This window comes from Streptomyces sp. col6, assembly GCF_008042035.1.
Lineage (GTDB): Bacteria > Actinomycetota > Actinomycetes > Streptomycetales > Streptomycetaceae > Streptomyces.
In genome coordinates this window covers 344993-402185 of sequence record NZ_RDBL01000013.1, presented here as the reverse complement: position 1 = coordinate 402185, position 57193 = coordinate 344993, and the positions used below count along the sequence as shown (strand labels likewise).

Genomic DNA, 57193 nt, shown 5'->3' with positions numbered 1-57193 from the left:
CATGGCGCCGACGGACTCGGCGAACGGGACGGCCGGGTCGTGGCGGTGCATGTAGTAGAGGTCGATCACGTCGGTGCCGAGCCGGCGCAGGCTCGCCTCGACGGCCTTGCGGATGTAGGCGGGGTCGTTGTTCACACCCCGGTAGTCCGGGTCCTCCTCGCGCCGCTCGATGGCGAACTTGGTGGCGAGGGTGATCTCGTCGCGGTGCGCCCCGACGAACGGCGCGAGGAACGTCTCGTTGGCGCCGCTGCCGTAGATGTCGGCGGTGTCGAAGAGGGTGACGCCCGCCGCGAGCGCCGTCTCCAGCGTCTCGCGGGCCGAGGCCTCGTCGGTGTCGCCGTAGAACTCGCTGATGCCCATGCAGCCGAGGCCCTGGACCCCGATCCGGGGGCCGCCCCTGCCGAGCTCCACCGTGGCGATCTTGTTGTCAGTCATCAGGCACTGGGCCCTTCCGGCGCCCCCCGGGCGCCCGCATAGAAGTCGATCTTGTAATCCAGCACGGCCAGGGTGTCCTGGAGCTCCGCGATCCGCGTCTTCACGTCGCGGCGGGTCGCCTCCAGCAGTTCCTGCCGTTCCTCGAAGGTGTGGTCGCCCTCACGTATGAGTTCCGCGTACCGGACCATGTGCGCGACCGGCATCCCCGTCAGCCGCAGCTTGGTGACGAAGGAGAGCCAGTCCAGATCCCGGTTGCTGAAGCGGCGCTGACCGGTGTGCGACCGGTCCACGTGCGGCATGAGGCCGATCCGCTCGTACCAGCGCAGCGTGTGGGCGGTCAGGCCGGTGAACGCGACCACCTCACTGATCGTGTACCGGTCCTGCCCGTCGGGGCGCGGGTGCGCCGAGGGGGCGGAGGCGCATATGTCGGCCCGGGTCGAAGTGGTCTCCATCACGGTCATGGCTCCACGCTATGACGTTGGAGTGCACTCGAAGCAAGCGGGACCGGGTGCGGGTTTCGACAGGTGGGACTCGGAATCTACTCTCGTACGCATGCAGAGCCTGGCGATGATCGAGAACTGGCCCGTCCCCACCGCGGCGGCGGCCGTCGTACGAGCGGACGGCACGGTCGCCGGTACGCACGGTCCGACCGCGCACCGCTTCCCCCTCGCCTCCGTCACCAAACCGATCGCCGCCTACGCGGCGCTGGTGGCGTACGAGGAGGGCGCGGTGGAACTGGACGAACCGGCGGGACCCGAGGGGTCGACCGTGCGCCACCTCCTCGCCCACACCAGCGGCCTCGCCTTCGACGAGCACCGGGTGATGGCCCCGCCCGGAAACCGGCGCCTCTACTCCAACGCCGGCTTCGAGGTCCTGGGCGACCACATCGCGAAGGCCGCCGACATCCCGTTCCCGGAATATGTTCGACAGGCGGTCCTGGAACCCCTCGGCATGACCGCCACCACCCTGGACGGGTCCCCCGCCAAGGACGGCGTCTCCACCGTCGACGACCTCGCGCGCTTCGCCGCCGAGGTGCAGGCCCCCCGCCTGCTCGACCCGCGTACGGTCCTCGCCGCGCAGACCGTCGTCCACCCCGGCCTGAAGGGCGTCCTGCCCGGCTTCGGCCACCAGAACCCCAACGACTGGGGCCTCGGGTTCGAGATCCGCGGCGCCAAGTCCCCGCACTGGACCGGCGCCTCCTCCTCCCCCGCGACCTTCGGCCACTTCGGCCAGTCGGGCACCTTCCTGTGGATCGACCCGGCCGCGGGGGCGGCGTGCGTCGCCCTCACCGACCGGGCCTTCGGCCCGTGGGCGGCCGAGGTGTGGCCGGCGTTCACGGACGCGGTACTGGCGGAACTGGCGGCGTGACTCAGGCCGTCGCCACCCGCCCCGCGTACCGCTGGGTCCACTCCGTACCGGTGTCGGCGGTGAGCACCACGTCGTAGTAGCCGTGCTCGGTGGGCCAGTCCACCACGGTGGAACGGCCGCCGGGGACGGTGACCTTACGGGTGCCTCCCGCGTAGTCGTTGGCCCGCAGGGTGTAGCGGACCGGGTGCCGGCCGTCGTTGTGCAGTGCCAGCCGGACCACGGCGCGCCACCCCCGGACCAGCCGCGCCTCGACGCGCGGAAGGCCGATGTGCCGGGTGCTCGTGTGCTCCGGGACCACCTGCCCGGCGAAGGAGCGCAGGAAGCCGTCGGGGCCGTAGACCGAGAAGGCGTATCTGCCGTCGGTCTGCGTCGTGTCCCAGGTGTACGCGCGCGGGTCCGCCTCGCTGACCGTGTACGGGGTGTTGGAGAACGGCAGGTACCGGTCGGGGAAGACCTGGAGGCTGACCGCCTTGCCGGCCGGGCCGCCGGTCAGGGTCATCGAGGCGGTCACCGTCCCCGTGCCGCGGTCCTCGCTGAACGTGGCGTGCGGGTGGAAGGAGAGCCCGCGCGGCTCCATCCGGTCGCGCGGCGGCCTCGGCGGGGTCCCGGTGACCGGGTCGGCGATGACGACCGGGCCGGGGCGCGGGTGCGCGAAGTCGATCGCGCTCGTCAGGTCACCGGCGATGGAACGGCGCCACGGGGTGATGTTCGGGCAGGTGAACGGCTTGCCCAGGTGGGCGGCCCAGGTCTCCAGGAACTTCACCGTCGAGGTGTGGTCGAAGACCTCCGAGGCGACGTAACCGCCCCGCGTCCACGGCGAGACCAGCAGCATCGGCACCCGGGGCCCGAAACCGTACGGGGTGGTGCCGGAGAACTCGCCGGGTGTGCCCTCCTCCGGGCGGGGCGGCAGGACGTGGTCGAACTTCCCGTCGTTCTCGTCGTAGGTGATGATCACCAGGGTGTGGTTCCAGATGTCCTCGTTGCTCTGGAGCGTCTTGAGGACCTTGTTCATGTACCGCTCGCCGTGCACCGTGTCGAAGCCCGGGTGTTCGCTCCACGCGGCGGGCATGACGACCCAGGAGACCTCGGGCAGCGGGTGCTCGGCGCCCGGCTCACAGGCGGCGACGAGGTCGCGCAGGACGGCGTCGAGGTTGGCCTCGGAGTCGTCGTTGGGCGTCGTGGCGCCCTCGTAGACGAAGGAGTTGGCCTTCCAGACCTTGCCGGTGCCCGGTTCGAGTTCGGCCGGGTCGGCGGTGCGGGGGTCGAAGGAGGCGAAGCTGTTGGTGACGTTGCAGCCGTACTCGCCGACGTAGCCGCTCTGGAGGCTGCCGCCGACGCCGTTGCCGCTGTTGTCGGAGTAGACGCGCCAGTCGATGCCCGCCTGCTGGAGCTGTTCGGGGACGGTGGTCCAGGTGCGGGTGTAGTTGTTCTGGCCCGCGTTGGTGGTCTCGCCGCCCGCCGTGCCGCTCATCAGGTAGTAGCGGTTGGGGATGGTGGGCCCGTGCAGCGAGCAGAAGTTCATGTCGCAGACGGTGTACTGGGAGGCCAGCGAGTACATCCACGGCATGTAGTCGGGCGTGTAGTACCACATGCAGTGGTCGCCCTTGTCCTTCACCCAGGTGTCCCAGCGCCCGCCGTTGGCACCGTAGAAGTTGTGCTTGTCGCTCCAGGTGGCGGTCGAGACGGCGGGGGTCACGACGGCCCCGGTGGCGTCCCGCTGCTGGAAGACGGTGGTGCCGTCCTGGAACATCAGGACCTGCTTGTCGTCGTGCCCGCGCACCCCCTTCAGCTGCCCGAGGTAGTGGTCGAAGGACCGGTTCTCCTGCATGAGGATCACCACGTGCTTCAGGTCGGACATGTCGCCCCTGAAGCCCTTGGGCAGGCGGTACTCGGCCGCTTCGGCCCGCGCGCCGCCGATCGCCTCGGCCACCGGGCCGGCGGCGAGGGCACCGAGCGACACGGCGGCCGTCCGCAGCATCCCGCGCCGGCTGATGCGCATCTCGTTGGCGAACTCGCCGCTGTCGCCGTGCTCGTCGAGGACGTCGCTGTCCGGGCAGGAGGGCTCACTGATCTGAAGAGTCATCGGGGCACCTCTGGGGGAGAGTGGTTCACAGGGAAAGGGGGTCTGCGCGCGCCTGCGAAAACTAGGCCGCCGTTACGAACGGCGGGCGAACCGTGGACGTATTCCTGAGGCACCGGCAGATTTCCATGGCCACAGCACGCAGTCGAGATCCCGCACGGTGATAGCCAAAAATCGTGCCCCGTTGGCCGGTCGGCCGGTCTTGCCGGGACGCTGGCCGCAGGTCACGGACCGCCGCTACGCTCCCCGCCCATGACCGACGCCATAGTCCACGCCACCCCGTCCGACGTCCCCGCGCTCGCGGGCGTGCTGGCCAGTGCGTACGCCGAGGACCCGGTGTGGTCCTGGCTGATGCCGCACGACCGGGACCGGCGGCTGCGGCTGCTGTTCACCGCGCACCTGGCACAGCAGGTCCCGGCGGGCCGGGTGTGGACGGACGAGGCGCGCACGGTGGCGGCGGTCTGGGCGGAGCCCGGCGCGTGGAAGCTGCCGGTGAGCTACCTGCTGCGCAACGCGGGCACGCTGCTGCGGGCGGGCCGGGCCCAACTGCCGCGTACGGCGGTTCGGTTGCTCGCCCTGGAGCACCGGCATCCGGTCCGCCCCGCGCACTGGTACGTGGAGTACATCGGCACCCACGCCGACGCACGCGGGACGGGGCGCGGGTCAACGGTCCTCGCCGGCCTCCTGGAACGCGCGGACGCGGACGGCCGGCCGGTGTTCCTGGAGTCGAGCAACAGCCGCAACCTCACGTTCTACCGCCGCCACGGCTTCGAGGTGCGCGAGGAAATGACGTTCCGGTCGGGACCGCCGATGTGGTCGATGTGGCGGCGGTAGGCCGCCCATACAAGAATCTTCGTCACCCATCGTGTTTACGGGGCCGATTTCCGGTTACGAAAAGTAGTGACAGACCATCAGTGCCGGACGAAAGGCAGGAACATGAACATCGTCATCGTGCTGATCCTCGTCGCAGTCCTCGCCCCGCTCGCCTTCGTGGCCCTGGCCCCGAAGGTGCCCGCGCGGCGCAACGCGTTCCCCGGCCGGAGCACCGGCCGGAGCCGCCGGCGCCCGTCCCCGATGCGGCTGAGCGAGATCCCGCGGCAGCAGGTCCCCCGGCACCACGCCCGCTGACGCGCGGCCGGCGGCCGGGGCGCCCGGTCAGTGAGCCAGCTCCCAGACCAGCGCCTCGGCCGCGTCCGCCGCGACCAGTTCGAGCCCCGTCTCCCCGGTGATCCGGGCCGCGTCCCCCGACGTCAGCTCCTCGCCACCGAGGCGTACCGTCCCGCGCACCACATGCACGTACACGCGCGGGGCGTCGGGGACGGCCGCCCGCCCGCCCTCCGTGAGGCGCCGCACATGGAGCATGGCTCCGGCCTCGGGGAGGGCGTACGGGGTGGAGTCGGCGATGCCGGGGACGGTCGTGTACGAGGGCTCACCGCCGGGCTCCAGGGGCGCGAGCCACATCTGAAGGAACGCCAGCGGGCTTTCACCATCGTTGCGTTCGACGTGGCGGACGCCCGACGCGGCGCTCAGGTGCTGGACGTCGCCGGCCCGGACCACCGTCGCGTGACCGGCCGAGTCGCGGTGGGTCAGCTCGCCCTCGACGACCCAGGTGACGATCTCCGTATGGCTGTGCGGGTGCTCCTCGAAGCCCGCCCCGGGTGCCAGGCGCTCCTCGTTGCAGGCGAGGACCGGTCCGAAGCGGAGGTTGTCGGGGTCGTAGAAGGAACCGAAGGAGAACGAGTGCCGGGACTCGATGCCCGCCGCCCCGTCCCCGCCCTCGAACCGGTCGCCCGCGCGGTGTACGGAAATCACCCGTCCACGGTAGCCCGCCGGCGCGGGGAGAGCCCGGCCGGCGGCGGAAGCGACCCGCCACCGGCCCCGGCCCTCCGTGCGTCCGTCCCGATAAGGCAGTCTTGTGTCCGTGCCCCGACCCGATCCTGAGCAGCCCGCTGCGAACGACGCCCATCTCCATGCCGCGACCCTGAAGCGGCTGGAGCAGTCCTCCGGCCGGCTGGCCGCGAACGCGATCGCCCGCATGGACGAGTCGCTGCCGTGGTACCGGGCGATGCCCCCGGAGAACCGGTCCTGGATCGGCCTGGTCGCCCAGGCCGGTATCGCCGCGTTCACCGAGTGGTTCCGGCATCCGGAGACCCCGCAGGCGATCTCGACCGATGTCTTCGGGACCGCCCCGCGCGAGCTGACCCGGGCCATCACGCTGCGGCAGACCGTCGAGATGGTGCGCACCACGATCGAGGTGATGGAGGCCGCGATCGACGAGGTCGCCGCGCCCGGCGACGAATCCGTGCTGCGCGAGGCGCTGCTCGTCTACGCCCGCGAGATCGCGTTCGCGACCGCCCAGGTGTACGCGCAGGCGGCCGAGGCCCGGGGCGCGTGGGACGCCCGGCTGGAGTCGCTCGTGGTGAACGCGGTGCTGTCCGGCGAGGCCGACGAGGGCGCCGTCTCCCGGGCCGCCGCACTCGGCTGGAACTCGCCGGAGCACGTCTGCGTCCTGCTCGGCACCGCCCCGGACGGGGACAGCGAGCTGACCGTGGAGGCGATCCGGCGGGCCGCCCGGCACGCCAAGCTCCAGGTCCTCACGGGCGTCCTCGGCAACCGCCTGGTGGTCATCGCGGGCGGCAGCGACAACCCGCTCCAGGTGGCGAAGGCCCTGATCGGACCGTATGCGGCGGGCCCCGTGGTGGCCGGCCCGGTGGTGGCGGACCTGCTGGCCGCGACCCGGTCCGCGCAGGCCGCGGCGGCCGGGCTGAAGGCGTGCGGGGCGTGGCAGGACGCGCCGCGGCCGGTGCTCGCGGACGACCTGCTGCCGGAGCGCGCGATGGCGGGCGACCCCGCCGCGCGCGACCAGTTGGTGGAGGAGATCTACAGACCGCTCGAAGAGGCGGGCTCCGCGCTCCTGGAGACGCTGAGTGTGTATCTGGAGCAGGCGAGCAGCCTGGAGGGTGCGGCCAGGATGCTGTTCGTGCATCCCAACACCGTGCGCTACCGGCTCCGACGTGTGACAGACGTCACCGGCTGGTCACCTTCCGATGTCCGCTCGGCGTTCACTCTTCGAATCGCCCTCATCCTGGGGCGCCTGGCCGACCGGGATACGCAGTCCTAGACTTTTGTCGGACATCAACAATTCCCCCTACGGTTCTTCGTCCCTGTCCCCACGGGTGTTCCGGACCGTTCACAAGAGAGAGTGTGAGGGTGCTCGTACTCGTCGCTCCCGGCCAAGGCGCTCAGACGCCCGGCTTCCTGACTCCCTGGCTCGACCTCCCCGGTGCCACCGACCGCATCGCGGCCTGGTCCGACGCCATCGGGCTCGACCTCGCCCACTACGGCACCAAGGCCGACGCGGAGGAGATCCGCGACACCGCGGTGGCCCAGCCGCTGCTGGTCGCCGCCGGTCTGCTCTCGGCCGCCGCGCTCGACGCCTCGCCGGGTGTCGTCGCGGGCCACAGCGTCGGTGAGATCACCGCGGCCGCCCTCGCCGGAGTCGTCGGCGACGAGGCCGCGCTCCGCTTCGTACGCACGCGCGGTCTCGCCATGGCCGATGCCGCCGCGGTCACCGAGACCGGGATGGCGGCGCTGCTCGGCGGCGACCCCGAGGTCACCGTGGTGCACCTGGAGAAGCTCGGGCTGACCCCGGCGAACGTCAACGGGGGCGGCCAGATCGTCGCCGCCGGCACCGCCGAGCAGATCGCCGCGCTCACCGAGGACAAGCCGGAGGGTGTGCGCCGCGTGGTGCCCCTGAAGGTGGCCGGCGCGTTCCACACGCACCACATGGCTCCCGCCGTCGAGCGGCTGCGCGCGGCGGCCGGTGACCTGGACGTCTCCGACCCGTCTGTGACGTACGTCTCGAACGCGGACGGCAAGACCGTCGCCACCGGCCACGAGGTCATCACCCGGCTCGTCGGCCAGGTCGCCAACCCGGTCCGCTGGGACCTGTGCATGGAGACCTTCAAGGCGCTCGGCGTCACGGCGCTGATCGAGGCCTGCCCCGGCGGCACGCTCACCGGGCTGGCGAAGCGGGCGCTGCCCGGCATCCCGACCCTCGCGCTCAAGACCCCCGACGACCTCGACGCGGCCCGCGCGCTCATCGCTGAGCACGCGGGCGCCTAAGGAGCCCGAGAGCATGTCGAAGATCAAGCCCAGCCAGGGCGCTCCGTACGCGCGGATCATGGGCGTCGGCGGCTACCGGCCGACCCGGGTGGTCCCCAACGAGGTCATCCTGGAGACGATCGACTCGTCCGACGAGTGGATCCGCTCCCGCTCCGGCATCGCGACCCGCCACTGGGCCTCCGAGGAGGAGACCGTGGCCGCGATGTCCGTCGAGGCGGCGGGCAAGGCCGTCGCGGACGCCGGGATCACCCCGGAGCAGATCGGCGCGGTCATCGTCTCCACGGTGTCGCACTTCAAGCAGACCCCGGCCATCGCGACCGAGATCGCCCACAAGGTCGGCGCCGGCAAGCCCGCCGCCTTCGACATCTCGGCCGGCTGCGCGGGCTTCGGCTACGGGCTGACCCTGGCCAAGGGCATGATCGTCGAGGGCTCGGCGGAGTACGTGCTCGTCATCGGTGTCGAGCGGCTGAGCGACCTCACCGACCTCACGGACCGGGCGACGGCGTTCCTGTTCGGCGACGGCGCCGGAGCGGTCATCGTCGGCCCCTCCAAGGTGCCCGCCATAGGCCCGACCGTCTGGGGCTCCGAGGGCGACAAGTCCGAGACGATCAAGCAGACCGTGGCGTGGAACGACTTCCAGGTCGGCGACGTCACGAAGCTTCCCCTCAACGACCGCGGCGAGATCAAGTTCCCCGCCATCACGCAGGAGGGCCAGGCGGTCTTCCGCTGGGCCGTCTTCGAGATGGCGAAGGTCGCCCAGCAGGCGCTGGACGCGGCCGGGATCGCCCCGGAAGACCTGGATGTCTTCATCCCGCACCAGGCCAACATGCGGATCATCGACTCGATGGTGAAGACGCTCAAGCTGCCGGAGAGCGTCACGGTCGCCCGTGACGTGGAGACCACCGGCAACACCTCCGCCGCCTCGATCCCGCTCGCGATGGAGCGGCTCCTGGCGACCGGTCAGGCCAAGAGCGGGGACACCGCTCTCGTCATCGGCTTCGGGGCGGGTCTCGTCTACGCCGCGACGGTCGTTACCCTCCCCTAGGCACACCGGGTCTTTTCACCCGGAAGCCCGAACCCAGCAGATAAACACCGAAGGAGCGCCGACATGGCCGCCACGCAGGAAGAGATCGTCAAGGGTCTCGCCGACATCGTCAACGAGATCGCCGGTATTCCGGCCGAGGACGTCCAGCTGGACAAGTCCTTCACGGACGACCTGGACGTCGACTCGCTGTCCATGGTCGAGGTCGTCGTCGCCGCCGAGGAGCGCTTCGACGTGAAGATCCCCGACGAGGATGTCAAGAACCTCAAGACCGTCGGCGACGCCGCGGACTACATCCTCAAGCACCAGGCCTGATCCAGCCGGTTCGTGTGTCGCCACCCGGCGGTGGCGCCGCTGATTCACGACCCTCTACACGTGGAGAAGATTTTCCAGTGAACTCGACCAATCGCACCGTGGTCGTCACCGGTATCGGCGCAACCACTCCGCTGGGTGGCGATTCCGCATCGACCTGGGAAGGCCTGATGGCCGGCCGTTCCGGTGTCAAGCCCCTCGAGGGCGAACGTTTCGCCGAACTGCCTGTCCGGATCGCGGCCCTGGCGGCCGTCGATCCCGCTGACGTCCTGCCCCGTCCGCTCGCCCGCCGTCTGGACCGCTCGGCGCAGTTCGCGCTGATCGCGGCCCGCGAGGCGTGGGCGGACGCGGGTTTCACCGGCAAGGCCGGTGAGGACGAAACGATCCAGCCCGAGCGGCTGGGTTCGGTCATCGCCTCCGGCATCGGCGGCGTGATCACCCTGCTCGACCAGTACGACGTGCTGAAGGAGAAGGGCGTTCGCCGCGTCTCCCCGCACACCGTGCCCATGCTCATGCCCAACGGCCCGGCCGCCAACGTCGGCATCGAGGTGAACGCCCAGGCGGGCGTCCACACCCCGGTCTCGGCCTGCGCGTCGGGTGCCGAGGCGATCGGGTACGCCGTCGAGATGATCCGCACCGGCCGTGCCGACGTGGTCCTCGCCGGCGGCACCGAGGCGGCGATCCACCCGCTGCCGATCGCCGCGTTCGCCAACATGATGGCGATGTCCAAGAGCAACGACGAGCCGGAGAAGGCCTCGCGCCCTTACGACGTGGACCGCGACGGCTTCGTCCTCGGCGAGGGTGCCGGCGTCGTCGTCCTGGAGTCCGCGGAGCACGCGGCGGCGCGTGGCGCCCGGGTCTACTGCGAGGTGCTGGGCCAGGGTCTGTCCGCCGACGCCCACCACATCGCGCAGCCGGAGCCGACGGGCCGCGGTATCGCGGCGGCCATGCAGAACCTGCTGGACCAGACGGACCTCAAGCCGTCGGAGATCGCCCACCTGAACGCCCACGCGACGTCCACGCCGCAGGGTGACATCGCGGAGGTCAAGGCCCTGCGCTCGGTGCTGGGCGAGGACCTGGACCATGTCGCGATCTCCGCGACGAAGTCGATGACGGGTCACCTGCTCGGTGGCGCGGGCGGCATCGAGACCGTGGCGACGGTCCTGGCGCTGCACCACCGGATGGCTCCGCCCACGATCAACGTCGAGAACCTGGACGAGTCGGTCGACGCGGACATCGTGCGGGACGCGCCCCGGGCGCTGCCGGAGGGGCCGATCGCGGCGATCAACAACTCGTTCGGCTTCGGCGGCCACAACGTGGTGCTGGCGTTCCGCAGCGTCTGACGCGCGAAGCGCGTCGCTTGTACGTGAAGCCCGTGCCCCCCGTGTGGGGGCGCGGGCTTCGTCGTGGTGTCGGGGGCTCCGCCCCCAAACCCCCGCACCTCAATCGCCGGAGGGGCTTATTTTGCCCGGACGGGCGGATGGGTGCGGGCGGCAGCGCGGAAAACTCAGCCCCTCCGGCGATTGAGGWGCGGGGTCCGGGGCAGCGCCCCGGTCAGACGACCTGGTGCAGCCAGCGGACCGGCGCGCCCTCGCCCGCATGGCGGAAGGACTCCAGTTCGTCGTCCCACGGCTTGCCCAGGAGCTTGGCGACCTCCGCCGCCAGGTCCGTCTCGCCGCCCGCCGAGCGGGCCAGCGCGGCGCGGAGGCGGTCCTCCGGGACCAGGATGTCGCCGTGCATACCGGTGACGGCGTGGAAGATGCCCAGCGTCGGCGTCGAGCTGTAGCGCTCGCCCTCCGCCGTGGGAGACGGCTCCGCCGTCACCTCGAAGCGGAGCAGGTCCCAGCCGCGCAGCGCGGACGCCAGCTTGGACGCCGTGCCGGGCCGTGCCTGCCAGGAGAATTCGGAGCGCCAGGTGCCCGGCGCGGCCGGCTGTCTGATCCAGTCGAGCTGCACCCGCCCGCCGAGGACTCCCGCCACCGCCCATTCGACGTGTGGGCAGAGCGCGCGCGGTGCGGAGTGAACGTACAGGACTCCACGTGTCGTCACCGGGACCTCCAGTGTGGGACGAGGTTCGCCTTCCCCAGCGGCCTGTCATCAGTAAACAGCATCGGGAGTTATTCTCCGGAAAAGCGACAGTATGTGACGTGGTGTGATGTTCGGATGCCACCCGAGTGGAGCCGGGCACCGCAGGAGCTACTGGTTCGACGGGGAAAAGCTACCGCGCCCGGGGGTCCGGGGTGTGACGTACCGTCGGTCCCGGGGCCCTTCTTCGCTCAGTCTTCACCCGGCGGAGCGTCCGGGCATGAACAGGAGGAGACCAGGCAATGCCGGATCGGTCCGTACGGCACCGCTCGCGCACCGCACTGGCCGGGCTGGCCGCCCTGGCCTGCCTCGGCACGGCGGCGCTGGCCGGCTGCGACTCGGGGCCCGACGGGACGACGAAGGGCTCGGCACCGGCCGAGCGCAGGCCGTCCCCGGCGGCGGGTCCGGTCTGGGACCCGAAGCCCGCCTCGATCGCCGCGGTCGGGGACTCGATCACGCGTGGCTTCGACGCCTGCTCGGTGCTGGCCGACTGCCCGGAGGTCTCCTGGTCGACCGGCACGGACAGCTCCGTACGCAGTCTGGCGGTACGCCTCCTCGGTGCTTCCGGTGCGGCGGACCACAGCTGGAACCACGCGGTGACGGGCGCCCGGATGGCCCAGCTGCCGGAGCAGATGGCGCTGGCGGCGGACGAGGACCCGGACCTGGTGACCGTGATGATCGGCGCCAACGACGCCTGCCGGGACTCGGTGCGGACCATGACCCCGGTGGCCGACTTCAGGCGGTCGTTCGAGACATCGATGCGCAGGCTGCGCAGCGGGGCGCCGAAGGCGCAGGTGTATGTGTCGAGCGTGCCGGACCTGAAGCGGCTGTGGTCGCAGGGGCGGGCCAACCAGCTGGGCAAGCAGATCTGGAAGCTGGGCATCTGCAAGTCGATGCTGAGCGACGCGGACGACATGGGCGCGGCGGCGGTCGCCCGGCGCACAGCGGTGCAGGAGCGGGTCGTGGCGTACAACGAGGTGCTGCGCGAGGTGTGCGCGAAGGACAGCCGCTGCCGGTACGACGGCGGGGCGGTGTTCGACTACCGGTTCACCGGCAAGCAGCTCAGCCAGTGGGACTGGTTCCACCCCGGCCGCAACGGCCAGGCCAGGCTCGCCGAGATCGCGTACCGCAACGTCACGGCGGTCCGGCCGCCCGCGTAAAGTCGCTGATCATGCAGACGGGTTCGAACACGGTGATGAGTACGGAGCACTTCGGCACCCTCGCGGACGGCACCGCCGTGCAGCGCTGGACGCTGGAGCGGGACGGCACGCGGGTGCGCGTCCTGACGTACGGCGGCATCGTGCAGTCGGCCGAGGTGCCGGACCGGGACGGGGTGCCGGCCGGGATCGCGCTCGGGCTGCCGGACCTGGCCTCGTACCAGGAGTACGCCGGGCCCTACTTCGGGGCGCTGGTCGGCCGGTACGCGAACCGGATCGGCGGGGCGTCCTTCGAGCTGGACGGCCGGACGCACCACCTCACGCGCAACGAGGGCCGCAACCATGTGCACGGCGGGGCGTGCGGCTTCGACAAGCGGGTCTGGGACGCGCGGGAGATCGCGGACGGGGTGGAGCTGTCCCTCGTCTCGGCGGACGGCGAGGAGGGCTTCCCCGGGCGGGTGGAGCTGACGGCGGCGTACACCCTGGACGAGGGCGGCGCGCTGCGCATCGCGTACCGGGCGGTGACGGACGCGCCGACCGTGCTGAACCTGACGAACCACACCTACTGGAACCTCGCGGGCGCCGACAGCGGCAGCGCGCTCGGCCAGCGGCTGCGGATCGCGGCGGGGGCGGTCACACCGGTGGACGCGGAGTCGCTGCCGACCGGTGAGTTCCTGCCGGTGGAGGGCACCCGGTTCGACTTCCGCGAGGCCCGGCCGGTGACCAAGGAGTACGACCACAACTTCGTGCTCGACGCGGACGGGACGGCCGCGGCGGCCGAGCTGTACGACGAGGTGTCGGGACGGGTCCTGACGGTCACGACGACGGAACCCGGGCTCCAGCTGTACACGGCGGACCACTTCGACGGCCGGCCGTTCGGCCCGTGCGCCGGGATCGCCCTGGAGACCCAGCACTTCCCGGACTCGCCGAACCGGCCGGAGTTCCCGAGCACGGTGGTGCGGCCGGGCGAGGAGTTCGTGTCGACGACGGTGTACGGGTTCTCGGTGCGCTGAGCCCCGGCCCGCTCAGTCCTCGGAGACCGTCTCGCCCTTTCCGGCCGGCTCCTCCTCGCCGTCGCCGACCAGGCCGCGCGCCAGCAGCGTGGCCCCGGCGACGGCGCCCGGCATGAGGAACACGGCGACGAACGGCAGCATGAAGGCCAGCCCCAGCGGTACGCCGAAGCCCAGGGTCCGCATGCGGTGGCCGCGCAGCAGGGCGAGGCGGTCCTTGAGCACCATGCCCCGGCGCTGGAGCGCGACGGCGGTCAGCTCCTCGGCGAGGAAGTACCCGGTGACGCAGAAGCCCAGGACAGGGACGACGGTCTGCCCGGCGACGGGGACGAAACCGAGCGCGAAGAGCAGGATCGCGTACAGCCCGACCCGCACCAGGATGCGCACGCTGTCGCGGGCGGAGATCCACAGCTCCCGCCAGAGCGGCAGTCCGGATTCGGGGACCGTGCCGCCCTCGGTGCGGTCGACCTCCTCGGACAGCGACTCGTAGAAGGGCTGCCCGACGAGCAGGGTCACGGCGGTGAAGGTGATGACGGCCAGGAACAGGCCGAGGACGAAGACCAGCACGGTCAGCGTGTTGCGCAGCAGGCCGAGCCAGGGCGAGGACCAGTCGTCGGCGAACGGTGTCGCCCACTCCACCAGGTCGTCGGCGCCGTAGCCGAGGCCGACGAGGGCTCCCGCGTACAGCACGAGGGTGATCAGACCGGGCAGCAGCCCTATGCCGAACCACTTGCCGTGGCCGAACACCCAGCGCTGGCCCTTGATCAGAAAGCCGAGCCCCGCCCCGAGATCACGCATGGCGTCAGCCTAACGGGATCGGGGCGGGGCTCGTTCAGCGGTGCGGGGGCGGTCAGGCGACCGCGAGCTCCACCTTGATGTTGCCGCGCGTGGCGTTCGAGTACGGGCAGACCTGGTGGGCCTTCTCGACGAGCGCCCGCGCGGTCGCCTCGTCCACGTTCGGGATGGTCGCCGTGATGGCGACCTCCAGACCGAAGCCGCCGGCCTCGGTCTTGCCGATGGAGACCGCCGCGGTCACCGTGGAGCCGGAGATGTCGGCCTTCTCCTGGCGGGCGACGACGCCCAGCGCGCCCTGGAAGCAGGCGCTGTAACCGGCGGCGAAGAGCTGCTCCGGGTTGGTGCCCGCGCCGCTGCCGCCCAGCTCCTTCGGCGGGTTGACGACGACGTCGAGCTTGCCGTCGTCCGAGGCGACGCGGCCGTCACGGCCGTTCTCCGCGGTGGCGACGGCGGTGTAAGCGACGGCTATGTCCTGAATGGTCATGCTGAGGATTCCTCCTGCTGGTGCGTCGCGACTCGCGCCCACGATCGCGACGGTTGGAATGAGCCTAACGGGTGCGGGGAAGAGCGCTTCAGCCGAGGGAGACGATCATCTTCCCGGTGTTCTCGCCGCGGAGCAGACCGAGGAAGGCGTCGACGCCGTTCCCGATGCCCTCGACGACCGTCTCGCGGTACTTCAGCTCGCCCGAGTTCAGCCAGCCGGCCACCTCCTGGACGAACTGCTGCTGGAGGTCGGCGTGGTCGCCGACGAGCATGCCCTGCAGGCGCAGCCGCTTGCCGATGACGAGCGCGAGGTTGCGCGGGGCGGGGGTGGGCTCGGTGGCGTTGTACTGGGCGATCATGCCGCAGATGGTCGCGCGGCCGTGCACGTTGAACGAGGAGAGCGCGGCTTCCAGGTGCTCGCCGCCGACGTTGTCGAAGTAGACGTCGATGCCGTCGGGGGCGGCCGCTGCGAGCTGCTCCTTGACCGGGCCGTTCTTGTAGTTGAACGCGGCGTCGAAGCCGTACTCCTCGGTGAGGAGCTTGACCTTCTCGTCGGAGCCCGCGGAGCCGATGACCCGGGAGGCACCCTTGATCTTCGCCATCTGGCCGACCTGGCTGCCGACCGCACCGGCGGCGCCGGAGACGAAGACCGCATCGCCCTCCTTGAAGGACGCCACGTCGAAAAGGCCGGCGTAGGCGGTGAGCCCGGTCATGCCGAGCACGCCGAGGTAGGCGGAGAGCGGGGCGAGCGAGGCGTCGACCTTCACCGCGTGCTGGGCGGGGACGCTCGCGTACTCGCGCCAGCCGAGGCCGTGCAGGACGTGGTCGCCGACCTCGAAGCCCTCCGCGTTCGACGCGACGACCTCGCCGACGGCGCCGCCGTCCATGGGGTGGTCGAGCTTGAAGGGCGGGGTGTAGGACTTCACGTCGTTCATCCGGCCGCGCATGTACGGGTCGACCGAGAAGTACAGGTTGCGCACGAGGACCCGGCCCTCGGCGGGGGCGGTGACCGGTGCCTCACGCAGCGCGAAGTCCTCGGCCTTCGGCCAGCCGTGGGGACGGGCTACAAGGTGCCATTCACGGCCGGACGCGGGAAGTGCTGCAGACATGGGCTCGGGGTCTCCTCGGTGTGGGGGTGTCGGTCTGGGAGCGGCGGAAAAGCTTCACCACATGAAACAACCATGCTCCTGGATATTTCATGTTGTCAAGCAACTGGGTATCCTGTGTGTCATGGCCCCCTCGCGCACAGATCCCCTGACACTCGAAGTCATCGAGCTCATCGGCACCGTCGTGGCGCGCTACTACGAGGAGTACGAGCAGGCCGCCGCCGCCCACAGCCTCACCGGTGCGCAGGCCCGGGTCCTCGGACTGCTGTCCGTCGAGCCGCTGCCCATGCGCCGGATCGCCCAGAAGCTGAAGTGCGAGCCGTCCAATGTGACCGGGATCGTCGACCGGCTGGAGGCGCGCGGCCTGGTGGAGCGGCGCCCGGACCCGGCCGACCGCCGGGTGAAGCTGGCCGCGCCGACCGAGCGGGGGGCCGCGACGGCCGCGCAGCTGCGGGACGCGCTGGACTTCGCCCGGGAGCCGCTGGCGGGGCTCTCCGCCGCGGACCGGACGGTGCTGCGGGATCTGCTGCGGCGAATGCTGGGCGCCTGAGCGGCGTACGGGCAGGATGGGGGGCATGAACGCCGCCGCCTTCGGCCCCCGGGAGTTCCAGCTCGTCCTGCTGCGCCGGATGGCCGACCATCAGCCGGGGCTCGTGGAGGACGCCCGGCACGAGCTGAGCGCGACGCCCGCCGAGATGCGCGAGGCGAACCGCCGCTGGCAGGCCATGGTCCGGGCGCCGCGAGGGCGGGGTTCGCTGCGTCGCTACCGCTCGGTGCTCGGCGAGCCGGAATCGACGGCCCGCCGGGTGCTGGGCGACCTTGAGTGCGACGTGCTGCTGTGGCCGGTGCCGCTCTGGCCGGACCTGCGGTTCGAGGTGATGGTGGCGCCGGGCGGGGCGGTGTGGAACGAGTGGCTGGTCCGGGCGCGGGGCGCTGCCGCGCCGGTGCTGCTCACGGTGGACGACCTGGTGCCCTGGTCGTGCACGGTGGACGAGGTGGCGCGGGCCTTCGCGCCGGCCCGGCCGATGGAGGGGAGCGCGCCGACGCGGTTCGCGCTGGGGGTCGGGAGCGGGGCGGACGCGTGCGTCGCGGAGTTCACGTGGGGGTTGTTGCAGCGGGTGGTGCGGGGCTGAGGGGTCCTCAATCGCCGGACGGCTGGGACCTGCCGGTCAGGCGTCCTCAATCGCCGGACGGGCTTGAAGTGGCCGAGGTGCTGTGGGACGCGCGGGTCGCGCGGGTCGCGCGGCGCGCTCGACACGCCGTCAGGTGGTCCCTCCTACGGCTCAGCCCAGCGGGCGCGAGGGGTCCGAACGGCGCACGCTTTCAGGAGAGCCGGCTGCCCGTCGGACCCCCTCAACGCTCTCGGGAGGAACCCGCCGTGACCGTCAGCCTTGAGCAGTTGCGCCGCTGCCACGTCGCCGTCGACCTCGGGGCCGCCCGCACCCGGGTGTACGTCAAGGGGCCCGGCCTCGTCGTGGACGAGCCGAGTGTCGCCGCCGTCAACACCCGTACCGGTTCACTGATCGCCGTGGGCGCCCTCGCCGAACAGATGACGGGCCGCACCCCCGACTACATCCGGGTGGCCCGCCCCGTCTCCGGCGGGACCGTCGTGGACATCGAGATGGCCCAGCGCATGCTGCGCCACCTGCTCGGCGAGAAGCTCCGCCGTCAGCTGCGCCGCAAGCCCTGGCTGCGCGCGGCCGCCTGCACCCCGCACGACAGCGACCCGCTCGCCCGGCGGGCCTCGGTGGAGACCCTGGTCGGGCTCGGCGCCCGCAGGGTGGAGCTCGTGGACACCCTGATCGCGGCGGCCGTCGGCTGCGGGCTGCCGGTCGAGCAGCCGACCGCGACCATGATCATGGTGTGCGGGGCCGCCACGACGCAGATCGCGGTGCTCTCGCTCGGCTCGATCGTGACAGCGGTACGCCTCCCGATCGGCGGCGACGCGATCGACCACGCGGTCATCCAGCACCTGCGCCAGTACCACGAGCTGATGCTGCCCAGCCAGTCCGTGCGCCCCCTCCAGCTCGCGCTCAACGGCAACGGGCTGACCGCGCAGGGCCCCTCGGTCACCGAGATCCACGGCCGCGACGTCGCCACCGGGCTCGCCCGGTCCGTCGAGGTCGACACCGCCGCGATCCGCCAGGCGATCCACCGCCCGCTCACCGCGGTCCTGGACGGCGTCGGCAAGGTGCTGCGGGACTGCCCGCCCGACCTGGTGGCCGACCTCGCGGACTGCGGGATCATGATGGTCGGCGGGAGCGCCCTGATGCCCGGCCTCGACCAGATGCTGCGCGAGGCGACCGGCGTGCCGGTGCACATCGCGGAGCGGCCCGACACCTGCGCGATCCAGGGCCTGGGCGCCATGCTGGAGGGGCAGATCAGCCCCCTGGTCCTCGACCCGCTGGCAAGCTGACCCCCGGCCGCGGGACCGGCGGATGACGGACCAGCCACCCGACGCGCTGCCGGACCGGGGCCTGCCCCGGTCGCCGCTGCTGCCCCGGCTCCTGGAGGCCGTGCTGAGCGTCGGCTCGGACCTCGAACTCCGGGCCACGCTCCAGCAGATCATCGACACGGCGACCGCCCTGACCGACGCGAGGTACGGGGCGCTGGGCGTACTCGACCCCGGGCGCGGCACGATCCGCGAGCTGTACGTCTGCGGGATGAGCGAGGCCGAGCAGGCGGCCGTCGGCGACTTCCCCGACGGGCACACGGGGATGCTCGGCGCGCTCGTCGACGCGCCGGGGCCGATTCGCTCCGACGACCTGTCCGCCGATCCGCGCGCCACGGGCATTCCGCCCGGCCATCCCCCGATGCGCTCGTTCCTGGGCGCCCCGATCCGGGTCCGCCGCGAGGTCTTCGGCAACATCTACCTGGCCGAGAAGGACACCGGGCACTTCACCGAGACCGACGCGGGGCTGCTGAAGGTCCTCTCCGCGCAGGCCGGCATCGCCATCGGCAACGCCCGGCTCTACGAGAGCGCCCGCCAGCGCGAACGCTGGATCGAGGGGGCGGCGGCCGTCACCAACACCCTGCTCACCGGCGAGAACCTGTCCGACGCACTGACGACGGTGGCGGAGCGGGCCCGTATCCTCAGCGACGCCTCGGCCGGGGTGATCCTGCAGCCCACCGACGAGGGCGGGATGGAGATCGTGGTCGCCTCGACACTGGAGGATCCGGCGGGCCTGGTGGGCACGGCGATCGCGCCCGGCTCGCCCGTCCTGGTGCAACTGCTGGGCGGCGAGGCCGTCTTCATCGACGACTCGGCGAGCGATCCCCGGATGACCACACCGGTACGGTCGCGGTTCGGGCCGAGCATGATGCTGCCGTTGCAGAGCGGGGGGCGGCTCATCGGCACGCTGGCCCTGCCCCGGCGGCGCGGCGCCCGCCCGTACACGGATCTGGACCGGCTGCTGGCCGCCCAGTTCGCCTCGCAGGCGGCGCTGGCCCTGGTGCTCGCGGACTCGCAGGCCGACCGGGAGCAGCTGGCGGTGTACGAAGACCGCGACCGGATCGCGCGGGACCTGCACGATCTGGTCGTGCAGCGGCTGTTCGCCACCGAGATGATGCTGGAGTCGACGCGCCGCAGGGCCGGTGCCGGCGAGACGGGCGAGCTGCTCGGCACGGCCGTCGACGAGCTGGATTCGACGATCCAGGAGGTGCGCACGGCCATCTTCGCGCTCCAGCAGCCGCCCGCCGAGGCGCCCGCCACGTTCCGGGGCCAGGTGCTGCGGGAGACCGGGGGCGCGGCGGCGGTGCTCGGTTTCCAGCCGTCGGTGCACTTCGCCGGGGCGGTGGACGCGCTGGTGTCGGAACCGGTCGGCGGCCGGCTGCTGGCGGCGCTGCGGGGCGCCCTGGCGGCGGCCCACCGGCGGACCGGGGTGTCGGCGATCGAGGTGGAGGTGGACGCGACGGCCACCCTGCCGGACGGCCGGGGCGCGGTCCGGCTCACGGTCGCGGACGACGGGCACGAGCCGGACGGTTCGCGGGCGGAGACGGTGACCTGGGAGGCCCCGCTCTGAAGCTGTCACCGGGGCCGGTCACAGCACGCGGTCACGGCCCCGGGGCCGCTCTCAGCGCTACGCGCGTGTTCGAGTGGGCGACGCCCGCCTCGCGCTTGAGGCGGCGCAGGAGGGTGTCGAGCGCGGCGGTGTCGGCGGCGGTGGCCCGCACGAGGTAGTCGTGCGCGCCCGTCACGTGCACCAGCTCGGTGATGCCGGGCAGGGCCAGCACCGCCCGTTCGAACGTCTCGTTGGTGGTGTCCATCCGCAGGGTCACGTCGATGAACACGACGAGCCCGGTACGGGTGTCGGCGGCGGGGTCGACGATCACGGTGAAGCCGCGGATGACACCGTCCTTGCGCAGCCGTCTGACCCGGTCGGCCGCCGCGTTGGCGCTGAGTCCGACCCGTACGCCGAGGTCGCGGTACGAGATCCGGGCGTCCTCCTGGAGGACACCGAGGATTTCCCTGTCCAGACGATCCATGGTCCTCATTGTCACAGATTCGACGCATATGCGAAGCGCGGGGCGGTGTCCCCCGTACGGCGCACGCCGACGGGCTCACGGCCCGTGTCCGGCCTTGACTGGCCGTGTGGACACAGCCGTGAAGCAGTCACCCGCACGCGCGGACTCCCCGGGCTCCGCCGCCTATCGCAACCTGATCGTGGCCACGATCGGCTTCACGCTGACGTTCTGGGCGTGGAACCTGATCGCGCCCATGTCGGCGGACTACAAGGACCGCCTGGACCTGAGCTCGTTCCAGCAGTCGCTGCTGGTCGCCGTGCCGGTGCTGGTGGGCTCGCTGGGCCGTATCCCGGCGGGCGCGCTGACCGACAAGTACGGGGCGCGGCTGATGTTCCCCCTCACCTCGGCGCTGACGATCCTGCCGGTGCTGCTGCTGATCCCGGCGAAGAACTCGTACGGCGCGATGCTGGCCGTGGGCTTCCTGCTGGGGATCGGCGGCACGACGTTCGCGATCGGCATCCCGCTGGTCAACTCCTGGTTCCCGCCCGTCAAGCGCGGTCTCGCGCTCGGCGTCTTCGGCATGGGCATGGGCGGCGTCGCGCTGTCCGGCTACTTCACCCCGCGCATCGCCGAGCACGGCGACAACCTGCCGTTCCTCGTGGTCGCCGGCGCCCTGGTGGTGTACGCCGCGCTGTCGGCGGTGCTGATCAACGACCACCCGGGGCGCCAGGTGCCGACCGACTCGCTGGCGCACCGGCTGGGCGCGGCGGGCCGGCTGCGGGTCACCTGGGAGCTGTCCGCGCTGTACGCGATCGGCTTCGGCGGCATCGTCGCGTTCGGCGTGTACCTGCCGACATACCTGAAGACGTGGTACGAGCTGTCGCCGACCGACGCCGGGACGAAGGCGGCCGGGTTCGCCCTGGTCACCGTCATCTTCCGGCCGATCGGCGGCTGGCTCTCGGACCGCGTGCACCCGGCGCTCGTGACCTCGGTGGCCCTCGGGGTGGCCGCGCTGATGGCGATCGTCCAGGCCTTCGACCCCCGGCTGGACCCCACGGGCACGATCGCGCTGCTCGTCATGGCGGCGGGCCTGGGCACCGCGAGCGGCAGTGTCTTCGCGCTGGTCTCGCAGGTCACCCCGCAGGCGAAGGTGGGCAGTGTGACGGGCATCGTCGGCGCGATGGGCGGACTCGGCGGGTTCGTGCCGCCGCTGGTGATGGGCGCGATCTACAGCGCCAAGGACTCGTACTCGATCGGTTTCATGCTGCTGTCCGACCTGGCGCTGGCGGGCTGTGTGTACGCGTACGGGCGGATGCGCAACGTCCAGCGGGACGGCTGAGGGGCGCGGCGTGCGCCGGGGCGTGAGGCGGGCCTCATTCGAGCCGGTTTCCAGGGCCGGGGACCCCGTACCGATCTAGGGTGCGCAGGGTGATGCCACTTCTGCCCGCACTCCAGGACGCGTCCGGTCCGGCGGCCGCCCGCGAAGCCGTCCGGTTCGATGACGTCACCCTCACCTACTCCGCGCTGACCGAGGTCACGGCCTCCCTCGCGGCCCGGCTCACCGGCGCGGTCCGCGTCGCCGTCTGGGCCACGCCGAGCGCGCCGACCGTCGTCGCGGTGGTCGCCGCGCTCCGGGCCGGGGTGCCGGCCGTCCCGCTGAACCCGAAGACCGGGGAGCGGGAGCTCGCGCACATCGTTGCGGACAGCGCGCCCTCCCTGGTGCTGGCCGCCCCCGGTGACGTGCTCCCGCCCGCGCTGGCCGGCCTGGACCGCGTCGACGTCACCACCGCGTCCCCGGGCCCGGTGCCCGCCGCGCTCCCCGAGCCGGACCCCGAGTCCCCCGCCCTGGTGGTGTACACCTCCGGCACGACCGGCCCGCCGAAGGGAGCCGTCCTGCCCCGCCGGGCGCTCGCCGCGTCGCTGGACGCGCTGGAGGACGCCTGGCAGTGGACCGCCGACGACGTCCTCGTCCACGCGCTGCCGCTGTTCCATGTGCACGGGCTGATCCTGGGCGTGCTGGGCCCCCTGCGCCGGGGCGGTTCGGTGCGCCACCTGGGCCGGTTCTCGCCCGAGGGCGTGGGCCGGGAGCTGGGCGCGGGCGGCACGATGCTGTTCGGCGTACCGACCATGTACCACCGGCTCGCGGAGGCGCTGGCGGACCCGGACGCGTCCGCCGGTCTCGCGAAGGCTCTCGCGGGCGCCCGGCTGCTGGTCTCCGGGTCGGCCGCGCTGCCGGTCCACGACCACGAGCGCATCGCGGCGGCGACCGGCCGCCGGGTCATCGAGCGGTACGGCATGACGGAGACCCTGATGAACACGGGTGTACGGGCCGACGGCGCCCCGCGCCCCGGCACGGTCGGCCCGCCCCTGCGCGACGTCGAACTGCGTCTGGTGGAGGAGGACGGCACCCCGCTCACCGGTCCCGAGTCCATCGGCGAGATCCAGGTGCGCGGCCCGAACCTGTTCACCGGCTATCTCAACCGGCCCGACGCGACGGCCGCCGCGCTCACCGCCGACGGCTGGTTCCGCACGGGCGACATGGCCACGCTCGACCCGGACGGCTATGTCCGCATCGTCGGCCGCAGGGCGACGGACCTGATCAAGAGCGGCGGCTACAAGATCGGCGCCGGCGAGATCGAGAACGCGCTGCTCGACCACCCCGGCGTCCGCGAGGCGGCGGTCACCGGCGAACCGGACCCGGACCTGGGCGAGCGGATCGTGGCCTGGGTGGTCCCGGCCGACCCCGCCGCCCCGCCCACCGCCGAGGAACTGGCCGGCCATGTCGCCGCCCAGCTGGCCCCGCACAAGCGCCCGCGCACCGTCCGCTACCTGGACGCGCTGCCCCGCAACGACCTGGGCAAGATCATGAAGCGGGCGCTCCATGGCTGAGCGGCTGACGGCACGGGAGGCGATCGGCGCACTCACCGCCGACTTCACCGAGTCCGCCGCCCCCGCGGAGGACACCGCCGGCGACGGCCCGCTCGGCTGGACCGGTTACGCGGACTCCCGCGCGCGGGCCACCGCCCGTACCGGCGAGCAGGAGTCCGTCGTCCACGGCACCGCCACGGTCGGCGGGCACCCGTGTGTCCTGATCTCCTTCGAATTCGGCTTCCTCGGCGGCTCGCTGGGGCAGCGCACCGGGGACCGGCTGGAGGCGGCGTACGAGGAGGCGATCACCCGAGGGCTGCCGCTCGTCTCGCTGATCGCCACGGGCGGCAGCCGGATGCAGGAGGGCATGATCGCGCTGACCCAGCTGCACCGGGTGGCCCGCGCCTCGGCCCGGCTGCGGGCGGCGGGCCCCGCGCAGCTCGCGGTCCTGCGCGACCCGACGACCGGCGGCGGCTGGGCCACGCTGGGCGCGGGCGCGGATGTGATCCTGGCGCTGCCGGGGGCGCAGGTCGGGTTCGCCGGATCGCGGGTACGGCCGGCCGGCGCCGACCCCGCCGCGTACGGGGCCGAGGGCCAGCTCGCGGCCGGTTCCGTCGACGCGGTCGTGGCGCCCGGGGACCTGGCGGCCACGGTCGGACGCTGGCTCGGCCTGCTCGCCCACCACGACACCCCGCCCTCCCCCGCCCCGGTGCCGGCGGCCCTCGGGGCGAGGGACCTGCCGGGGACGGGCTGGGACGCGGTGCTCCGGGCGAGGGCGGCGGACCGGCCGCGCGCCGGGGCCTATCTGGACGACTACTTCGACGAGCGGCTGCCGCTGAGCGGCGACCGCTGCGGCGGCACGGACCCCGGGCTGCTCTGCGGATTCGGGCTGCGCGAGGGCCGGGCGGTGGCGTACGTGGCGCAGTGCGGCACCGCGACCCGCCCGGCCGGCTACCGCACGGCGGCCCGGGTGATCCGGCTCGCCGGCCGGCTGGGCGTCCCGGTCCTCACGCTGGTGGACACCCCGGGCGCGGCCAACGACGCCGAGGCGGAACGGGCCGGCGCCGGCGCGGCCATCGCGGACGCCTTCGCGGCGATCGCGGCGGCCCGGGTCCCGGTCACCACCCTGGTGATCGGCGAGGGCGGCTCGGGCGGGGCGCTGGCCCTGGCCGCGCCGGACCGCACCCACGTCACCCCGGACAGCTACTTCTCGGTGATCGCCCCGGAACTGGCCGCCGCGATCCTGAAGCGTTCCCCCGACCAGGTCCGGGCCACGGCCGGCCAACTGCGGCTGCGCCCGCAGGACCTGGTGGATCTGGGCGTGGCCCGCTCGGTGGCGGAACCACGTGCCGACGGGCAGGGGGCGTGAAGGGTGGCTAGCGTGGGAAGGGGCCGCCCTCACGCAAGGAGATGACCGACGATGCCCGCAGAAGCGACCGAGGGCACACCGTGCTGGGCCGACGCGACGTTCACCGACCTGGAGGGCGCGAAACGCTTCTACGGTGAGCTGCTGGGCTGGACGTTCGGCGACACGCTGGCCGAGTACGGCAACTACACGCAGGCGTACGTGGACGGCAAGGCGGTCGCCGCGCTGATGCCGCCGGGCCCCGGGCAGATGCCGCCCGGCTGGTGCCTGTACCTGGCCTCGCCGGACGCGGAGGCCACCGCGTCGAAGATCCGCGGCGCCGGCGGCACGCTCCTGGTGGAGCCCATGCGGGTCGGTGAGTTCGGCACGATGGTGCTGGCCGCCGACCCGGGCGGGGTCACCTTCGGCGTATGGCAGCCCGGCACCCACAAGGGCTTCGAGGCGCGGACCGTCCCGGGCGCCTTCAACTGGGCCGAGGTCTTCACCCGGGCCCCGGAGCGTGCGGACGCCTTCTTCCCCGAGGTCTTCGGGTACGGCGTGCAGCGCATGACGGACGACGGGGTCGACTTCACGCTCTACGACCTGGGCGCGGACCCGGTCCTGGGGCGCATGAGGATGACGGACGACTTCCCGCCGGAGGTGCCGCCGTACATGAACGTGTACTTCACCGTGGACGACTGCGACGCGGCGGTGGAGAAGGCGACGTCCATGGGAGCGACGCTGCGGTTCGGCCCGATGACCATCCCGTTCGGCCGGTTCGCGGCGCTGACGGACCCGGAGGGCGCGCCGTTCTCGCTGATCGACAACGGCACGACGGGCGGCGAGATGCCGACGCTGGAGCGGGTGTCGTAGCGGGCTCTACGGCTCGGGGTGGCGCGCGTCGTACCGGGCGAAGCCGCGCCACCGCAGCCCGAGCAGCGCCACCGCGACCACGCAGGCGATGCCTCCCCCGGTGACGGCGAGCCCCGGGGAGGTCAGATCTGCGGCGGACCCGGCGAGGAAGTCCCCCAGCCGGGGCCCGCCGGCCACCACCACGATGAAGACGCCCTGGAGCCGGCCGCGCAGCTCGTCCGGGACGGCCGCCTGGAGCATCGTGTTGCGGAAGACCATGGACGTGGTGTCGGCGGCCCCGGCGAGCGCCAGGAACAGGATGCCGAGCCAGAGCTGCCGGGTGAGGCCGAAGACCGCGACGGCCGCGCCCCAGCAGCCGACGGCGACCAGCACCGCGAGACCGTGGCGCCGGACGCTGCCCAGCCACCCGGAGAACACCCCGCCGAGCAGCGCCCCGAGCGCCGGTGCGGCGACGAGCAGCCCGGTGGTCTTCGCGTCGCCCCCGTACCAGAGGACGGCGACGACGGGGAAGAGCGCGCGGGGCTGGGCGAGGACCATGGCGCACAGGTCGCTGAGGAACGTCATCCGCAGATTGGGCCGGGTCCCGAGGAACCGCAGCCCGTCGAGCACGGAGGCCCGCTTCCGGTCCGTCGCCGCGTCCCGCTCGGGCAGCATCGAGGGCAGCCGCCACATGGCGTAGAGGGACGCGGTGAAGGTGACGGCGTCGACCCCGTACGCGGCGCGGTACCCCCACCACCCGACGATGAGCCCGCCGAGCATGGGCCCGACGAGCGTGCCGGTGGTGCTGGTCATCGAGTTCAGCGCGTTGGCGGCGGGCAGCTGCTCGGCCGGCAGCAGCCGGGCGATCATCGAGGAGCGCGCGGGCGAGTTGAGCGCGAAGCAGACGGCCTGGAGCGCGACGACCCCGTACAGCACCCCCACCCGCTCCACCCCGGCGACGGTGACCCCGACGAGCACCACCGACAGCAGGAACGACCCGAACGCACTGGCCAGCCCCAGCTTCCGCCGGTCCACGGTGTCCGCGACGGCCCCGCCGTACAGCCCGAACACCACGAGCGGCACCAGCGAGCAGGCCCCGATGAGCCCCACGGAGAAGGCCGACCCGGTCAGGTCGTACACCTGCAACGAGACGGCCAGCGCCGTCATCCCCTGCCCCACCCAGGACACGGTGTTCCCGAACCAGAGCCGCCGGTAGTCGGGCGAGGTCCGCAGGGGCGTCAGGTCGGCGAATATCCGGCCCCGGGGCGACGGCTCACCGGCGCCGGCATCGGATTCGGTCAGGGATTCGGTCACGCGGAATGGTATCGACCACTCCCCGGTGCCGTACGCGCCGGTGGGACTCGTGGCCCTGACGCCTCGGCGCGGTCGCGCAGCAGCTCGAAGAGCTCGTCGCCCGCCTGGCTGTCCCGGCTTCCCCGATGCCCGTCGGAAACCGTGTGACGCTTCCCTTTCTGCCTGAGACCGATGACCTCATTCATGCAGCGTTCGCCGATACCGGCCGCCTCGTAGGCCGAGGGGTCCGCGACGAAGGCCAGGGTCGCCGCGGCGAGGATCCCGGGGACGTCACGACGTCGGGTTCTGAGTGCGTTGCGGAGCCGGGCCACCTCGTCCGGAATGTCTGCGGGGCGGCGCAAGCCGATCAGTTCCCGCAGCCCCTTTCCTCCCAGCTCCCGCATTCCGTCGGAGAGCAGGGCCTCGACCACTGCGTCGGGCTCCATGTCGGCGGGCTCCTGATGACCCGGCAGGGGTGGCAGCGAGTACGGCTCCTGAAGGGAGGGAAGAGCGGCGTGACAGATCAGGAGCCGCAGACGATCCGGGGGATAGTCGGCGGACTCTGCCGTATGGCGTTCCTCCGCTGTTCGCAAGGCGTCGGCCAGCGCCCAGATATAGGCCGGCCCGCAGGCGATGGTCGCGCAGATGTCCGCGAACGCCTCTCCGAGCCACCGCTCCCAGAGCAGCAGGCGGTCGGTCTCCATCCCCGTAACGCTTCTCAGTCTGGCGAGCAGCGATGGCGTCAGGCCGAAATCGTCCTCGATGTGGTGGGCCGTCTCATGTGCGACGGCGAGGAGGGAGGGCAGGTGGCGTCCCGACGACCACGGCAGGGAGATGAGGGGGACGGGCAGGCACTTGCTCGCCTTACGGCCGTCCATCGTCCGCTGCCTTCCATGGGAGAGCAGGTCCTCGAAGTCGGACCCGCGCGCCGTCGCGAAAGGAACGGGCCGGCGGCTGGGAAACGTCAAAGGCGGTTCACGCAGCCGGGAGTCCGACGCAGCGGCCAGCATGACGGGTTCGTACAACGACCACGCCAACTCGTCGGTGACTTCGAGCAGCCTTCCGTAACGGGGGACTTGCCGGATGAGCAGTTTGCTTCTGAAGAAGTCCCACAGGTGGTGCAGGTCGAGGACGATGTCCGCCGCCCGGAGGACGCGTTCGTCCGACGGCATCAATTCGATGCGGTCGAGTACCGTCGTCAGCACCAGAACAACGGAACGGACTTGCGACTCGTGCTTCTCCAGGGAATGGCCCTCTGAAGCACTGCTGCTCCACGAGGAGAGTTCCGCCCTCAGATCATCGATGACGTGCCGCGTCTCATGCTCCCGGCGACGCCTGTAGCCCCCGTCGACACGGGTCATTCCTCGTCCGCCTCGGATTCCGAGAGGTGCAGGGCGGACGGGGTGGCGAACATGGTGCCGGTGATCGCTTCGAGAGAGTCATCGCCCCAGTCGGTAGTCGTCCATCTGGCGTCTCCCCGGCCTGGATCCGTCTGGAGCAGGACCACTGCTTGCAGAGCCCTGTGCAACTCCATCAGAGGCGCCTCCCGTACGATCCCGGTCGCCAGAACCATGGCTTGGAGCTCGGACGCCTTGACGAGTCCGGTCCCGAGGGCAGCAGGCACCAGGCCCGAGGCGAAGAGGATCGCCGCGAAGTGGTTGCGCAACACGAGCTGCAGAGGGATGTCGGCGGACGAACTGGGGCGCGGGGGGTCGAGAACGATGAGCGGCTGGGTTCCCGGTTCGAACCCGGCCAGCCACTGGACCAGCCTGCTTGGATCCAGGTCCGATCCCGAGGCCTTGCTGTCCAGACGATCACTCGGGCTGAGTCCGACCGGCGACAGGTCGAAGTACGGGGTCGTGCCCCCCTTGATCCTCAGCGGGGCGTGCACATGCAGCACAGCCGGTGCTCCCCGACGGGCGGGCGGCAAGGAGGCAGGACTGGATACCTGCAGCACCTCGCATCCCTGTGAGCGGTAGACGTCCGTAAGGGACCTGGCTGACACCTGCAGGTCCAGCAGGGCATCGTTCGGCGCGCTCTCCAGCAGGAGTACCGAGTGCGCTCCGAACTTCGCCCGCGTTCGCTGCCGCGCTTCCCGCAGAAGGGTGACCAAGGCCGCGCCGGCGAGCGACACCAAAGCCCTGGAAGTCCCGCTCATTCCTTTGGGCAGCACGATGTTGAGGGCGGCGGCAGCGGCCGCGAAAGTCGCACCGCCCAAGACCCCGTCAGCGATGATCTCCATGCCGGCCATGAGGCGGAGCGCAGACTGCAAGGCCCGGACATCCGCCGATTCCGCGGCATCGGGGAGGGTCCGGTAGAGGACCATGTGTTCGTCCTCGCTCGCCGCGAGCGACGACAGTTCCCAGGGGAACGTGTGCAGAGCGGCGTCGTCGGACCGCACCTGCATACGCGAGACCTGGTCGGCACCCGGCCACACTTCCCGCAGCCGGGGCAGCATGGTCGCCGCTGCCGCACGCCAGTCCGCCAGCAGCGTGTCGGCCAGCGCCTGGTGGCCCGCCGTGGACGTGTTGCCGGGAACGATGCTGAACACGCGGTCCGTCTCCGGCCGCTCCTGATCATCGACCGGACTCCGGGCCTGTTCTCCCGGCGCGGGATGTCCGAGCCTCACCATCATGCGGTCGGCGGCCTTCATCATCGAGCGGTCGTTCAGGTCCTCCCCGACGGAATGGAGAATGCGTGCCTCCCATGCCGATTCCTGGTGTACCCCGCCCAGGTCGGCGACTGCCCTGCGCAGGTGCTCGTCGCGTTCCTCGGCCGTGGCGGAGGCTCTCCGTGCCAGGAACCAGCGGGCGACCGCGGACGACAACGGCGCCGTCGCCGGTGCGACCTCCAGAAGGCTGTCGCTGACGTGCTTGGTGGCGGTTCCCCTGGCCAGCATCTGCGCCTGAGCTCGACGCCAGGCCGACAGCGGATCGCCGGACCGGGTGTGCAGTTCCTGATGAGCGCGGTCGGAGAGGTGGGCTGCCTGCGCCCTCTGCCCGGCGAGCCGTCCCAGATGCGCGAGGTGGGTGAGCTGCACCTGATAGTCGAGCCCTGACCGGGCAGGCTGCGCGATGGGGGCGAACAATGCGTGCAGAGCGTTCAGATGCGAAGGGCTCGGGGCCTCATCGGGGGGTGTCGGACAACTGCTCAGCCCCGCCAGTGCCCCCAGCCGCGCCGAGGGAGGCTGCACGGTGGCGAGGGCCAGGCACAGCTCAGCTGTCCGCTGCGGCGAGTTCAGTACGGCCGCCACGCCTCCGCGGAGGACTTTCTCCCGGGAGTCGGCGGGCACGTCCAGCAGCGAGGCATCGTGCACCGGGTATCCCAGGCCGGACAGCTGGTGCCACAGCAGGGACCGCTCCACGACCCACTCCCCCGACGCGTCGGCGGTCTGCAACTGAACGAGTACGGCCGCCGCACGGCGCAGGTCCTGCAGATCACGGGCCAGGAAGCGCGCGTAGAGAAGGAGGTACCGCGGGTGTCCGTGCGGGAAACCCAGGTCACTCCACAGACCGGCCGCACGGTCGAAGAGCGACTGGGCGCGATCGACGGCGAGCATCTCGCCCTCGATCGCGGCACGGGCCATGAGGCTCCTGGCGAGGTGCCGGAAGCGGGCCGGCCCCTCGCCCGAGGCCGACGACTGCTCGGCCTCGTCCAGGGCGGTGAGTGCCTCCTGGGACTGCCCCAGGAGCCGGTGGGCGCGTGACTGAAGCAGGCATCTTTCCACACGCTGCGCGTGCGGGACGGCCAGCAACTCCGGGCGTTGCAGAGTCGCGAGCGCTTCTGTGGGGACGAACGAACTGAGCTGGCTGCGGGCTTTGGCCAACATCGCGCGGGACTGCAACGGGGACGTCCGCTCATGACGGCGCCCCGCGTTCCGGGTGAGGGCGGCGGATGCCTTGGATTCGGCCGGTGTGACGACCTGATCCTCGAGTTCGACAGCCTTGGTGATGTTCCCCTGGCGCTCCAGCTGCTGCGCCAGTTCCAGGGAGATGAGCCATTGGCTGGCCGTGGCACTGCGGGTGTGGGCGGTGTGGAGAGCTGAGCGGTAGGTGGATTCCGCTTCACCGTCGTGGAGTGCCGTCTGAATGCGGGCGAGGGTGACCTGAAGCCGTTCCCTCCACCGGTCCTCCTCTTCTTCGCGCAGCGCCAGCTGAACGATGTGCGCTGCCTCCTGGTGCTTGTTCTGGCTGCTCAGGAGGCAGGCCCGCAGCAACTGTTCCGCGCTGTTCGACTGCACGTCAGGTGCTGGGGCCTTCGCACGCAGCTTGCCGACGACCGCCATCCTGTGCTCGATCTCGTTCCAGAGGGGGTCTGCGGCGTTGTACGTGTTCTCTTCCGCCTGCTTCAGTACGAGCGAGGTGGCTATCACGAGATGCGCGGCAATGAGCGTGGTGTGGCTGATCAACTGCGGTCCGTCGGGAAGCCGCCTGGGCTCTGTCCCCTCCACGTACTCCGGCCCCAGCACTTCCTCGGCCAGCTCCCGCATGCCGTCGAAGTCGTTCCGCTCGTCGGCCCGTCGAACGGCGTTGTGCCACGCTTGCACGGCATCGGGGTGCCCGCCTTGGAAGTGATGGTAAAGAGCCTCCCTGGTGTAGGTGAGCCACTGCTCGGGGTACGCGCCTGCCTGACTCTCGAAGTGAAGCGCGAACGCGCGGTGCAGCTTTCTGGCCACCGGCTGAAGGGCGACCAGTTGTCTCATGGGCGCCGCCACATTGGGATGGAAGACGACTACGGAGTCGTCTCCCGGCTGCCGGGACACCCAGGAGGATGCGCCGGCGTAATCGAGTAGACGCTGCCAGGCGTTCTCGAGCTGCCAACCGGTCAATTGACCGGATACGACGGGGAAGACCTCGGAGCTGCCGCGCAGGTGATGCGCGTCCGTGCGGGGATCGTCCACCTCCTCCGCCCCGCTGATGCCGGCTGAGAGCCAGTGCAGCATGACCTGCTTGACGTCTTCGAACCGCAGCTGCCGCGGAACGACGCCGTAGCGCAGAATCCATCGCACCTGGGGGTCTTCGATGCGGCAGACAACTCGCTCGATGAGGTATCGAAGGTGCGGTTCCCCCCAGGAGTTCAAGGTCTCCGGCGTGATATCCGGATCGCTCTCGATCACGTCCGCGCACAACGCCAATGTGAAGGGAAGCCCCTGGGCCTTCGACGTCGCGGCGCGCACCAGCTCCGGATCGGTGATGCCGCGCCGGGCCAGGTAGGCACGCGTTTTCCCGGAAGTGAAGAGTGGAACCTCGACATGAGCGATTTCGACGTCTCCGAAGACAGTAAGAGCGTCCGGGAGCGCCTCTCGGAGATCGTATCGGCCGGCCAGAATCACCCGGAGCCCCGGGCAGCGCTCGAGCAGGCGGGCAAGCAGACGCAGCAGCTGCGCCGCCTCGCCCGAACCGTGCAACAGGAGCTCTTCCAGGGTGTCGACGACCAGAACCACCGGCTTGCCCGGACGCACGCGGTTGAGCCTGTCGGCAAAGGCGCCGACCAGCTCGTCCTCGACGGCCTCGGAATTCAGCAGAGCAATGTCACGCGCCACATCGCTCGCCAGCTTGGAAGGCCGGCGGTCAAGAAGCACCCGATAAGCAGCGTAGCTTTCGAGTCTCTCGAAAAGTTTACCGGGAAATCGGCGCCCTACTTGTTCCGCGATTTCCAGCAGAATGAGCCAGGGATGGCGGCCGACCGCTCTGGCACTGGCGAAGTCGAAGTCGATCCTGGCGCACAGCACGTCCCGCCCGGCCGGCACCCAGTGACGCGCTACCAGCCAGCGGAGTTGCATCGTCTTGCCCGCGCCGCCGGGCGCGTACATCTGCCAGATCCGCTGCTCGCCCCGCAGCAGGCGCTCCGCCTGTTCCTCGATCCCGTCCGGGGGGAGATACTGCGCCGCGCGGGCGTAGTCGGCCGCCCAGAAGGACCGGGTACGGACATAGCCCGAGCAGTCCCGGTATCTCTGACGCAACTCGGGCGCCAGGCGGACCGAGCGGTCCGGGTCCCCCAGAACATCGACCAGGTCCTCGCATGCCGCGAAGTCCCCGTCCTCATCCGCCTGCGCGAAAAGCCGGTCGAACAGACTGACGGCCCGCTCCGGTGCACCCAGGAGAAGGTGCCGAAGTTGCTCGACTTCGTCGTCCGCGGCACCCCAATACCGCGCAACTTCCCTCTCCAGTTCCTCGAGTTCAGCCAGAAGTCGGGAGGGGGTGGGCTTCAGCCACTCACGGAAATAGCTGCTCCGATCCGAATCCGTCAGCGCATACTGCCCGTGCTGCCACCTGGCGGGAACAACGGCCCCTTGTTCGACGAGGTCGCTCCAGGAAGGAGGCTCCTCCCCGGTCGCACGGTGCGCCCAGGGACGCAGCGTCCCCTCGTAGAGAGCCGAATCGAACATCCGGGCCGCGGCGCACGCTCTGAGCGCCGGCCGCCAGGACTCGGGTACCAGTGACCTGCTGATGTCCTCGGGACTCTCGCCCGACGCCAGTCTGCGAGCCAGATCGGCCATCATGTCCGCGGCGTTCGTCATCGGGCCTCCAGAGCCCGAGCCGCTTCGGTCCACTGCTGGATGATCCTCTTCTGCGTGAACAACTGGAAGAGCCCTACCGGAAAGTAGTCGTCCGGCTGCTGGACATAAGCATGGAGCAAGTTGAGAGTCGCGGCGTTGGGGACACATTTCAGTCGGCTGCTGTAGGCCCTGGCCAGCCGCATGAAGTGAGACTTCTTGAAATCGCCGACCTGGACACGGCCCACCAGATGCGAGTCCGCGTCGGGAACCACAGGCCGCGAAAACTCGGAGGCAACGAGGACCAGCCGAAGCGGCATTGCCTCGCCCTTGGCGATGGGCCTGATCAGACCGTGGTAGAGCTCGCCGCTCAACGACTCTTCCGTCACCATTTCGGCATGGTCGAGAGCGATGACGATCGGCCGGGTGACGGAAGCCTTGCAGAGAGCCTGCCGAAACGCGTCCAGAATCTGCGCCTTGCGCTCATCCGCGTGGCCCGCGTCCACATTGAACGGTTGCCATTCGTCCTCCTGCCCGTACACCTCTCCTTCAAGAGGCCTCACCGCTCCGGACACCAGTCGGTTGAGCTGCGCGTTGAACTCACCGAAGACGTCCTTCGGTAATGAGCAGAGCTGATCCGGCGAGACCGCCCTTTCACGAATCATGCGCAGCACAGCCAACCAGTCCTTCTTCGACCCGCCACCCGCCTGTCCACCCGGTGCCGAAATCCTCTGCGCCAGGTCAACGGAGATTATGTGATGCCCTCGAAGGAACCAGGTGGCAAGACACCAGTTCGCCAGCCACGTCTTACCTGTCGGGTTGTGCCCGCTCCGGGGATGCTTGCCTATCACGAGCACATGACGCTCGGGTACGGAAGGAACGGCCCGGGGATCGTCCAAGGCCCACCAGGCGTTCCGTCGCTCTTCAGAACGCCCAACAAAAAGCTGCAGGTCAGCGTACTGCTTATGGCGAAGAACATCCGTCACCGAACTGTCCGGCGTCGCGAGCAGATGAGGCAGCGCATCATCGGGCTCGCTGCGCATCAACAGGACGGGAAGGGCCCAGGCACCGGTCTTCTCGGGCATCCTCCCGAGCTCGGCGCGCGCCACGGCGACACAGACGTCCAGCGGTTTGTGTTCCGCGAACGCCTCGTAGAACTTGCCCGAAAAGATCACGGCGGCCTGCGAGTCGATGTCGGCCTGCATCGAAAGAACTGCCCGCACCCCGGATTCGAGGAACGCCTGCGCGATTCCGCCTATCCAGTCCGACGGGTCGGCCTGGGCGATGCGGCACGCGTTCAGCACCACGACGGATGGCTGCCTGCCGAACAGGTCCGCGATGTCTTCGGCGGCGAGAGTCCACAGGACCCCCGTGTCGGAGGAGAAGGAGAGTTCCGGGCTGCCGCCGTCGGATCGCGGCATCCCGTGTCCGATGAAATGCACCACGTGCGGACGGAATTCCTCCACAGCTTCGGCAAGCACCGAGGCGCTCGCCGGGCAATCGAGCACCTCCACATGGGCCAGTCCCGGGGATCGCTCCAGCACTCCGGAGAGTGCGGCGATCTCGTGCTCGGCGAGTATCTGCTCCTGGCTGGCAGGGGTCGCCACCACTATCAGCACGCGTCTGGGCCCGAGTTCCGAGGGCGGCGGTTCCGCCCCCGCAGCCGGCACCCCCCGCCTGAGCAGCAGTTCGGGCCGCCGCCATAACCAGGTGCCCTGGCAGCGCATCAGCTCCCACGGCAGCGCGCGCAGAGCCGCGGGCTCGACGGTCAGAAGCACGTGCAACGGGTCGTCCTTCGTGGCACCCGCCCGTAACTCCGCCCAAGGCGAACCGAGCCCGCCGCCGAACACCGCGTCGAAGAGAGCGTCACCGGCCTCCCGGCGGTCCTGCTCCGTCGCCTGCCTCTCGAATACGGCCCTCAGAGCCGTCAGGTCTCCCACGTCCGCCATGGGCACCAGGAGCTGGATGCCCTTGTCCGCCACGAAGTGGACCCCGAAGCCCGACGCGCTGCCCGGAAGCTCCACAACGCGCAGCCATACCGCACTGTTCATGATCCTCGCCGGCCCCGCCCTACTCCCCGGAAGGATCGAAGCCCGGCTGTTCCTCCGGTCCTACCTCCTCCAGCACCGCGCCCGGATCATCCAGTGCCTCCTCCAACAGCACGGGCGGGACCGGCACCGGTCCGGCGCCGCGGCCGGGCTGACGAGGTTCGTAGTCCGCCTTCGCCGCTCTGAACCACGGCTTCTTGAGCCGTACCACGCGGAAGAACGGTGTGCACTCCCCGCCAGTCCACTGCTCGGACAGACCCTGCGCCCGCAGGATCGAAGCCCCCGCCGCGAGGTCGGCGAGCCCTAGCTGCGCCTGGCCCGCCCCGGCCTGCAGGCGCACTTCGGCGGACGCTCTGCTCGCGGCGCTCGTCATGAGTGTGCCGGACCGCGCGGTCACCACCTGGGTCACCGCCAGCAGCGAGTCGTCCCAGGTGTCCCAGCTCAGGCGGAGCAGCTCTGCCGCGAGGGCGGGGTGGTTCTCCACACCGCGCTCCACCATGCCCGTGAACACCACCAGGGCGGACTTGCTCTTCGTGAACTCGACGGCCGCGCCGAGATCGGCGACGGCGAGAGACGCGAAACCGTCCATCGCGGCACCGGCGGTCTTGAACCGGACCGAAACGGTCCCCTGGGCGTCGTACAGAAAATCCCTGTGCGGGAGACCCGGGCGCAGGGCGAACCCGATCCCCCGGTCCGACAGCGCCCCGGCCGTCCGAACGCGGCCGTCCAGGTTATGGAGAACGTCTCCTACCGCCACCCGCTGCACCAGCGGCCAGGCCAGCCACCAGTCCGCCCAGTTTCCCCCAACTGCCTTGCGGTACACCGTGTGTGAGCCAGACATGTGCGCCCCCCGTCGACCAGGATCCCGGCGCTCAGGATACTGACGTCGCCGCCCAGCATGTCAGCCATTCGGACCAATATCCCCCTTCTCGTGACCTGTGGCTCCACCCACGCAGAACAGGGCAGACGCGGGTCACGACGGAAAGGATCGGCACCGGCCGCCACCCGCACGGACACCGAGCCTTCGCCCCGCCACCACCACCCGGCCGGACTGCCGAGCCAGGCCGTGAACGGGGAGAGACAGCGGAGTGCACCGCCGAATCGATCATCCGGACGGCCGAAGGGGCGCAGGTTCCGGGCCCCCGTCCCAACACCATCGAGCACGGCTCGCGGCGCCCCTCGGGCAACCGCCACAAAAACCACGAATCCCCAGGTCAGAACGATTCTGCCTGGGGAAGCTGGGTGGGGCGGGTGGGACTCGAACCCACGGCCGACGGATTATGAGTCCGCTGCTCTAACCGGCTGAGCTACCGCCCCGTTTCGGCGTGGCGCGTACATGTGTGCGCACCGTCTGCCGCAGCATAGCCGGTCATACGATCTCCCGCTGCGGATGCCCGGCTGCTGATGACCATGAAGACGGCGCTGCCTCGCGGCCGGTTCCGGGCACACGAAAAAGGACCCCGAAGGGGGTCCTCTTCCGATCGCTCCCCCGACTGGACTCGAACCAGTAACCCTCCGGTTAACAGCCGAATGCTCTGCCAATTGAGCTACAGGGGATCGCGCTCCCCCGACTGGACTCGAACCAGTAACCTGCCGGTTAACAGCCGGCTGCTCTGCCAATTGAGCTACAGGGGATTGCTGCGGTGCCTCGAACGTACCTGCCTGGCGGATGCCGGGCGGCGCGCGTTCGCTGCGACACATACATTAGCGCAAGCAGGGGGGTGCTTTGCCAATCGGTATCGGCCGGGGTGATCTCGGGCGTCTGCGGGTAGGCGGGCAGCACACGTCGCACGGAGCGAAGGAAGGGTGGCAGCCATGCGGTACCGGCTCACGTTCATCGCCGGAGTGGCCCTCGGTTACGTGCTCGGCACGCGGGCCGGGCGGGAGCGCTACGAGCAGCTGAAGAAGTCCGCACGCCAGTTCGCCCAGAACCCGGCCGTGCGCAACACCTGCGAGACCGCGGCCCAGAGCGGCCGGGAGTTCGCGGGGAAGGCGTACCACGCGGTGGGCGAGAAGGTCGGCGACAAGGTGCCGGCGTCCGTGACGGACCGGGTGCGGTCGTTGCGGGGGCGCGGCACGGGCAACGGCGTCGAGGACGACTGGGGGACCACCAACACCTAGTCGGCCCCGCCGCTCGCTTCTGCCGCGCCACCGGTACGGGAAACCTCCGGAGGTGCGGCAGAATCTGTGTATGGGCATAGTCGCCGGCTTGGACAGTTCTTCCGCGTTCACTCACATCGTGGTCTGCGATACGGACACGGGCGCCGTACTGCGCGAGGGGTACGCCGCGCACCCCGTCGAGGCGAAGGCCACCGAGGTCGATCCGCAGGCGTGGCTGCTCTCCCTCGGTGAGGCCGCCACCGGCGGGCTGCTCGAAGGGGTGCAGGCCATCGGCGTGTCCGCGCAGCAGCACGGGCTCGTACCGCTGGACCACCAGGGCAACCTCGTACGCCCCGCGCTGCTCGGCAACGACAAGCGGGCGCAGGCCGCGGCGGCCGATCTGATCGACGGGCTCGGCGGGCGGCAGGCCTGGGCCGAGGCGGTCGGGGCGGTGCCGCAGGCGGCGCAGCCGGTGGCCAAGCTGCGCTGGCTGGCGCGCACCGAGCCGGAGCAGGCGCAGCGCGTGGCGGCGGTGCTCCAGCCGCACGACTGGCTGGTGTGGCAGCTGCTGGGGCGGCCGGCCCGGCGGACCACCGACCGGGGCGCCGCCTCCGGTACCGGGTACTGGTCGGCGGGGACGGAGTCCTACCGGCCGGATCTGGTGGAGCTGGCGCTCGGTCACCAGGCGGCGCTGCCGGAGGTGCTCGGACCGTCCGACGCGGCCGGGATGACGCCGGAGGGGCTGCTCATCTCCGCCGGGACCGGCGAGACCATGGCGGCGGCCTTCGGGCTCGGCGTCGGGGTCGGGGACGCGGTCGTGTCGCTGGGGGCCTCGGGTTCCGTGATGGCGGTGCACCACGAGGCGCTGGCCGATTCGACCGGGATGATCACCTCGTTCGCCGACGCGACGGGCATGCACCTGCCGGTGGTCCACACGTCGAACGCCGTACGCGCGCTGCGCGGCACCGCCGAGATGCTGGACGCGGAAGGGCTCGACGCGCTGTCCGCGCTGGCCCTGAAGTCGACGGCCGGCTCCTCGGGGCTCGTACTCCTGCCGTATCTGGAAGGTGAGCGCACCCCGCAGCTGCCGCACACCGCCGGGACGCTGTGCGGGCTGCGGCGGGAGTCGATGAAACCGGAGCACCTGGCGCGGGCCGCGTTCGAGGGGATGCTCTGCTCGCTGGCGGACGCGCTCGACGTGCTGCGCGGCCGGGGCGTGGAGGTGCGGCGGGTGTTCCTGCTGGGCGCGGCGGCCGAGCTGCCGGCGGTGCAGCAGCTGGCCCCCTCGCTGCTGGGGACGCAGGTGGTCGTGCCGCAGCCCGCCCAGTACGCGGCGCTGGGGGCGGCCCGGCAGGCGGCCTGGGCGCTCGGGGTCTCGCAGGGGGCGCTCGACGGGCGCACTCCCCCGGCCTGGCAGGGCGCGTCGGCGCAGGTGCTGGAGCCCGGTGAGGAGCTGCCCGTGGGGCAGGCCGTGCGTCAGCAGTACATCGCGACGCGGGACCAGATTCACCCGGGGGCGTTCGACTCGGCACGGTGAGTGCGGAGGGACCGCGAAATTATGGACCGGGTCCGTTTTTTGACCTGGACTTGAATAAAAACGTTCGCGGTCCCGGCGAGCGGTGCCGGAAGATGGGTCGGCTCCCCCGACCTACGCCGACTCCGAGAGACACGCGTGCTCATAAAAATTCTGCGGGCCTATCTCGGTCCGTACAAGAAACCGATCGCGGTGCTGGTCGTCTTCCAGCTGTTGCAGACCTGCGCCACCCTCTACCTCCCGACCCTCAACGCCGACATCATCGACAACGGTGTCGTCCAGGGGGACACGAGCTACATCCTCCAGTACGGCGGCGTGATGATCGTCGTCAGCATCGCCCAGGTGGTCTGCAACATCGGGGCCGTCTACATCGGTGCCCGTACCGCCTCCGCGCTCGGGCGGGACGTGCGGGCGTCGGTCTTCGACCGGGTGCAGTCGTTCTCCTCGCGCGAGGTCGGGCGCTTCGGCGCACCCTCGCTGATCACCCGTACGACCAATGACGTCCAGCAGATACAGATGCTGGTGCTGATGACGTTCACGCTGATGGTGTCGGCGCCGATCATGTGTGTCGGCGGCATCATCATGGCGCTGGGCCAGGACGTGCCGCTCTCGGCGGTGCTGCTGGCCGTGGTGCCGGTGCTCGGGATCGCGGTCACCCTGATCGTGCGGAAGATGCGCCCGCTGTTCCGTCAGATGCAGAAGCGGCTCGACACGGTGAACCGGGTGCTGCGCGAGCAGATCACCGGCAACCGCGTCATCCGCGCGTTCGTGCGCGACGACTACGAGGAGGGGCGCTTCCGGGGCGCCAACACCGAGCTGACGGACGTGGCGCTGTCGACGGGCCGGCTGATGGCCCTGATGTTCCCGACGGTGATGACCGTCGTGAACGTGTCGTCGATCGCGGTCGTCTGGTTCGGCGCGCACCGCATCGACAGCGGCGGCATGGAGATCGGCGCGCTGACCGCCTTCCTCGCCTATCTGATGCAGATCGTCATGGCGGTGATGCTGGCGACCTTCATGTTCATGATGGTGCCGCGCGCCGAGGTGTGCGCGGAGCGCATCCAGGAGGTCCTGGAGACCGAGTCCAGCGTCGTCCCGCCGGTCCAGCCGGTACGGGAGCTGCGCGCCCACGGGCATCTGGAGGTGCGGGGCGCGGACTTCCGCTACCCGGGCGCCGAGCAGTCGGTGCTGCGGTCGGTGGACCTGGTGGCGCGGCCGGGCGAGACGACCGCGATCATCGGGTCGACGGGCAGCGGGAAGTCGACGCTGCTCGGACTTGTACCCCGGCTGTTCGACGTGACGGACGGCCAGGTGCTGGTCGACGGCACGGACGTGCGGACGCTGGACCCGGTGCTGCTGGCGAAGACGGTGAGCCTGGTCCCGCAGAAGCCGTACCTGTTCTCGGGGACGGTCGCGACGAACCTGCGGTACGGGAACCCGGACGCGACCGACGAGGAGCTGTGGCACGCGCTGGAGGTCGCCCAGGCCAAGGAGTTCGTGGAGGCCCTGGAGCACGGGCTCGACGCGCCGATCTCGCAGGGCGGCACCAATGTCTCCGGCGGTCAGCGCCAGCGGCTGTCGATCGCGCGGACGCTGGTGCAGCGGCCGGAGATCTACCTCTTCGACGACTCGTTCTCGGCGCTGGACTACGCGACGGACGCGGCCCTGCGGGCGGCGCTCGGCCGGGAGACGGCTCAGGCGACCGTGGTGATCGTGGCGCAGCGGGTCTCCACGATCCGCGAGGCCGACCGGATCGTCGTGCTGGACGAGGGCCGGGTCGTCGGGACCGGCACCCACCACGAGCTGATGGACGGCAATGACACGTACCGGGAGATCGTGCTCTCCCAGCTGACGGAAGCGGAGGCCGCGTAATGGCCGGGCCTGGCGGACGCATGATGGCGGGCGGGGCGCCGACCGAGCGGTCCATGGACTTCAAGGGGTCCTCGAAGCGGCTGATGAAACGCTTCGCCGCCGAGAAGAACACCCTGTACATGATGCTGGTGGCGGTCGCCCTCAGCGTCGGGCTCTCCGTGGTCGGCCCGAAGATCCTCGGCAAGGCGACGGACCTGGTCTTCGCCGGTGTCGTCGGCCGGGGCATGGACGCGGGGACGACCAAGGAGCAGGCCGTCGAGGGCCTGCGCAGGAGCAACAGCGGCCTGGCCGACATGCTCTCCAAGGTGGACTTCACACCGGGGCAGGGCATCGACTTCGGCGCGGTGGGCGACGTCCTGCTGATGGCGCTGGCGGTGTACGTGGGCGCCGGGCTGCTGATGCTGGTGTCGACGCGGCTGTCGATCCGGGTGATCAACCGGGTCGTGTTCCGGCTGCGCGAGGACATCCAGACCAAGCTGTCGCGGCTGCCGCTGTCGTACTTCGACCGTGCCAAGCGCGGCGAGGTGCTGAGCCGGGCCACGAACGACATCGACAACATCTCGCAGACGATGCAGCAGACGATGGGCCAGCTCATCAACTCACTGCTGACGATCGTCGGCGTGCTGGTGATGATGTTCTGGATCTCGCCGCTGCTGGCGCTGGTCGCGCTGGTGACGGTGCCGCTGTCGGTGGTCGTGGCGGCGAAGGTCGGCAAGCGTTCGCAGCCGCAGTTCGTGCAGCAGTGGAAGGTGACGGGCAAGCTCAACGCCCACATCGAGGAGATGTACACCGGTCACACCCTGGTGAAGGTCTTCGGCCGGCAGGAGGAGTCCGCGCGGGACTTCGCCGAGCAGAACGAGGCGTTGTACGAGGCCGGGTTCAAGGCGCAGTTCAACAGCGGGATCATGCAGCCGCTGATGATGTTCGTGTCGAACCTGAACTATGTGCTGATCGCCGTGGTCGGCGGGCTGCGGGTCGCCTCCGGCGCGCTGTCGATCGGTGACGTGCAGGCGTTCATCCAGTACTCGCGGCAGTTCTCGATGCCGCTGACGCAGGTCGCCTCGATGGCGAACCTGGTGCAGTCCGGTGTGGCGTCGGCGGAGCGGATCTTCGAGCTGCTGGACGCCGAGGAGCAGGAGTCCGACCCGGCGAAGGGCGAGGGCGAGCACCCCGGCATCCTGCGCGGCAGCGTCGCACTGGAGAACGTGGCGTTCCGCTACGACCCGGAGAAGCCGCTCATCGAGGACCTGTCGCTGAACGTCGAACCGGGCCACACGGTCGCGATCGTCGGCCCGACGGGTGCGGGCAAGACCACGCTGGTCAACCTGCTGATGCGGTTCTACGAGGTGACGGGCGGCCGGATCACGCTGGACGGCGTCGACATCGCGAAGATGTCGCGCGCCGACCTGCGCTCGGGCATCGGCATGGTCCTCCAGGACACCTGGCTGTTCGGCGGGACCATCGCGGAGAACATCGCCTACGGGGCCCCCGGCGACGTCGGCCGGGAGCGGATCGAGGAGGCGGCGAGGGCTGCGCATGCCGACCGCTTCATCCGGACCCTGCCGGACGGTTACGACACGGTGATCGACGACGAGGGCTCCGGGGTCAGCGCGGGCGAGAAGCAGCTGATCACGATCGCGCGGGCGTTCCTGTCCGACCCGGTGATACTCGTGCTCGACGAGGCGACCAGCTCCGTCGACACCCGCACCGAGGTGCTGATCCAGAAGGCGATGGCGGGCCTCGCGCACGGCCGTACGAGCTTCGTGATCGCGCACCGGCTCTCCACCATCCGGGACGCCGACGTCATCCTGGTCATGGAGAACGGCTCGATCGTCGAGCAGGGTTCGCACGACGAACTGCTGGACGCGAAGGGCGCCTACGCCCGGCTGTACGCGGCGCAGTTCGCCCAGGCGGTCGCCGAGGTCGACTAGCCTCACGGCCGCTCCGCGGCTGCCCCGGGTGTACGCGCGCGCGTCAGTCGAGGTAGCCGCGGAGCTGGTCGGCGGAGGCGTGGTCGCGCAGCCGGCCGAGGGTCTTGGACTCGATCTGGCGGATGCGTTCGCGCGTCACGCCGAAGATGCGCCCGATCTCCTCCAGGGTGCGGGGCCGTCCGTCGACCAGCCCGTAGCGCAGCTGGACCACCTTGCGTTCGCGCTCGCCCAGGGTGGAGAGCACCGCTTCCAGGTGCTGGCGCAGCAGCAGGAAGGCCGCGGACTCCACGGGGGACGCGGCGTCGCCGTCCTCGATGAGGTCGCCGAGCGAGACGTCCTCCTCCTCGCCGACGGGGGCGTGCAGCGAGATGGGTTCCTGGGCGAGGCGCAGGATCTCGCCGACCCGTTCGGGCGTCAGGTCGAGGTGGGCGGCGACCTCCTCGGGCGTGGGCTCGTAGCCGCGTTCCTGGAGCATCCGGCGCTGGACCCGGACGACGCGGTTGATCAGCTCCACGACGTGCACCGGGACTCTTATGGTCCGGGCCTGGTCGGCGAGGGCGCGGGACATGGCCTGGCGGATCCACCAGGTCGCGTACGTCGAGAACTTGTAGCCGCGGGCGTAGTCGAACTTCTCGACGGCCCGGATCAGTCCGAGGTTTCCCTCCTGGACGAGGTCGAGCATGGTCAGGCCGCGGCCCACGTAGCGTTTGGCCACCGAGACCACGAGCCGCAGGTTGGCCTCGATGAGGCGGCGCTTGGCGGTCCTGCCCATGACGACGAGGCGGTCCAGGTCGACGGCGAGGCGGGTGTCGGGGTCCGGGGTGCGGGCGAGGCGTTCCTCGGCGAACAGACCGGCCTCGACGCACCGGGCGAGCTCCACCTCGTCGGCGGCGGTGAGCAGCGGGATGCGGCCGATCTCACGCAGATACTGGCGGAACAGGTCCGAGGACGGCCCGGTCTCCGGTCTCCCGCGCGGCTCCGGGGGCTCGTCCGGCTCCTCCATGAGCCCTTCGGGGTGGTCCGCCGCCATGGCCTGCACGGGGGCGGCGGGGGCGCGCTCGGCTTCGGTGACGGTCCGGGTCTGCACGGGGGCGACCTCCAGGTGATCGCTGCCGGACCGCGGGGGTGGGGCCGCGCTCCGATGACTCAGGGCACCGCCATCAGTGTGGGGTACGGCACACAGTCGCCACGAGGGGCGTGCGGTGACTTTCTGAATCCGTTCCGTGACGGCCCGGTCAGGCCTGATCCGGACGGCGGGCCCTGGGTCAGAGCGCGTCGGCGCCGTGGTTGCGCAGGGTCTGGGCGTACTGCTGGAGGACCCAGACCTCGTTCTGCGCGGCGGCCAGGTGGTCGGGGGCCACGTTGCTGCCGAGGCGGGCCAGGCTGCTCTGGACGTCGTTGATCCGGCGGTCGACGGCGCGCAGGCGGACCTTGACCAGGTGCTCGCCGGCGTACGTCTCGTCGATGGACTTGCCGTGGAAGACCTCGACCGCCAGCTCGGTGATCAGCTTGCGGACCGACTCGTTGGGCGTGGCGTCGAGCACCCGGACCAGGTATTCGCGGCTGTCGGCGAGGCCCTGTTCGGCGCCGCCCGCCTCCGCGATGCACTGGCGCACGGCGGTGTAGGGCGGTGCGGTGAACTCGTCGGCCCCGTAGGCGTCGAAGGCGGGCGAGACCAGCTCGGGCTTCTGCAGGGCCAGCTTGAGCAGTTCGCGCTCGGTGCGGTGGGCGGGGCTGCGGAGGTTGAGCGCGGGGCCGGCGGGGACCGGCGCGGGCTGGACCGGCTGGGCCTGGCGGGCGCCGCCCCGGGACGCGGGGGCGGATCCGCGCCGGTCGCCGCCCCGGCCGCGGGCCCACTGGGCGAGCTGGTTGACCCGGTGGACGACGTACTCCTGGTCCAGGATGCCGATGAGGCCGGCCAGCTGGACGGCGACCTCGCGCTGGATGCTGCCCGTCTTGATCTTGGCGACGACGGTGGCGGCCTCGTCGAGCGCGGCGGCGCGGCCGGCCGGGGTCTCCAGGTCGTAGCGGGCGACGATCTGGCGGAGCGCGAACTCGAAGAGCGGGGTGCGGGGTTCGACCAGGTCGCGGACGGCGTCGTCGCCCTTGACCAGGCGCAGGTCGCACGGGTCCATGTTGTCCGGGGCGATGGCGATGTAGGTCTCGGCGGCGAACTTCTGGTCGTCCTCGAAGGCGCGCAGGGCCGCCTTCTGGCCGGCCGCGTCCCCGTCGAAGGTGAAGATCACGCGGGCGCTGCCGTTGTCCATGAGGAGGCGGCGCAGGATCTTGATGTGGTCGCCGCCGAAGGCGGTGCCGCAGGTGGCGATGGCGGTGGTGACCCCGGCGAGGTGGCAGGCCATCACGTCGGTGTAGCCCTCGACGACGACGGCCCGGCTGGACTTGGCGATGTCCTTCTTGGCCAGGTCGATGCCGTACAGCACCTGGGACTTCTTGTAGATCGGGGTCTCGGGGGTGTTGAGGTACTTCGGGCCGTTGTCGTCGTCCCGGAGCTTGCGGGCGCCGAAGCCGACGACGTCCCCGGCGGTGTCGCGGATGGGCCACATCAGGCGGCCCCGGAAGCGGTCGATGGGGCCGCGCCTGCCGTCCTGGGAGATGCCGGAGGTGATCAGCTCCTTGTCGCTGAAGCCCTTGCCGCGCAGGAAGCGGGTGAGGTGGTCCCAGCCGGCCGGGCTGTAGCCGACGCCGAAGTGGGCCGCGGCGGCCTGGTCGAAGCCCCGGTCGGCGAGGAACTTCCGGCCGATCTCGGCCTCGGGGCCGTTCAGCTGGTCGACGTAGAACTGGGCGGCCGCCTTGTGCGCCTCGACCAGCCTGATCCGCTCGCCGCGCTGATGGGAGGGGTTGTAGCCGCCCTCCTCGTAGCGCAGCGTGATGCCGGCCTTGGCGGCGAGCCGCTCGACGACCTCGGCGAAGGTCAGATGGTCGATCTTCTGCACGAAGGCGATCGTGTCGCCGCCCTCCTGGCAGCCGAAGCAGTGGAAGAGACCCTTGCTCGGACTGACCTGGAAGGAGGGGGACTTCTCGTCGTGGAAGGGGCACAGGCCCTTGAGGTTGCCCCCGCCCGCGTTGCGCAGCTGGAGGTACTCGGAAACGACGGCGTCGATCGGGACCGCGTCCCGTACCGCCTTCACATCGTCGTCATTGATCCTGCCTGCCACGCGTTGAAGTCTACGGGTGGGCTCGGACAGGGACGGCGCGGGCGGGGGTCCGTCCCGGGCCGGCGCGGAGGCGGGAGCGACGTCCCGCGCACCGGCCCGGGGCCGCTCAGACCAGGGTTTCCAGGGGCACCGACGGGTCGGCCAGGGCGTCCGGGTCGACGGGGCGGCCGGTCCTGATCAGTTTCTGCACGTTCTCCGTGACGTCCCACACGTTGACGTTCATCCCGGCGAGGACGGTGCGGTCCTTCAGCCAGAACGCGATGAACCGGCGCTTGCCCGCGTCGCCCCGGATGACCACCTGGTCGTAGCTGCCCGGCGGGGCCCAGCCGGAGTATTCGAGGCCGAGGTCGTACTGGTCGGAGAAGAAATAGGGCACCCGGTCGTAGCTGACGTCCTGGCCGAGCATGGCGCGGGCCGCCGCCGGGCCGCCGTTCAGCGCGTTGGCCCAGTGCTCGACGCGCAGCCGGGTCCCGAGCAGCGGATGGGCGGCGGACGCCACGTCGCCGGCGGCGTGGATGTGCGGGTCGCTGGTGCGCAGCGAGGCATCGACGGCGATGCCGCCGCCCTGCTCGCGCGGGGCGATCTCCAGACCGGCGGCCTCGGCGAGCGCGGTGCGCGGGGCGGCGCCGATCGCGGCGAGCACGTCGTGGGCGGGGTGTTCCTCGCCGTCGTCGGTGCGCACCGCGAGGACCATGCCGTCCTGGCCGACGATCTCGGTGAGCCGGCCGCCGAAGTGGAAGCGGACGCCGTGGTCGCTGTGCAGCTCGGTGAAGATCTGGCCGAGCTCCGGGCCGATGACCCGCAGCAGCGGGGTGGCCTCCGGTTCGACGACGGTGACCTCGGCGCCGTAGCCGCGGGCCGCCGCCGCGACCTCCAGGCCGATCCAGCCGGCCCCGGCGATGACCAGGTGGCCGTTGTCGCGGCCGAGCGCGGACAGGACGTTGCGCAGCCGGTCGGCGTGGGCGAGGCGGCGCAGGTGGTGGACACCGGCCAGGTCCGTGCCGGGGACGTCGAGGCGGCGGGGTTCGGAGCCGGTGGCCAGCAGCAGCTTGTCGTAGTGGACGACGGTGCCGTCGCCCGTCTCCACGGTGCGGGCCTCGCGGTCGAGCGCGGTGACGGGCTGGCCGAGGTGGAGCTCGATGTCGGCGCCCGCGTACCAGGCGGTCTCGTGCACGAAGACGCTGTCGCGGTCCTCCTTCCCGGTCAGGTAGCCCTTGGACAGCGGCGGGCGTTCGTACGGATGGTCGCGCTCGTCGCCGATCAGGATGACCCGGCCGCTGAACCCCTCCGACCGGAGCGTCTGGGCTGCCTTCGCCCCGGCCAGCCCTCCGCCCACGATGACGAACGTCCGATGTGCGTCGACCACTTGTGCCTCCTCGGTGCTTGCTGCGCGGCGCCAACTGCGAGCGTCCCGCACGCAGCGTAGTGGCGAAAGGGGGTGTGGCCCGATCAGGTCACACCCGGTGGTGGTCGGTCCCGGGGGTGGTGAGCGAGCGGTGCAGGGCGCGCGCGGAGGCGTCGGTGAGGGCGGCGATCTGGTCGACGAGGACGCGTTTGCGGGCGCGGTCGTCGGGCGCCGCCTCGTACAGCGCGCGCAGCTGCGGTTCGAGCCCTTCGGGCGCGCGGGCGGTCAGCGCGGCGGCCAGTTCGGCGATGACGATCCGCTGGTCGGCGCGGATCTCCTCCTGCTCGGCGCGCTGCATGACGTAACGGTCGGCGATGGCCTTGAGCACCGCGCACTCGTTTCGGGTGGCGCGCGGGACGACCAGCTCGGCACCGTAGCGGGTGAGGCGTCCGGTGCCGTACGCCTGGCGGGTGGCGGTCTCGGCGGCCAGGCAGAACCGGCCGATCAGCTGGCTGGTGGCGTCCTTCAGCCGGGCCTGGGCGACCGCCGATCCGTCGTAGCCGTGCGGCCACCACTCCTGGGCGATGAGCCGGTCCAGCGCCTCGGCCAGCTCCTGCGGGCCGGTGTCCGCCGGGACGTACCGGCCGATCGCCACGTCCCAGATCTCCCGGCGCTCCGGCTCGGCCTCCAGGCAGTTGGGGTCGATGTGCCCGGCGTGCAGCCCGTCCTCGAAGTCGTGCACCGAGTACGCCACGTCGTCCGACCAGTCCATGACCTGGGCCTCGAAGCACTTGCGGTGGAGCGGGGCGCCCTTGCGGAACCACTCGAACACCGGCAGGTCGTCCTCGTAGACCCCGAACTTCGGCGTGCCGGGGTCGGTGGGGTGCGCGCCCCGGGGCCAGGGGTACTTGGTGGCGGCGTCGAGGGCGGCGCGGGTGAGGTTGAGGCCGACGCTGAGCAGGTCGCCGGTGCGGGGGTCGGGGACGAAGCGCTTGGGTTCGAGGCGGGTGAGCAGCCGCAGCGACTGGGCGTTGCCCTCGAAGCCGCCGCAGTCGGAGGCGAAGTCGTTGAGCGCCTGCTCGCCGTTGTGGCCGAAAGGCGGGTGTCCCATGTCGTGGGAGAGGCAGGCCGCCTCCACCAGGTCGGGGTCGCAGCCGAGCGCTGCGCCGAGCTCTCGGCCGACCTGGGCGCATTCCAGGGAGTGGGTGAGCCGGGTGCGCGGGCTGGCGTCCCAGGCCGGAGTACGGGTGCCCGGCGTGACGACCTGGGTCTTCCCGGCGAGCCGGCGCAGGGCCGCGGAGTGCAGCACGCGGGCGCGGTCGCGCTGGAAGGCGGTGCGGCCGGGGCGTTTGTCCGGCTCGGGGTCCCAGCGCTCGGCGTCGGCCGGGCCGTAGGGCGCCGTACCGGGGTGCTGTGTGCCGACCGTGCTGTCCGTGCCGTCCGTGCCGTTCATGGGTCCGACAGTAGGGCCTGTCCGGCGGATCTGGGTGGAGAAGCCCGCGGCGTCTGGTGCGTGCTCTCGGCGTGCGCCCGGATCATCCTCGTACTGGACGTACTTGGGTGATTCGGGCGTGCGGCGAGAGCGCGTGCCAGGCGTCGCGGGCCCACGCAGATCCGCCGGACAGGCTCTGATCCGCCGCACCGACAGGACGGGTCAGGCGGAGGCCGGAAAACGTGTGTTCATGGGTATGTCGTACACGGCCGCACCGGCCGCGCGCGCCTGGTCGTAGCGGTGCAGGACCAGCCGGGCCATCGCGGGGTGGGCGCCGAGCGGGGCGGCGGCGATCCACGGCGCGTGGGCGGCCGACGCCGAGGCGAAGCGGCCGGGTGCGGTGAAGTACGAGGCGACGGCGATCCGGCGGTGGCCCCGGGCGGCGAGCGCGCGCACGGCGGCGGGGACGGTGGGCGAGGCGGCGGAGGCGTACGCGGGCACGACGGGCACGCCGCCGAGGCGTTCCCCGAGGAGCCGTGCGGTACGCCGGGTGTCGGCGGCCGATTCGGGGTCGCGCGATCCGGCGGCGGCCAGGACCACGGCGCTGTCGCGGTTCCCCCGGTCCGAGGGGTGCCAGCCGGCCTCGGTGAGCCGGTCGTGCAGCGTCTCGACCAGCAGCGGGTGCGGCCCGAGGGCCCCCGCGACGCGGGCCCGCAGGGCGGGGGCGTCCGCGACGCACGCCGGGATGTCGTGCTTGACGTGGTGTCCGCGCCCGAGCAGCAGCGGTACGAGGACGGCCTCGCCGGCGCCGAGGGCGTGCAGGGCGTCCGGCAGGAGGGGTGCGTTGAGCTCTATGTGCCCGAGGCGGACGTCCAGCCCCGGACGCAGCTCGCGCACCCGTTCCAGGAGGGCTGCCACGGTGTGCGAGGCCCGGGGGTCCCGGCTGCCGTGGGCGACGGCGACCAGGGCGGGAGCGGCGGGCCGCGGGCGGCTCGCGCGGCCGGGCGGGGTCAGGTACCGGGTGCGGTGCATGGCCCGATGGTGGCTGACGCACGTTGCCGGGCCGTTGCACGCCGGTCACGGGCGTTTTCCGCCGCCTCACGGGGGCAGGGCGGGGACTGTCAGGCGGAGACCTCCGGTACGGCGGCGCCTTCGACGGGCCCCGGCGTCGCGAACAGGCGCTCGATCACCTGCGCCACCCCGTCCTCCTCGTTGGTCCGGGCGTGCGTCGGAACGGCGGCCAGCACCGCCGGGTGGGCGTTGGCCATGGCGTAGCCCGTACCGGCCCAGGCGAGGACGGTGAGGTCGTTGGGCATGTCCCCGAACGCGATGACGTCCGCCGCCTCGATGCCCCGCTCCGCGCACAGCCCGGCGAGCGCACCGGCCTTGGTGACGCCGGGCGCGCTGATCTCCAGCAGCCCCCGCCCGCCCGAGTGGGTCAGCTGGACCGTGTCACCGGCCCCCTGGCGGGCGGCGGCCAGCAGGGTGTCCGCGTCGAGCTGCTCGGACCAGGCGAGGAGCTTGGTGACCGGGGCCTCGGTCAGCCACAGCTCGGCCAGGGAGGCCACGGGGAGTTCGGCGCCCGCGTCCTCGGACAGGCGCAGCCGGTAGGCCGGTTCGTAGAAGACCTGGTTCCCGGTCTCCAGGGCGAAGCCGATGCCGGGCACGGCGGCGGCGAGCGCGGTGGCGACCTCCCGGGCGACAGTCAGGGGCAGCATCCGGGAGGTGACGACGCTGCGGCTCGCGATGTCGTAGACGAGCGCCCCGTTGCTGCACACCGCCGTGCCCAGGAGCCCGGTCGCCTCGGCCAGCCGGTCCACGAAGCGGGGCGGCCGGGCGGTCACGATGACGATCTCCGCCCCGGCGTCCTCGGCCGTGCGCAGGGCGCGCAGGGTGCGGGGCGAGAGGGAGCCGTCACGGCGCAGGAGGGTGCCGTCGAGATCGGAGGCGATCAACCGTGGAAGCGACATCGCCCGATCGTACGCGGGCCGTTCGGGGGCCGGAGAACCCTTTCGGCCGCGGGATCGTCCAGTAGGTCAGGGGCGTGGGCCCCGGCAGCCCCCGGCACCGGGGGGGATGAGTGAGGGTGGGCACGTGAGGGCACGGATGCGGCGGACGCCGGAGAACGGCGGCCGGGCGGACGGCGACGGGGCGGGCGGGACCCGGCCGCGAAGGGCCTTCGCGCGGCTGCGGACGGCCGCCGCCCGGCTGCCGAGCGCCGTCACCGGGCTGTTGCGGGCCCTCGGCCGGCTGCGGCCCCGGCTGCCGCGGACCCGGCGGGGGCGGCGGCGGGCCGTGCAGGGGCTGATGGCCGCCTGCGTGCTGGCGCTCGCGCCCGCGACCTGGCTGCACGTGGTGGCCGACGCCCGGATCAGGACCGTCGAGGACGTGCCCGCGCGGCAGGTCGCGGTGGTGTTCGGGGCGGGGCTGTGGGACGGGAAGCCGTCCCCGTACCTGGCGAACCGGCTGCGGACGGCCGCCGCGCTCTACCGGGACGGCAAGGTGAAGGTCGTCCTGGTGACCGGGGACAACAGCCGCGAGGAGTACGACGAGCCGGACGCGATGCGGACGTTCCTGGTCGGCAGGGGCGTGCCGGACGACCGGATCGTCAGCGACTACGCGGGCTTCGACACCTGGGACTCGTGCGTGCGCGCGAAGAAGATCTTCGGCGTGGACCGGGCAGTGCTGGTGAGCCAGGGCTTCCACATCCGCCGGGCCATCGCGCTGTGCCGGGCGGCGGGGATCGACGCGTACGGCGTCGGGGTGGACGCCAAGCACGACGTCACCTGGTACTACGGCGGGACGCGGGAGGTGTTCGCGGCGGGGAAGGCGGCGCTCGACGCGCTGTTCGAGCCGGACCCGCACTTCCTGGGGCCCCGGGAGCGGGGCGTCGACGACGCCCTCGCGGCGGCCTCCCGCTGACCGGGCCTCAGACCGGGGTGACCGGGGCGGTCTCGGCGGAGACCCAGCCCAGATAGCGGGCGCTGCCCCGGAGAACCGGCAGGGCGATGATCTCCGGGGTGTCGTAGTCGTGCGCCTCCTGGAGATGGGCCTCCAGCTCCTCGTACCGCTCGGCCGTCGTCTTGCAGAACAGCTGCCACTCCTCGGAGGTCTCGATGGCGTTCTGCCAGCGGTAGACCGAGGTGACGGGCGCGGAGATCTGCACACAGGCGGCGAGCCGCGCCTCGACCACCCCCCGCGCCAGCTCCCTGGCCTTCTCCTCGCTGTCCGTCGTGGTCAGTACGGTCAGCCATGCCGGCGTAGTCGTCACTTCGGCGTCTCCTCGCAGCGGTCGGCGGTACCTCCCGATTGTGGGCCGCCCGCTCCCGCCGCGCCATCAGCCGCCGTACGGATGGGCCCTCTTCGCGTCCCGCAGCGCCCGGCCCCACCAGACGAGCTGGTCGAGCAGCGTCTTCACGGCGGCGTCCGGGCCGGCCGGGTCGCGGTGCCTGCCCTCGTCGTCGAACTGGGCGCCCGCGTTGTGGAAGGAGACAGTGTCGCGGATCGAGACGGTGTGCAGCTCGGCGAAGACCTGCCGCAGGTGCTCGACCGCGCGCAGCCCGCCGGACACCCCGCCGTAGGAGACGAACGCGACCGGTTTGGCCTGCCACTCCGCGCGGTGCCAGTCGATGAGGTTCTTCAGCGGCGCCGGGTAGGAGTGGTTGTACTCGGGCGTGACGACGACGAAGGCGTCCGCCCGGTCCAGCCGCGCCGAGACATCGGCCAGCAGCTCGCGGGCATCGGGTTCCAGCCGGTACGCGAGGGCGGTGGGCAGGTCCAGGGCGGCGACGTCGATCACGTCGGTCTCGATCGCGGGACGGTCCCCGGCGTGGGCGAGGAACCAGTCGGCGATGACGGGGGCGAAGCGGCCCTCGCGGTTGCTGGCGAGGATGACGGCCACCTTCAGGGGGGCGTTTTCGGACAGGGCGGTGGCGGTGGATTCCGCGGTGATGAGGTCCATGGCGAAGACGTTCGTTCATCAACCATGGTTGAGGTCAAGCGCGGCGGGGAACGCGCCTCCCGCCGGGCCGCGACGGCCGCATACCGTGGGCGCATGACGACTCCAGCAGCGGCGGCCCTTCCGTACGCCGAGTTCGACGGCCGGCCCGCCACCGAGGACGATCTGCGCCGGGCGCTGTTCTTCAACTACGGCCATTTCACGGCGATGCAGGTACGCGACGGCCGGGTGCGCGGGCTGGATCTGCACCTGGCACGACTGGACTCGGCCAACCGGGAGCTGTTCGAACTCCCCCTTGACGGAGCCCTGGTACGCCGGCTGGTCCGGCACGCGCTGGAGGGCGCGGGGAGGGCCGACGCCTCGGTTCGGGTGCACGCCTACCTGCCGCCGGAGACGGCCACGACGACCGTGATGGTCACGGTGCGCGGGCCGGGCGGGATGCCGCCGGAGCCGAAGAGCCTGATGTCGGTCCCCTTCGCGCGGACCGCGCCGCACCTCAAGCGCCCCGGCGAGTTCGGCCAGACCTACTACGCGAACCTGGCCCGCCGTGCCGGTTTCGACGACGCGCTGCTGACCCTGCCCGACGGCTCGGTGACCGAGGGGTCGATCACCAACATCGGGTTCTGGGACGGCACGGCGATCGTCCGGCCCGAGGCACCCGCGCTGGCCGGCGTGGCCATGGACGTCCTGGAACGGCAGCTGCCGGGCGCGGGCCTGGAGTCGGCGCGCCGCGCGGTCACCCTGGACGGGCTCGGGGCCTTCCGGTCGGCGTTCCTCACCAACTCGCTGGGCATGGCCCCGGTCGCCCGGATCGACGACACCGTGTTCACGGTCGACGACGAGCTGATGAGGCGGCTGGCGGCGGCGTACGAGGCCGCGCCGGGCGAGGAGGTCTGAGCGCCTTGGAATCCTCCGCCGAACGCCCGCCCGCCTCGCCCCTGCTGATCCGCATCGAGGGTTCGGAGCCGCCCGGCCGCTCCTGCCCGGCCGGGCCCGGCTTCCCCGGTTACGAGAACGTCCACGTGGGTGTCCAGCGCAAGGACCGCCCCGGCGAACTCCTCGGCCTGACCCCCGGCGACGCGCCGGTCGCCCGCTGGACCCTGGAGTGCACGGCCGCCGAGGACGCGGACGGGGTCACGGTCCGGGGTCCGTACGTGCAGAACCGGCTCGGCGGGCGCTTCGTCTACCTGTCCTGGGGCACGGTCGACGACGAGAACCGGTTCCTGATGTTCCGCCGGGCCAAGCTGATGTTCGCCGACATCGACCCGGCCGTGCTGGCCGCGGCCGTGCGCTCCGGACACCTCACCGCCCGGCTGCCGCTGTCGGACACGGAGGGGAGACCGCGCTGCGCCCGCGTCCGGCCGCCGGTCATCGCGTGGTCGGCCACCGCGCCACCGCGCCCGTAATGCGCTCCGCCCCCTCCGGACCCAGGGGGGGGTGGGTCCGGAGGGGGCGGCGGCCGGGGGCGGCGGTGCGCACCGTCCCGTGGGGGGTTGTGATGCGTGTTCCCGCCCAGCACCACCCCATGCATGTGATGTGCGCCACATTCGTTGACAGGCCCGTCACCCGAACGGCACCGGGCCGCCACCAACCGTGCACGCCCCCCGTCACCACACCTGTGACCTGCGGCGATACCGCTTGGCAAGGAGGGCGCGCCGGGCCGTACGGGTGAGAGCTGACTCGGTGTCAGCAGGCATGGAAACCGGTCCGGCTGTTGTCTCGGAGTCAGGACACACCCGCCAGCGCCCCAGGTCCGGAGGAAACCCCCATGCGCCGTCCTGCCCGACTCGTGACCGGCACCGCTGCCGCGGCCCTCGCCGCCGCCGCGCTCGGCCTCAGCGCCGCCGCCCCGTCCGCGTACGGGGACGGGCCCGCATCCCTGCGGATCACCCCCGCGAGCGCCGCCCCCGGTGCCACGGTCACCGTGGACACCACCGCCTGCGGGAGCGACGGCAGCGCCACCGGCGACGCGAGCACGCTGGACGCGGCGGAGTTCCCGCTGGCGCCCGCCTCCCTGGAGGAGACCCTGGCCGGCTCCTTCCGGGTGCCCGGCGGCGTCGCGCCCGGGTCGTACGGCATCGGCGTGGACTGCGCGAACGGCAGGAAGGCCACCGGTGAGATCGAGGTGAAGGCCGCCGGCTCCTCCCGTGACGCGTCCGGCGAGGACGGCACCGAGGACCCCGCCGGGACCGCCGCCGAGTCCGCCGAGTCCGCCGAGTCCGCCGAGTCCGCCGAGTCCGCCGAGACCACGGACTCCCCCGCCTACGACTTCTCCGACCTGGACGGCCTGGGGAGCGACGAGGACACGGAGGGCCTGGACGACCTCGGCGGCCCGGCCGCCGAGGCCGCCGGTTCCGGCCTCGTCCCGGACGCGCCCACGGCCGCGGGCCGCACCACGCCCACCGAGCGCCCCGCCCCCTCGGGCCACGAGAGCGCGCCCGGCCGGGACGAGACCGGGGCCGGGCGCGAGACCCCCTCGGGTCACCGCACCTCGGCCGCGCCCACCGCCCCCTCGGGGCACGTGAAGACCGGAGTCGGCGGCAGCGTCGGCCCGGACACCACCCAGATCGCGGCGGGAGCCGGCGTACTCGCCGCTGCCGCCGTCGGCGGAGCCTGGCTCCTGCGTCGCCGGGCGAGCGGCACGCGGGACGCCGGCTGACGGAGGCATCCACCCCTCCGTACCGCCCGGTGTCCGTCCCGGTGGCCCCGCGCCACCGGGACGGGACCGTTTCCCCCTTCTTCCGCACCCCGGAGGACGACCGTGTCCCAGAAGGCCAAGGGCTGGCTGCTCGTCGTCGTGGCGCTGGCCGGTGTCTGGCTGATCCAGAACGGCGCGGGCACCCGGCTCACCCCGCCCGGACCGGCCTCCGCCCAGGCGTTCGCCGCCGGGCGCGCCCTGCTGCCCGGCTCACCGGTAGCCGAGCCGCTGCGCCCCTCCGCGCCCGTGCGCATCCGGATTCCCGCCATCCGGGTGGACGCGCCGATGATGCGGCTCGGGCTGGGGGCGGACGGCAGCCTGGACGTGCCGCCGGCCGGGAACACCGACATCGTCGGCTGGTACAAGGACGGCACACCGCCCGGCGCCAAGGGCACCGCGATCGTCGCGGGCCACGTCGACAACGCCGAGGGCCCGTCCGTCTTCTACGACCTGGGCTCACTGAAGAAGGGCAGCACCGTCGAGGTGGACCGGCAGGACGGCCGCACCGCCGTCTTCGCCCTCGACGCGATCGAGGTGTACGAGAACGAGGACTTCCCCGACCAGCGGGTCTACGGCGCGTCCGAGCACGCCTCGCTGCGGCTGATCACCTGCGGCGGCGGCTACTCCGACGCGACGGGCTACCGGGGGAACGTGGTGGCGTACGCCCACCTCACGAGCGTGCGCTGAGGCTCAGCTGTGCCACTGGTCGAACGCGAGCTTCGCGACCAGTGAGAAGACGACCACCAGCAGCACCCCGCGTACGAACTCGCTGCCCTTGCGCAGCGCCATCCGCGCGCCGAGCAGCCCGCCCGCCAGGTTGAAGACCGCCATCAGTGCGGCGAGCTGCCAGAGCACGTTGCCCTGGTACGCGAACATCGCGAGCGCCCCGGCGTTGGTGCAGACGTTGACGATCTTGGCGGTGGCGGACGCGGTCACCAGGTCGAGGTGGAGCACGGCGGTCAGGGCCAGCACCAGGAAGGTGCCGGTGCCCGGCCCGAACAGCCCGTCGTACAGACCGATGCCGCCGCCCACCAGGACGATCGCGGTGACCGTACGGGCCCGGGTGACCCGGGGCGGGACGCCGTCCCCGGCCGCCCGGCCGAACTGGGGCCGCAGCATCACGAACGCGGCGACCGCGAGCAGGACCACCATGATCACCGGGCGCAGCACCTCGCTGCTGATCCCGGCGGCGAAGAAAGCGCCGGTCATGGAACCGGCCAGGGCCGCGAGCCCGATCCGGACCGCGGTGCCGACCTTCACCGGTGCCTTGCGGGCGTAGGTGACGGCGGCGCCCGAGGTGCCGACGATGGCGACCGCCTTGTTGGTGCCGAGGATCTGCGCGGCCGGCATGTGCGGCAGACCGAGCAGCAGCGCGGGCAGCAGGAGCAGCCCGCCGCCGCCGACCACCGCGTCGATCCACCCGGCCGCCGCCGCGGCGAGGCACAGCACGACAAGGGTGGTCAGGGTGATGTCCGGCATGGGCCCGACCCTATGGAGCGGATACATGCGCCGTCCAACCATCCCGGTGCCCCGGCGGGAAAGTTGAGCCAACTCTGAGGTTCCCGCAGCCCACGGCCGCTTTCCGGCGGCCTCACAGGCCCCGGCGGCGGGTGCTGAGCGCAAGGTTCCTCCCGGGAAACAGCGGGGAACCGGCCGGGTAACACCGCCGGGACACGCTTCCCGTCATGAGCACACAGGCCCGGCGCCTGTGGCCCTGCCGAGACCGCTCACCGACGACGGAGGCCCCGAGATGCCGGTGTCCACTCCCCCGACCGCCCCCACC

General features: G+C 71.6%; 50 protein-coding genes and 3 tRNA genes (1 of these 53 only partly in view). 27 read left to right on the top strand and 26 right to left on the bottom strand.

Annotated elements, in window-relative coordinates:
- Together EAO73_RS18385 and EAO73_RS18380 are read right to left on the bottom strand one after the other, a co-directional pair.
- Positions 1–435, bottom strand: the start of a protein-coding gene (locus tag EAO73_RS18385) for an aldo/keto reductase (RefSeq protein ID WP_147972625.1). 582 nt of this gene lie to the left of the window's left edge; 435 of the gene's 1017 nt are visible here — the first part of the coding sequence; it begins with the start codon at positions 433–435; its stop codon lies beyond the left edge, outside the window.
- The gene (locus EAO73_RS18380; RefSeq protein WP_147972624.1) at positions 435–896 is read right to left on the bottom strand and encodes a MerR family transcriptional regulator; all 462 of its coding nucleotides are present in this window, start codon (positions 894–896) and stop codon (positions 435–437) included. Before EAO73_RS18380 ends, EAO73_RS18385 begins: the two co-directional genes overlap by 1 nt.
- 91 nt (positions 897–987) lie before the next feature.
- Here EAO73_RS18380 and EAO73_RS18375 point away from each other — a divergent pair, with 91 nt between their 5' ends.
- On the top strand, positions 988–1803 hold the full coding sequence (locus EAO73_RS18375) for a serine hydrolase domain-containing protein (protein ID WP_147972623.1): 816 nt from the start codon (positions 988–990) through the stop codon (positions 1801–1803).
- 1 nt (position 1804) lies between these two features.
- Here the strand turns inward: EAO73_RS18375 and EAO73_RS18370 are convergent, their stop codons facing one another.
- A complete protein-coding gene (locus EAO73_RS18370) occupies positions 1805–3886 on the bottom strand; it encodes an alkaline phosphatase family protein (RefSeq protein WP_147972622.1) in 2082 nt (693 codons plus the stop codon).
- A gap of 249 nt (positions 3887–4135) precedes the next feature.
- Between EAO73_RS18370 and EAO73_RS18365 the strand changes: the two genes are divergently transcribed.
- Together EAO73_RS18365 and EAO73_RS18360 are read left to right on the top strand one after the other, a co-directional pair.
- Positions 4136–4717 carry a GNAT family N-acetyltransferase gene (locus EAO73_RS18365; RefSeq protein WP_147972621.1) on the top strand — a complete coding sequence of 194 codons (582 nt, stop codon included), beginning with the start codon at positions 4136–4138 and terminating at the stop codon, positions 4715–4717.
- Positions 4718–4819: 102 nt separating this feature from the next.
- Positions 4820–5011 (top strand): hypothetical protein, encoded by a 192-nt coding sequence (locus EAO73_RS18360; RefSeq protein ID WP_147972620.1) that lies wholly within the window; start codon positions 4820–4822, stop codon positions 5009–5011.
- A gap of 27 nt (positions 5012–5038) precedes the next feature.
- Here EAO73_RS18360 and EAO73_RS18355 read toward each other — a convergent pair whose 3' ends face one another.
- Positions 5039–5695 (bottom strand): pirin family protein, encoded by a 657-nt coding sequence (locus EAO73_RS18355; protein WP_147972619.1) that lies wholly within the window; start codon positions 5693–5695, stop codon positions 5039–5041.
- Between the two features lie 109 nt (positions 5696–5804).
- On the opposite strand from EAO73_RS18355, the gene EAO73_RS18350 reads away from it, so the two are divergent.
- The 5 genes from EAO73_RS18350 to fabF all read left to right on the top strand — a co-directional run bounded on the left by EAO73_RS18350 (position 5805) and on the right by fabF (position 10705).
- Positions 5805–7004: a PucR family transcriptional regulator gene (locus EAO73_RS18350; RefSeq protein WP_191134131.1), complete on the top strand. Its 1200-nt coding sequence runs from the start codon at positions 5805–5807 to the stop codon at positions 7002–7004.
- Positions 7005–7093: 89 nt separating this feature from the next.
- Positions 7094–8008 (top strand): ACP S-malonyltransferase, encoded by a 915-nt coding sequence (locus EAO73_RS18345; RefSeq protein ID WP_147973517.1) that lies wholly within the window; start codon positions 7094–7096, stop codon positions 8006–8008.
- Between the two features lie 13 nt (positions 8009–8021).
- Positions 8022–9053: a ketoacyl-ACP synthase III gene (locus EAO73_RS18340; protein ID WP_147972617.1), complete on the top strand. Its 1032-nt coding sequence runs from the start codon at positions 8022–8024 to the stop codon at positions 9051–9053.
- A 63-nt stretch (positions 9054–9116) separates the two neighbouring features.
- On the top strand, positions 9117–9365 hold the full coding sequence (locus EAO73_RS18335) for an acyl carrier protein (RefSeq protein WP_018556465.1): 249 nt from the start codon (positions 9117–9119) through the stop codon (positions 9363–9365).
- A gap of 77 nt (positions 9366–9442) precedes the next feature.
- The gene (fabF, locus tag EAO73_RS18330; RefSeq protein WP_147972616.1) at positions 9443–10705 is read left to right on the top strand and encodes a beta-ketoacyl-ACP synthase II; all 1263 of its coding nucleotides are present in this window, start codon (positions 9443–9445) and stop codon (positions 10703–10705) included.
- A 211-nt stretch (positions 10706–10916) separates the two neighbouring features.
- Here the strand turns inward: fabF and EAO73_RS18325 are convergent, their stop codons facing one another.
- The gene (locus EAO73_RS18325; RefSeq protein WP_147972615.1) at positions 10917–11411 is read right to left on the bottom strand and encodes a DUF3145 domain-containing protein; all 495 of its coding nucleotides are present in this window, start codon (positions 11409–11411) and stop codon (positions 10917–10919) included.
- 278 nt (positions 11412–11689) lie between these two features.
- Here EAO73_RS18325 and EAO73_RS18320 point away from each other — a divergent pair, with 278 nt between their 5' ends.
- Positions 11690–12607 carry an SGNH/GDSL hydrolase family protein gene (locus tag EAO73_RS18320; RefSeq protein WP_147972614.1) on the top strand — a complete coding sequence of 306 codons (918 nt, stop codon included), beginning with the start codon at positions 11690–11692 and terminating at the stop codon, positions 12605–12607.
- An 11-nt stretch (positions 12608–12618) separates the two neighbouring features.
- On the top strand, positions 12619–13617 hold the full coding sequence (locus tag EAO73_RS18315) for an aldose epimerase family protein (protein WP_147972613.1): 999 nt from the start codon (positions 12619–12621) through the stop codon (positions 13615–13617).
- 12 nt (positions 13618–13629) lie between these two features.
- Here the strand turns inward: EAO73_RS18315 and EAO73_RS18310 are convergent, their stop codons facing one another.
- The 3 genes from EAO73_RS18310 to EAO73_RS18300 form a co-directional block, all read right to left on the bottom strand.
- Positions 13630–14412, bottom strand: coding sequence for an EI24 domain-containing protein (locus tag EAO73_RS18310; protein ID WP_147972612.1), 783 nt, complete (start codon positions 14410–14412; stop codon positions 13630–13632).
- 52 nt (positions 14413–14464) lie between these two features.
- Positions 14465–14893 (bottom strand): organic hydroperoxide resistance protein, encoded by a 429-nt coding sequence (locus tag EAO73_RS18305; protein ID WP_147972611.1) that lies wholly within the window; start codon positions 14891–14893, stop codon positions 14465–14467.
- Positions 14894–14981: 88 nt separating this feature from the next.
- Positions 14982–16001, bottom strand: coding sequence for an NADP-dependent oxidoreductase (locus EAO73_RS18300; protein WP_147972610.1), 1020 nt, complete (start codon positions 15999–16001; stop codon positions 14982–14984).
- Positions 16002–16122: 121 nt separating this feature from the next.
- On the opposite strand from EAO73_RS18300, the gene EAO73_RS18295 reads away from it, so the two are divergent.
- From EAO73_RS18295 to EAO73_RS18280, 4 genes are all read left to right on the top strand, one after another.
- Positions 16123–16548 carry a MarR family winged helix-turn-helix transcriptional regulator gene (locus EAO73_RS18295; protein ID WP_147972609.1) on the top strand — a complete coding sequence of 142 codons (426 nt, stop codon included), beginning with the start codon at positions 16123–16125 and terminating at the stop codon, positions 16546–16548.
- 16 nt (positions 16549–16564) lie between these two features.
- Positions 16565–17131, top strand: coding sequence for a hypothetical protein (locus EAO73_RS18290; protein WP_147972608.1), 567 nt, complete (start codon positions 16565–16567; stop codon positions 17129–17131).
- Positions 17132–17376: 245 nt separating this feature from the next.
- Positions 17377–18414, top strand: a complete 1038-nt coding sequence (locus EAO73_RS18285) for a rod shape-determining protein (protein ID WP_147972607.1) — start codon at positions 17377–17379, stop codon at positions 18412–18414.
- A 22-nt stretch (positions 18415–18436) separates the two neighbouring features.
- Positions 18437–20020 carry a GAF domain-containing protein gene (locus EAO73_RS18280; protein WP_147972606.1) on the top strand — a complete coding sequence of 528 codons (1584 nt, stop codon included), beginning with the start codon at positions 18437–18439 and terminating at the stop codon, positions 20018–20020.
- A 31-nt stretch (positions 20021–20051) separates the two neighbouring features.
- Here EAO73_RS18280 and EAO73_RS18275 read toward each other — a convergent pair whose 3' ends face one another.
- Complete coding sequence (locus tag EAO73_RS18275; protein ID WP_093708939.1) at positions 20052–20483, bottom strand: Lrp/AsnC family transcriptional regulator; 432 nt, start codon at positions 20481–20483, stop codon at positions 20052–20054.
- 106 nt (positions 20484–20589) lie between these two features.
- Between EAO73_RS18275 and EAO73_RS18270 the strand changes: the two genes are divergently transcribed.
- From EAO73_RS18270 to EAO73_RS18255, 4 genes are all read left to right on the top strand, one after another.
- A complete protein-coding gene (locus tag EAO73_RS18270) occupies positions 20590–21801 on the top strand; it encodes an MFS transporter (protein WP_191134130.1) in 1212 nt (403 codons plus the stop codon).
- 92 nt (positions 21802–21893) lie between these two features.
- Positions 21894–23351, top strand: a complete 1458-nt coding sequence (locus tag EAO73_RS18265; RefSeq protein WP_147973515.1) for an acyl-CoA synthetase — start codon at positions 21894–21896, stop codon at positions 23349–23351.
- Positions 23344–24699 carry a carboxyl transferase domain-containing protein gene (locus EAO73_RS18260; RefSeq protein WP_147972605.1) on the top strand — a complete coding sequence of 452 codons (1356 nt, stop codon included), beginning with the start codon at positions 23344–23346 and terminating at the stop codon, positions 24697–24699. Before EAO73_RS18265 ends, EAO73_RS18260 begins: the two co-directional genes overlap by 8 nt.
- A 51-nt stretch (positions 24700–24750) precedes the next feature.
- Entirely contained in the window at positions 24751–25548 is a 798-nt protein-coding gene (locus EAO73_RS18255) for a VOC family protein (RefSeq protein WP_147972604.1), read from the top strand.
- A gap of 6 nt (positions 25549–25554) precedes the next feature.
- Here EAO73_RS18255 and EAO73_RS18250 read toward each other — a convergent pair whose 3' ends face one another.
- The 8 genes from EAO73_RS18250 to EAO73_RS18215 form a co-directional block, all read right to left on the bottom strand.
- Complete coding sequence (locus EAO73_RS18250; RefSeq protein ID WP_412074673.1) at positions 25555–26841, bottom strand: MFS transporter; 1287 nt, start codon at positions 26839–26841, stop codon at positions 25555–25557.
- The gene (locus tag EAO73_RS18245; RefSeq protein WP_147972603.1) at positions 26838–28181 is read right to left on the bottom strand and encodes a hypothetical protein; all 1344 of its coding nucleotides are present in this window, start codon (positions 28179–28181) and stop codon (positions 26838–26840) included. Before EAO73_RS18245 ends, EAO73_RS18250 begins: the two co-directional genes overlap by 4 nt.
- Positions 28178–33340 (bottom strand): AAA family ATPase, encoded by a 5163-nt coding sequence (locus EAO73_RS18240; RefSeq protein ID WP_147972602.1) that lies wholly within the window; start codon positions 33338–33340, stop codon positions 28178–28180. The genes EAO73_RS18245 and EAO73_RS18240 overlap by 4 nt, the downstream gene beginning before the upstream one ends.
- On the bottom strand, positions 33337–35367 hold the full coding sequence (locus tag EAO73_RS18235; protein ID WP_147972601.1) for a CHAT domain-containing protein: 2031 nt from the start codon (positions 35365–35367) through the stop codon (positions 33337–33339). Before EAO73_RS18235 ends, EAO73_RS18240 begins: the two co-directional genes overlap by 4 nt.
- A gap of 19 nt (positions 35368–35386) precedes the next feature.
- A complete protein-coding gene (locus EAO73_RS18230) occupies positions 35387–36205 on the bottom strand; it encodes a hypothetical protein (protein WP_147972600.1) in 819 nt (272 codons plus the stop codon).
- A gap of 402 nt (positions 36206–36607) precedes the next feature.
- Positions 36608–36681: transfer RNA gene (locus EAO73_RS18225), tRNA-Ile, on the bottom strand.
- A 167-nt stretch (positions 36682–36848) separates the two neighbouring features.
- A tRNA-Asn gene (locus tag EAO73_RS18220) sits at positions 36849–36921 on the bottom strand.
- 5 nt (positions 36922–36926) lie between these two features.
- Positions 36927–36999, bottom strand: a tRNA-Asn gene (locus EAO73_RS18215).
- Positions 37000–37179: 180 nt separating this feature from the next.
- Between EAO73_RS18215 and EAO73_RS18210 the strand changes: the two genes are divergently transcribed.
- From EAO73_RS18210 to EAO73_RS18195, 4 genes are all read left to right on the top strand, one after another.
- Entirely contained in the window at positions 37180–37485 is a 306-nt protein-coding gene (locus EAO73_RS18210; protein ID WP_147973513.1) for a YtxH domain-containing protein, read from the top strand.
- Between the two features lie 70 nt (positions 37486–37555).
- The gene (locus tag EAO73_RS18205; protein ID WP_147972599.1) at positions 37556–39001 is read left to right on the top strand and encodes an FGGY family carbohydrate kinase; all 1446 of its coding nucleotides are present in this window, start codon (positions 37556–37558) and stop codon (positions 38999–39001) included.
- Positions 39002–39136: 135 nt separating this feature from the next.
- Complete coding sequence (locus tag EAO73_RS18200; protein WP_147972598.1) at positions 39137–40870, top strand: ABC transporter ATP-binding protein; 1734 nt, start codon at positions 39137–39139, stop codon at positions 40868–40870.
- The gene (locus tag EAO73_RS18195) at positions 40870–42801 is read left to right on the top strand and encodes an ABC transporter ATP-binding protein (protein ID WP_147972597.1); all 1932 of its coding nucleotides are present in this window, start codon (positions 40870–40872) and stop codon (positions 42799–42801) included. The genes EAO73_RS18200 and EAO73_RS18195 overlap by 1 nt, the downstream gene beginning before the upstream one ends.
- Positions 42802–42844: 43 nt before the next feature.
- Here the strand turns inward: EAO73_RS18195 and EAO73_RS18190 are convergent, their stop codons facing one another.
- The 6 genes from EAO73_RS18190 to EAO73_RS18160 form a co-directional block, all read right to left on the bottom strand.
- Complete coding sequence (locus EAO73_RS18190) at positions 42845–43888, bottom strand: RNA polymerase sigma factor (RefSeq protein ID WP_147972596.1); 1044 nt, start codon at positions 43886–43888, stop codon at positions 42845–42847.
- Positions 43889–44066: 178 nt separating this feature from the next.
- Positions 44067–45977 carry a DNA primase gene (dnaG, locus tag EAO73_RS18185; protein ID WP_147972595.1) on the bottom strand — a complete coding sequence of 637 codons (1911 nt, stop codon included), beginning with the start codon at positions 45975–45977 and terminating at the stop codon, positions 44067–44069.
- Between the two features lie 106 nt (positions 45978–46083).
- On the bottom strand, positions 46084–47343 hold the full coding sequence (locus tag EAO73_RS18180) for an NAD(P)/FAD-dependent oxidoreductase (RefSeq protein WP_147972594.1): 1260 nt from the start codon (positions 47341–47343) through the stop codon (positions 46084–46086).
- A gap of 88 nt (positions 47344–47431) precedes the next feature.
- The gene (locus EAO73_RS18175) at positions 47432–48775 is read right to left on the bottom strand and encodes a deoxyguanosinetriphosphate triphosphohydrolase (protein WP_147972593.1); all 1344 of its coding nucleotides are present in this window, start codon (positions 48773–48775) and stop codon (positions 47432–47434) included.
- 201 nt (positions 48776–48976) lie between these two features.
- Positions 48977–49786, bottom strand: coding sequence for a sirohydrochlorin chelatase (locus tag EAO73_RS18165; protein ID WP_147972592.1), 810 nt, complete (start codon positions 49784–49786; stop codon positions 48977–48979).
- An 89-nt stretch (positions 49787–49875) separates the two neighbouring features.
- Positions 49876–50709, bottom strand: a complete 834-nt coding sequence (locus EAO73_RS18160) for a Cof-type HAD-IIB family hydrolase (protein WP_147973512.1) — start codon at positions 50707–50709, stop codon at positions 49876–49878.
- Positions 50710–50860: 151 nt separating this feature from the next.
- Between EAO73_RS18160 and EAO73_RS18155 the strand changes: the two genes are divergently transcribed.
- Positions 50861–51676, top strand: coding sequence for a vancomycin high temperature exclusion protein (locus EAO73_RS18155; RefSeq protein WP_224756408.1), 816 nt, complete (start codon positions 50861–50863; stop codon positions 51674–51676).
- Between the two features lie 7 nt (positions 51677–51683).
- On the opposite strand, the gene cutA is transcribed toward EAO73_RS18155, so the two are convergent.
- Together cutA and EAO73_RS18145 are read right to left on the bottom strand one after the other, a co-directional pair.
- Positions 51684–52025, bottom strand: coding sequence for a divalent-cation tolerance protein CutA (cutA, locus tag EAO73_RS18150; RefSeq protein ID WP_147972591.1), 342 nt, complete (start codon positions 52023–52025; stop codon positions 51684–51686).
- Between the two features lie 66 nt (positions 52026–52091).
- Positions 52092–52715, bottom strand: a complete 624-nt coding sequence (locus EAO73_RS18145) for an NADPH-dependent FMN reductase (RefSeq protein WP_147972590.1) — start codon at positions 52713–52715, stop codon at positions 52092–52094.
- 93 nt (positions 52716–52808) lie between these two features.
- Between EAO73_RS18145 and EAO73_RS18140 the strand changes: the two genes are divergently transcribed.
- From EAO73_RS18140 to EAO73_RS18125, 4 genes are all read left to right on the top strand, one after another.
- Entirely contained in the window at positions 52809–53609 is an 801-nt protein-coding gene (locus EAO73_RS18140) for an aminotransferase class IV (protein ID WP_191134129.1), read from the top strand.
- A 41-nt stretch (positions 53610–53650) separates the two neighbouring features.
- A complete protein-coding gene (locus EAO73_RS18135) occupies positions 53651–54118 on the top strand; it encodes a DUF5990 family protein (protein WP_147973510.1) in 468 nt (155 codons plus the stop codon).
- Positions 54119–54480: 362 nt separating this feature from the next.
- On the top strand, positions 54481–55371 hold the full coding sequence (locus EAO73_RS18130; protein WP_224756422.1) for a hypothetical protein: 891 nt from the start codon (positions 54481–54483) through the stop codon (positions 55369–55371).
- Positions 55372–55473: 102 nt separating this feature from the next.
- On the top strand, positions 55474–56097 hold the full coding sequence (locus EAO73_RS18125; RefSeq protein ID WP_147972588.1) for a class F sortase: 624 nt from the start codon (positions 55474–55476) through the stop codon (positions 56095–56097).
- 3 nt (positions 56098–56100) lie between these two features.
- On the opposite strand, the gene EAO73_RS18120 is transcribed toward EAO73_RS18125, so the two are convergent.
- Positions 56101–56889, bottom strand: a complete 789-nt coding sequence (locus tag EAO73_RS18120; RefSeq protein WP_147972587.1) for a sulfite exporter TauE/SafE family protein — start codon at positions 56887–56889, stop codon at positions 56101–56103.
- Positions 56890–57193 lie beyond the last annotated feature (304 nt).

Coding starts and splice junctions, on each gene's coding strand:
- EAO73_RS18245 (WP_147972603.1), bottom strand. CDS start 28,181: ATGACCCGTGTCGACGGGGGCTACAGGCGTCGCCGGGAGCATGAGACG.
- EAO73_RS18235 (WP_147972601.1), bottom strand. CDS start 35,367: ATGAACAGTGCGGTATGGCTGCGCGTTGTGGAGCTTCCGGGCAGCGCG.
- EAO73_RS18205 (WP_147972599.1), top strand. CDS start 37,556: ATGGGCATAGTCGCCGGCTTGGACAGTTCTTCCGCGTTCACTCACATC.
- EAO73_RS18280 (WP_147972606.1), top strand. CDS start 18,437: ATGACGGACCAGCCACCCGACGCGCTGCCGGACCGGGGCCTGCCCCGG.
- EAO73_RS18195 (WP_147972597.1), top strand. CDS start 40,870: ATGGCCGGGCCTGGCGGACGCATGATGGCGGGCGGGGCGCCGACCGAG.
- EAO73_RS18375 (WP_147972623.1), top strand. CDS start 988: ATGCAGAGCCTGGCGATGATCGAGAACTGGCCCGTCCCCACCGCGGCG.
- EAO73_RS18310 (WP_147972612.1), bottom strand. CDS start 14,412: ATGCGTGATCTCGGGGCGGGGCTCGGCTTTCTGATCAAGGGCCAGCGC.
- EAO73_RS18130 (WP_224756422.1), top strand. CDS start 54,481: ATGCGCCGTCCTGCCCGACTCGTGACCGGCACCGCTGCCGCGGCCCTC.
- EAO73_RS18260 (WP_147972605.1), top strand. CDS start 23,344: ATGGCTGAGCGGCTGACGGCACGGGAGGCGATCGGCGCACTCACCGCC.
- EAO73_RS18255 (WP_147972604.1), top strand. CDS start 24,751: ATGCCCGCAGAAGCGACCGAGGGCACACCGTGCTGGGCCGACGCGACG.
- EAO73_RS18340 (WP_147972617.1), top strand. CDS start 8,022: ATGTCGAAGATCAAGCCCAGCCAGGGCGCTCCGTACGCGCGGATCATG.
- EAO73_RS18380 (WP_147972624.1), bottom strand. CDS start 896: ATGACCGTGATGGAGACCACTTCGACCCGGGCCGACATATGCGCCTCC.
- EAO73_RS18315 (WP_147972613.1), top strand. CDS start 12,619: ATGCAGACGGGTTCGAACACGGTGATGAGTACGGAGCACTTCGGCACC.
- EAO73_RS18140 (WP_191134129.1), top strand. CDS start 52,809: ATGACGACTCCAGCAGCGGCGGCCCTTCCGTACGCCGAGTTCGACGGC.
- EAO73_RS18210 (WP_147973513.1), top strand. CDS start 37,180: ATGCGGTACCGGCTCACGTTCATCGCCGGAGTGGCCCTCGGTTACGTG.
- EAO73_RS18265 (WP_147973515.1), top strand. CDS start 21,894: ATGCCACTTCTGCCCGCACTCCAGGACGCGTCCGGTCCGGCGGCCGCC.
- EAO73_RS18155 (WP_224756408.1), top strand. CDS start 50,861: ATGCGGCGGACGCCGGAGAACGGCGGCCGGGCGGACGGCGACGGGGCG.
- EAO73_RS18305 (WP_147972611.1), bottom strand. CDS start 14,893: ATGACCATTCAGGACATAGCCGTCGCTTACACCGCCGTCGCCACCGCG.
- EAO73_RS18320 (WP_147972614.1), top strand. CDS start 11,690: ATGCCGGATCGGTCCGTACGGCACCGCTCGCGCACCGCACTGGCCGGG.
- EAO73_RS18335 (WP_018556465.1), top strand. CDS start 9,117: ATGGCCGCCACGCAGGAAGAGATCGTCAAGGGTCTCGCCGACATCGTC.
- EAO73_RS18120 (WP_147972587.1), bottom strand. CDS start 56,889: ATGCCGGACATCACCCTGACCACCCTTGTCGTGCTGTGCCTCGCCGCG.
- EAO73_RS18300 (WP_147972610.1), bottom strand. CDS start 16,001: ATGTCTGCAGCACTTCCCGCGTCCGGCCGTGAATGGCACCTTGTAGCC.
- EAO73_RS18145 (WP_147972590.1), bottom strand. CDS start 52,715: ATGGACCTCATCACCGCGGAATCCACCGCCACCGCCCTGTCCGAAAAC.
- EAO73_RS18360 (WP_147972620.1), top strand. CDS start 4,820: ATGAACATCGTCATCGTGCTGATCCTCGTCGCAGTCCTCGCCCCGCTC.
- EAO73_RS18240 (WP_147972602.1), bottom strand. CDS start 33,340: ATGACGAACGCCGCGGACATGATGGCCGATCTGGCTCGCAGACTGGCG.
- EAO73_RS18175 (WP_147972593.1), bottom strand. CDS start 48,775: ATGAACGGCACGGACGGCACGGACAGCACGGTCGGCACACAGCACCCC.
- EAO73_RS18165 (WP_147972592.1), bottom strand. CDS start 49,786: ATGCACCGCACCCGGTACCTGACCCCGCCCGGCCGCGCGAGCCGCCCG.
- EAO73_RS18290 (WP_147972608.1), top strand. CDS start 16,565: ATGGGGGGCATGAACGCCGCCGCCTTCGGCCCCCGGGAGTTCCAGCTC.
- EAO73_RS18230 (WP_147972600.1), bottom strand. CDS start 36,205: ATGTCTGGCTCACACACGGTGTACCGCAAGGCAGTTGGGGGAAACTGG.
- EAO73_RS18370 (WP_147972622.1), bottom strand. CDS start 3,886: ATGACTCTTCAGATCAGTGAGCCCTCCTGCCCGGACAGCGACGTCCTC.
- EAO73_RS18365 (WP_147972621.1), top strand. CDS start 4,136: ATGACCGACGCCATAGTCCACGCCACCCCGTCCGACGTCCCCGCGCTC.
- EAO73_RS18295 (WP_147972609.1), top strand. CDS start 16,123: ATGGCCCCCTCGCGCACAGATCCCCTGACACTCGAAGTCATCGAGCTC.
- EAO73_RS18275 (WP_093708939.1), bottom strand. CDS start 20,483: ATGGATCGTCTGGACAGGGAAATCCTCGGTGTCCTCCAGGAGGACGCC.